This is a genomic window from Microcoleus sp. Pol12B5 (assembly GCF_036701335.1).
Lineage (GTDB): Bacteria > Cyanobacteriota > Cyanobacteriia > Cyanobacteriales > Microcoleaceae > Microcoleus.
The window spans coordinates 6680-64350 of record NZ_JAUBQQ010000017.1 but is presented as its reverse complement, the minus strand read 5'-3'; the positions used below and the strand labels follow the sequence as shown (position 1 = coordinate 64350).

Here is a 57671-nt window from a genome sequence, read left to right as displayed (position 1 = left end):
GCCATTTCTGCGGTTAAACGCTCGTATTGTTGGCGGCTGAGGTTGCGCGGGTTTTTGGGGATGTTTGTGCGATCGTCCGAATTTGGGGCTGGCATAGATTTAGAAAATAAGTAAATTAGGATTGGGTCACAAAAACCCGGTTTATACCAAAAATCCTCTGGCTTAGGTAGCAAATACTAGGGAAAAACCGGGTTTTTGGTACTTTGGGCGCAAGTTGAGTGAATATTAGACTACAACAAATATCTCACAACTGCCGAAATAAATCACCGCTGAAGCAAAAGCACAACTGTCTGCAAACAGCCGACAAAAACGCCCAAAATGCCTCCTAAATTTACAATTCCCTGCAACTCACTTTTGACAATTCCCTGAATTGCTAACTCCAACTCTTCAGGAGAAGTACCTTTGACTCGATCGACAATCACCTGGTCAATATTCAAAATCGGGATAGCCTGAGCTACAATATTTTCTAAATCCCGCTCTAAATAACGCTCTAAAACCAAAGCCAGTTCTTTGCTGACAATTTCCAGGGAAGCGCTCATCACCGCTGAAGTTTGCAAGCGATTGAGAATCAACCGCGAAATATTTTCCCAGTCAATAGATTTGCTCAACCCCTCAAGTACATCTGTACCCCGCTGTTGAACATAGCTGCGAACACTGTCGCGCATAGTTTTTCGCAACTGTCTCACAGTCGAAACCGGTAAATTTTGCATCGACAAATTTTGCAGCCATTCCTGAATTCGCCCGCGAATCCCCAAAGAAATAGTTAACTCTGCTAAGCGCTGATTTGTGGCTTCTCTGTCATCCAGACAAAAAGTCCGCAGCCGAGTTAAAGTGTTCCGCAAACCAAACAAATTTGCTACTACCCAATAAGTGCCGCTGGTTTTTTCTCGAAACCCTTCATCGATGATCGAAATATTGCGATCCGTCAAAAAGTCAATTAAAGCCTGCCGCAGCACTTCCGGTGGTATTACTACCTGCAACAACCACTCAGCAAGCTGAGCCGCCTGAGCTTCCGTTAGCTGAATCTCCAGCAAAACTTGATCAAAAATTTGATTTAGCTGAGCTTCTAAAAAATCTTCCCGGCGTGCCAAAACTTTGAGAATTCGTGGCACAGATTCCCCCAGCAAATCTCGCAAAATGTTAGCGAGAATTTTAGCGGTTTTTTGCTCTGCGTCTGCTTTTACCTGATCCAGCGCCAACTGCAACAACCAGAGAATCACCGACTGCATCCGCTCGGTTTGCAGGAGGCGGCGCGCTAAGTTTTGCAGTTCCTGTGGCGTCAGCAGCGAACCCATAATTGTGTCGGAAATTCGCTTTGCTAAACGCTCTTGGTTGCGGGGGATCAAGCCTGGAGTGAAAGGCAACTTCCGCCCTTTGATGTAAATAGCTCGATAGGGACGGAACAGCATTTTGATAGCTATATCGTTAGTGAAATAGCCAATAATTCCTCCCACTACAGGTGGGGCCAACAACAGCCAAATGTCAGAGGGATTCATCAATAATTGGGAATTGGGAATTGTTGATTGTTGATTGTTGATTGTTGACTGTTAACTGTTAACTGTTGACTGTTGACAACTGACAACTGACAACTGACAACAGTCAACGGACTAATACCAATACTCCCATCATAGCTCCGGCAATGGGGTAGTGGGTGGCGGTGGCAAATCCGGCTTTGTTGGCGATCGCGACTTGCTCCTGGCCGATCGGGAATTTTTCTAAACTGGGATTAATATAAGCATATTCTTGAGTCATTCCAAATTGCTGAGCAATGGGCACTACGAGACTGTCTAGATAAAACTGCTGAAAGCTCCGCATTAGGGAATTGCTGGGGCGGTGGAGGTCGAGAATAGCTGCTTTGGCACCGGGTTTGAGTACGCGGTGCAATTCCTGAAGACTGCGGGGGATGTCAGTCACGTTACGTAGGCCATAACCCATTGTGGCGCAGTCGAAGTAATTGTCAGCAAAAGGCAAGTCTAGGGCGTCAGCTTCTACCCAGGAAATGGGACTTATAGGGGTGAGAAAAGGTATCGCGCGTTTGGCCGCCACGGCCAATTGTTCGGCAGAAAAATCTACTCCAAATACGCAACCGGTCGGCCCTGCTTGTTTGGCCAGCAACAAAGCTAGATCCCCGCTACCGCAGCACAAATCTAAACAAGTATTTCCGGGACCCGCACTGCTCCATTTCACCGCCATTTGCTTCCAAATCCGGTGTTGCCCAAAGCTCAACCAGTCGTTCAATTGGTTGTAAACTGGTGCAATTCGATTAAATATAGTTTTAATTTCTTCGGCGTTATTAGTCATTGGTCATTTGTCATTGCGAAAAAGGTGAAAAAGTGATTTGGGAAAAGGTGATTTGTCAGCCGGAACTAATAATTAATCCGTCCATTCATGTCATGCTGTCGCCAGTCATTAATGCTTTTTTATTTGTTAGCGATCGGTGATATGTTGTCTTTAATCATTGGTTGGCTATCATTTTCGACTCAAGACACAGAGCCGACTGATGACTGATGACTGATGACTGATGACTGATGACTAATGACTAATGACTAATGACTGATGACTGATGACTAATTACCCTGAAAACTCGTCAATACCAAAGCAACTTCTTGAGCGGCGAGGTGAACTGTTGTGAGTTCGTCGGGGCGCAGGGAACAAGGTTGCTTCCACTGCATGGAAATCAGGGCGATCGATCGACCTTTGTGAATCACCGGGATGCTCAGGTGAGCTTGAATGCCGGATTTCTGATAGTGCGGCAGACTCGCTAGGTTGGTGTCGAGCGCAATATTCACAGCACCCTGAATTGTTTGAGAGGTAATTGCTTCTCGAACCAGAGGATCATCTGCCAGCCAATTTTCCACAGTTGCACCAGTGGTGTGACTGCCTTGGACTGGTATTAAAACATTTCCTTCCACCAGTTGCAAAATGCAAGAGTCCGCCAAAAAATTATCACTTATAGCAGTAGCAATTGGATCTAAACTTGCTTCCAAACTCGGATAATCCACAGCCGTTTGCATGATTGTTGCTAACAGTTGTATTTGAGTTTGGGCGCGATCCAATTCCTCAGTCCGCTGCTTGAGAATTTCATAAGTCTCGGCTGCCTTTTGCACCACCATTTTCAATTCGTTCGGGTCCCAAGGCTTGGTGATATACTTGTAAACCTGTCCTGAGTTAATCGCATCTACCAAGTCTTCAATGTCCGTAAAACCAGTCAAGATAATTCTGACCGTATTCGGAAACTGGGGCACGGTTTTGCTCAAAAACTCCGTTCCCTTCATTTCGGGCATCCGCTGGTCGGAAATGATCACGGCGACCTCGCCTTCGATGCCGAGGACTTCCAAGGCGCGAATTCCGCTCTCAGCTTTGAGAACGTTAAAATCTCGTCGGAAAGTGCGGTAGAGTAAATCCAGATTGTCTGGTTCGTCGTCTACTACCAGCATTTTGGGCTTTTTCGGTCTGTGTAGGGTCATGAGCTGGCGTTTAATTTGATCTAGCTCTGAAATGGCATTATCCATAACAATACGATAAACTCCCCTTCGTAAATTTAGGCGAGCAACTATTCTGTAACAATAGTCTCATAACTCACTTACTATTAATCTATCGCTCTGCCGCGACACGAGCCTTGCCGGTATCCAATAACACATAACTTAGCGCTAGTTTTTGATTCAATTATGACTGATACACCGCAAGATTCCTCCCCTCCTGCATCTGCACCCTCCACCAATGCTGTGGATGCTGAAAAGTTAATTCGATCGCTCCGCCGCAAAGAAGGCACTTGGGTAGAGTGGGGACAGGCCTGCACAGCACTGCTAAAAGCTGGCTACAACTCTCAAAGGATTTTTGAAGAAACTGGTTTTGAGCCAATTCAGCAAAATCAAGTAAGCGTAGCAGCCCAAGTTTACACCAGCATGGTAAATGCTGGGGCTTCAGAGGAAGTTCGATCGCACTTTTTAGGCAAAGGTAGCGATATCTTATACGAGTTTCGGATTCTCTCTCAAGTAGAGCGTGCCGGGGCCGCTGCTTTGATGCTAACCCACAATTTGGATGTTGACGATGCTCGCCAAGTTGCTAAAGCGATCAAGGAGTTTTCGCACTTCGGGAGTCTCCCCCAAGGGTTCACAGACACTCCCGGCGATGCTATGGCTTACCAATGCTGGCAATTAGCGAGACAGAAAAGCGATTTGCAAGAGCGATCGCGCTTAATTGCTCGCGGTTTAAAATTAGCTAGCAGCCCAACCGCTAGGGCGCAAATCGAGCAGTTGCTCGTTGATTTTACCGTCGTTTCCAGACGGGAAGCGCCCCGCTTGCCCGTCTATCGGCTGGATACCGAAGAACAATTGCCGCGCGTTGTCCCGGTTGTCGGCAAATTGCCGCTTTCTACGACAGATTTGCTGGCAGTGCCTTTGCCGGAGGAAATCGAGCCGTTCCGAATGGTAAAATTTTCTGGAGCCGGAGCTTGGGTGGCGATTCCCGGATGGCAGGTAATTTTGAACGCTGAAGATCCGGTGGCTGTTTTGGAAATGAGCGATCAATTGCCGGTACCGCTGCAAGGCAAAGTTGAAGAAGTTTTGATTATTGCCGATCGAGCCCACAGACAGTGGGATGCTGACAGTTATTTCCTCGCCGATAACGCTGGCAATTTAGAATTGTACTGGTTTGAACAATCCCCGGATATTCCTATTTTGGGCCGAGTTGTTCTGGTGATGCGTCCGAAAAAGATTGTGGATGAAGACTATACCAAAGATGGATGGCAAATTGATGATTAGTCAGTTGGCAGTTGTCAGTTGACTGTTGACTGTTGACTGTTGGCAGTTGACTGTTGACTGTTGTTAGTTGCCAGTTGACTGTTGTTAGTTGCCAGTTGTCGTTGGTTTTAATAACGGTTTCTCCGGCTGTTCCACAATAGATAAATTTTATGTGGGTGGAATGACTACTGACTACTGACTACTGACTACTGACTACTGACTACTGACTACTGACTAATGACTAATGACTAATGACTACTGACTACTGACTACTGACTAATGACTACTGACTACTGACTACTGACTACTGACTACTGACTACTGACTACTGACTACTGACTACTGAGGCGGTTTCGGTTCTTGAATTTGCGGAACAGAATGCTGTTTCTTAAATCGATTAAAGCCGTAAACCGCAGCCCAAATTAACAGAAAATAAGGACTGTAAGCCAACAGCCAAATACCCAAACCAAACAAACCTAGCGTCAATTCACCCACAGAATGAGTTGCTTTCCCCCAAGTTTCCTGTACCCGCAAACCTAGAGAAGGTTCCTGAGTTTGTTGAGCCGATACTGCTGCTTCTAGAGTTAAGCTAATAGTCGAATATGCTACTTGATTTCGCAAACTTTTTAACTGAGCGTCAATGCGTTCGATCGACTCCCGAATATTGCTCAACTCTTGAGCAGCTTTGAGCACATCACCGACAGAACCCGATCGCTCCATAATTTTTAACACCATTTCCTCCGATTTGCGAAGGTTCCGCAGCCTAGCCTCATTGTCAACTAATTGATCGGTAACATCCTCAGCCGTCAGAGCACGGTTCTCTACAGTTCCGAGTTTTGCCAAAGCGTCTAAAGTAGTTTCTAACCGTTCTTGAGGCACGCGAATCTCCACAGACGCGGTTTGGCGGACACTCGAATCCGGCGGCTTTTGATTTTGGAAACCCAAGATATCGCCTTGCTGTTTTTCGACAATATTGGTAACAGATTTAGTGCTGGCGTCAATAGATTTGACAACTACGCTGAGTTCGGCTTTTTTAATCAGTTGGGGACGGGTTGCGGTTGTTTCTGCTGCTTTTTTTGATGCACCAGAAGTTTTTGACCTCTGGGCTGCTGGCTCGGGTGCTGGTGCTGATTGTGGAGCCGATGCGGTAACTTGGTTTTCACGGATGCTGGGTGAATCGGCGCCGCCTGGAGCGCTGCTGGACGTTTGAGCTCCTCCGCAGCTAGGCAAAGCAATTGTGGAAGATAAAGTTAAGAATACCGCAACAGCAAAACGAGTTGTGCTGTTGTTGGCTGGGTTTGGGTTTGGCTTGTGGGGCGGGGAATTGATTTTGAGGCGAGTTTTCATTTGGGTGACTCCTCTAAAAAAGGCTTGGGTATTGAATTTTATGCTGGTTTTAATTTAAGCTCGAATAGATAGCGTTAGTTTAGCCGATACCGAAATGGAAACGGTAGAGGTTGCAGATTTTTTTATTTTTAACCGCAGATGAACGCAGATAAACGCGGATGTAATAATGACTGATGAATTTGATTCTGATTTTATGCGATCGACAACCAATATCGATCGCCCTGGCAACATTTCCTCTGGGTTAGACTCTGCGGCAGTTTTGCGAGAACAAGCTTGCCTTAAAATTCGCGAAAGCTTGCGTGCGGGCCAGCAGGACATGGCGGATTGGCAAGGCGGCCCCCTTGCTGTTTCGGCGGTTCCGGGAGCCGGGAAGTCTACGGGAATGGCTGCTGCGTCGGCAATTGCGATCGCCCGCAACCAGCTTCACAGCCGTCGCCAGTTAATTGTCGTGACATTTACGCGATCGGCTGCTGCTAATATTAAAGCTAAAATTCGGGAAAGATTGACAGAACTGTCTTTATCGCAAGGCGGTTTTGCGGTGCATACTTTGCACGGTTTAGCTTTGAATATTGCGATGCGCCATCCTGATTTGTCGGGTTTAAATTTAGAAAATTCAACCTTAGTTACTCCTACTCAAAGTCACCGATTAATTCGCACCTGTGTAGAACTTTGGATTGCGGAAAATCCCCGCCGATATCAAGTTTTGTTGGAAGGACAGCAATTCGACGGAGAGGAAACGGAGAGGCTGCGGCGACAATCGGTTTTGCGGACGGAAATTTTGCCGCAGGTAGCTAAAACTGTGATTCACGAGGCGAAATCTTCTGGTTTGTTTCCCGAACAGTTGTTAGAAATGAGCGCTCTTGATACTGGGGACGGTTATGAGATTTTAGCGGTAGCTGGGGGTTTATATCAAAAATATCAGGCTTTGTTGAGGAGTCGGGAATTCATCGATTACGACGAAATGATTTTAGCAGCTTTGCGGGTGTTGGACAATCCGAAGGCGAGGGCGAGCGAGCAAAAGCAAGTATTTGCCGTTTTTGAGGACGAAGCGCAGGATTCTACACCTTTGCAAACTCGGCTTTTGGAAACATTGGCGATCGATCCCGATCATCCTACTTTACCTCCCAATTTTATCAGAGTTGGCGACCCAAATCAAGCGATTAATTCTACTTTCACTCCCGCCGACCCGATTTATTTTAACCAATTTTGTGATGAGTGCGAAGTAGAGAATAAGTTAGCTACAATGGACGGTGCCGGCCGCAGCACCCAAGTAATTATCGATGCCGCTAACTTTATGTTGCAATGGGTAAATGGCTCAGAATTAGCGAAACATGAAAAGCCTTTTCGCGACCAAACTATTAAGCCCGTACCCAGCACTGACCCGCAGCAAAATGCAAATCCGGCTCCCATTGGTCGAGGCTTAGAATTGCATACTCCCCGCGATATTTACCATACAGTTGAGTTAATTGGCAAGCGGGTAATTGAGTTATTAGAAGAATTTTTACCTGCAGAGTTTGAATTTGGAATAGGCAAAAATATCGAATCAGGTTCTGAAGCTAGCGATGGGGAAAATAGTGCAAAATTGCCGTTAGAAAATCTGAAATCGATGGCTATTTTGGTGCGGGAAAACAAACAAGGTAAGTTTATCAAAGAAGTGTTAGAAAATCCTCAAAAACACGGATTAAGCTTTGATTTGCGTAAATACGGGATTAAAATTGAGGATGTGGGAGAACGCGACAGACATTCTCAAGTACCTTGGGAAATCTTAACACTGCTGCAATTTCTCGATCGCCCGCACTCTCCAGACTACCTGAAAGCAGCCTTAAAGATTTTGAGCGATCGGCAACTGATTCCCAAACAAGACTACAATGCTTTTGCGACTAGCCCCGAACAATTCCTTTACCCAGGCCCCCTAGACCCCCAGCAGTCAGAACCCGTTCGCAAATGTCGCTATTTTTGCTGCGGTTTGCTGCAAGCTAGCTTAGAACTGCCACCCTACCAAATCATTTCATTCTTAGCCTTAGCGCTGCAATACGACCAAACAGAATTAGCCACCGCCGACAAATTAGCAGAACGGGTAGCAATCCAAACAGCCGGCAACAATTCAATGCACAATATTTTGGGCGTACTTAGCGAAATTGTCAGTTCCGAAAGATTTGAACCTGTGGATGCAGACGACAAAATAGAAGAACGTTATACCAGCAAAGGTCAACTAACAATTATTACCATGCACAAAGCCAAAGGACTGGATTGGGATTGTGTATTTTTGCCGTTTCTGCATGAACAAACCATCCCCGGAAATTTGCGAGTTTTGCCACAAACCAGATTTTTAGGAGATTTCACTTTAGCAGAGGTAGCAAGAGCACAAATTCGAGCAAGTTTGCACGAAAAATATCCTTTACCAAATCTAGGCGAAGCCTGGGAACAAGCAGGTTATTTGAAAACAGCCGAAGAGTTTCGACTGCTGTATGTGGCGATGACCAGAGCAAAAAGCTTGCTGTGGATGGCCGCGGAGAAAAAAGGGCCTTTTACTTGGAACAAACCAGAGAATTTACAGGAGCAAAAACCTTGTCCGGTAATGCCTGTTTTGAAGCAGAGATTTCCGAGTAATGCTATATAAAAGAAGTCATAATTAAGCTGAGGTGCATCAGCTTATCACAAGTTATCTGGCGTTAGAAAATCCCTATCTTTGTCGCATAATCAGCTTAATTCGATTATTAATTGTTGTTCATTTAAATTGAATGTTGAGGGCGGGCTTTCCGGCCCAACCCCTACTTCCCACAAGAGTGAAAATTTCTTTTACCATGCAATTTATACCAATTTTAAAAAAGAATGCAACAGTATTCTTGTTCCCCCCGCAATGCAGCGGGGGGGCTAAGGGGGTCGAAGAGTGTTGCACGATTTTAGAAAAATGGTATTAAATGCGGATTAGCTGATTTGCAGGGGGAAGTTTAGGTTAAAACTTTACCCCAGCGCAGCGTTACGAAGAACAAAGCAATTTCAAAACTCAAAAAGTTTTGTCAATTTCCCCTCACCACTTTCCTGACATCGTGCCCTTAAGTCTCAATTCTTCTCGACTAACTAGAGCTTCGTAGTAATCTGGTTTGATTTCGAGGGCGACTCCGTAAGAGCTAATGGCATCTTGAGTTCGCTGCAATTTTTGCAAAACGTCGCCCCGCTGTGCCCAAGCTTCCCAGTTGTCTGGCTTGAGTTGAATCACTTGGTCGAAAGCGACGAGTGCTTGGGAATAATTCTGCATTTCCCCTAGGATCAGACCTCGCTGTACCCAGCCTTGATAGTTATCGGGCCAGACAGTAATTGCTCGATCGTATGATGCTAGAGCTTGTTCGTACTGCTGCAATTTTGACAAAGCGTTACCGCGTTTCAACCAAGCTTCAAAATTGTCTGGCACGATTTTTAGGACGCGGTTGTAAGCTGCGACGGCTTCTTCGTAACGCTGCAATTTTTCCAGCGCGGCGCCTTGCTGCAACCCTACTTTTGATGTAATTTCTGCTTCTGAAGTCAGAGAGATTACTTTATCAAAACAGGCGATCGCTTCTTCGTATTGCTGTAATTTTTCCAAAGCTTCGCCTCGCAAGTTCCAAGCTTCTAAAAAATTACCTTCAATTTGTAGGGCATTGCTGTAAGCGATAATTGCCTCTTTGTAGCGTTCCAATCCTGCCAGGGCGATGCCTCTACCCAGCCAAGCTTCGGGAAAATTCGGATTAATTTGAACGGCTTGGTCAAAAGCAGCGATCGCCCCTTCAAAATCTCTCGATTCTGACAGTGTTTGACCGCGCCCGATCCATGCTTCGGGATAAAAAGAATTAATTTGAATTGCCCGATCGAAACAAGCAATTGCCGCGTCTGCCCACTGGTGTTTGAGGGCCATCCCTTTATAAAACCAAGCTTCGCAGTCGTTGGGCTGCATTTGCAGTACACGATCGTAAGCTGTCACGGCTTCTGCATATTTGTGCAATTTTGCTGAAGCAATGCCCCGATTGAACCAAGCCAGACTATTTTGTGGTTGCAGTTGAATGGCGCGATCGTAAGAAGTTACAGCTTCAGCGTAGCGTTCGGCTTTCATCAAAGCCAAACCTCGATTCAGCCAAGCTTCCCAATTAGTCGGGACGAGTTTCAGCGCGCGCTCGAAAGCGGCAACGGCTTCAGGATAGCGCTCCGCTTGAACCAACACGTTGCCTTGCCGATACCACATGGCGGGTAAATTCGGATGAAGTTGGGTTGCTTTTTTGTAACAGGTTGCGGCTGCATCCCACTGCTGCAATTCCTCTAAAACTCTGCCGCGCTGATACCAAGCTTCGTGCTTTTCTGAATTGATTTGAATAGCGGTGTCAAAAGCGGCGATCGCTTCTGAGTGATTTTGCAAACTTAACAGCCCTGTGCCGCGCAGCATCCAAGCCCAGTATTCTTCGGGATTAATTGCTGTAGCTCGATCGGCGCAGGCTACGGTTTCTGCGTAGGAATGCAGTTGCTTGTAAGCTTTGCCCAGATTCAGCCACGCCCTGGCCCAGTCCGGCTTGATTTGAACCGCTTTTCCGTAGCAAAGGACTGCCGCTTCGTACCTTCCTGCGGCGTACAATCTATTGCCCCGATCGTAATCTGGAAATGCTGCAAAAATTCTTAAAATTGGCGGCAGCAGAGCTGGTTGGGGGTTTGAGGAGTTTTCTGGAGCCGAAGTCGAGAGGTCTGGCATACGCCTTTCACATAAAAATTTAGTGGGATAACAAGCTTGCGGTCTTATATATTAACTTATGCTTTTCTTAATCTCGCTGCTGTTTTGAAACAAATTTAGCATATCAGGCTTGGTGCAACCAATCCTTTTTACTTAATTCTAGTAGGTATAAAATTATGCACCCTTCCCACTTTCGGTACACCCATGTAACATACGGTCAGTCGATTTTCGATTTTCGATTTTCGATTTTCGATTTTCGATTGACCGAAAGCATCCAGGATACAAGCCCCCGGATTAATTCCGAAAGCAGACTCAGGACCCAGAAATAAAAAACCTGTATCCGATGAAACTTGCCTCCCGAATTTATCCGTGGGGTCAGTCGATTTTCGATTTTCGATTTTCGATTTTCGATTCTCGATTTACCCCACAGATAAATCTGGGAGTTTGAACTAGGGTCGAAAATTTTTATCTTTCCACGACTCCTGTACGTGGCAGCGTATCCGTTTTTGGGCTGGGTCAATGCTTCAATCTAAAATCTAAAATCTAAAATCTAAAATAGATTGACCGAAAGCATCCAGAATACAAGCAGATATGCCCTAATTCAGATTTCAAACCAAATTTAATATGTTAGAAATGCACCCGCTTTTAGATGTCACGGACTGTCATTGGGAGTCGATCGACTCGCAGCCGAATTATTGGTACGAAGGCCGTTGTCCTCAAAGTGGCGAACTGCTGAGACTGCCGCGCACTCTAATTTCCGAGGATCTCGCGCGGGGTTTGATGCAATACCTGGCGGCTGACGACTCCTACGATCGCGAAGGGAAGATGTACGGCATATTACTGGTGGAGATGCCTTCGGGGGAACAGGGGATACTCAAAGCATTTTCCGGGCTGCTGAACGGTTGCAGCATTGTTGAGGGCTGGGTGCCACCGATTCCGGGACGAGATCGTGTTGCTTTCGAGGAAGCCCGCACCTTAACTGAATTGGAGGCGATGAAACAGGAACTTATTGCACTCAATCAACTCCCGCAGCGACAAGAGTATGCAGCCTTATTTCGGGAGTTTGAAGTGCAAATGCAAGTTTTGAGCGATCGGCATCGCAATTGCAAGCAGCAGCGAGATGAAAAACGCCAGTTACTGTGTCAAACTCTCCCAGCAGAAACACTAGAAATTGCCCTGGAACAACTGAATCAAGAAAGCCGTTTGGAGAAAATTGAACGCAGGCAATTGAAACGACAGCGGGATGAAACATTGCAGCCACTCAAACAATTAATTGAAGCTGCGGATCGACGGATGCGGGCGCTGAAACAGCGGCGAAAAGAACTTTCCCGCGAACTTCAGACGCAAATGCACGCGGCTTACACTCTGGTGAATTTTTTGGGGACATCGCGATCGATCTCCTCATTGATGCCAACTAATTCTATTCCCACTGGCACCGGCGACTGTTGCGCGCCAAAATTGCTTCACTGTGCTGCAGTACACAATCTGAAACCGCTGGCAATGGCTGAGTTTTGGTGGGGGCCGCCATCGGGGGATAAGATACAGGGAGAATTTTACGGTGCTTGTGGCGATCGGTGTCAGCCTTTGATGGGTTTTTTGCTGTCAGGATTAGCTCAAAATCCGATTGTTTCTAATATAAATGGGGGTTTGACGGGCGGGCTAGAAGCCCAACCCTTACTCCCCACAAGCAATAATTTTTCTTGTGGAACGGGCATCTTGCTCGTTACGCAAATGCTACCGATTATCTATGAAGACAATTGGTTGATTGCGGTCAATAAACCTTCGGGATTGCTGTCAGTTCCAGGTCGTTATTTTGAAAATCAAGATAGTGTTTTTAGTCGTTTGCGTAACTTGTTACCTGATAGTTTTAATTTGACAGTCGTGCATCGTTTAGATTGGGAAACATCGGGAATTTTGCTTTTGGCATGGGACAAAGAAACTAGCAGTCAACTCAGACAGCAATTTGCAAAAAAGCAGGTTCACAAAGTTTATGAAGCGGTGCTTTCGGGTACTGTAAAAATTGATGCGGGGACGATCGCTCTCCCACTTTGGGGCGATCCCGAAAACCGCCCTTACCAGCAAGTCAATTGGGAGTGCGGAAAACCCAGTGTTACTCGTTTTCAGGTAATGGTGAAAGAGGGAAATCATACTCGCGTCGAGTTTTTGCCGCTGACGGGACGCACTCATCAATTGAGGGTTCATGCAGCGGATGTTCGAGGGTTAGGGATACCGATTTTGGGCGATCGACTTTACGGATGTCGGGCTGCTGCGAATCGCCTACACTTGCACGCGCGGGAACTTTCCTTTAAGCATCCGCAGTTGGGAGAAAAGCTGCACTTACAGGCAGAAACACCATTTTAAGCTAAGGGCGATCGGGCAATGATCAATATCTGTAGAATAACAAGTAATTGCTTCAGCATCAAGAGTTTTAGTTGAAATTTCTGCTAACAGTAAGTCATGGTTTTTTTATTGATTTAATCCTAAACAACCCTGAAATATTACAGCTTTATCGCTACCGAGAGCGTTATCTAAATTAAGAGGATACTCTGTTAATTTTCGAGGAGCGATAACGAGATAGCTGACAATTTTTTCAGGTTTACCTAGCAGTAATTTTAGCACCTAACATATTAGAGAGCTGCTTTGGGAACCCGATGGACTTTTAATTTTAGCTCTAACGTACAATAACTAATAACTAATAACCCACAACTACCACTGCGGATCGGAAGCCATCAAAGCAGTCGCAGCCTCGCTCGGTAACGGCTTAGCAAAAAAATAACCCTGACCATATTCGCAGCCGATCGACCTCAACCTAGCTAATTGTGCCGCCGTCTCCACACCCTCAGCAATCACATCCATACCCAAAGCATGAGCCAGCGCTACAATCGTCCGCACGATCGCCACATTCTCCCCCTCGCTTTCGAGTTCCATCCGCCCCACAAACGACTTATCAACCTTCAAAGTATCCGTAGGAAACCGACTCAAATAACTCAACGACGAATAACCCGTACCAAAATCATCAATTCCCAACTTGACATTTAACGCTTTCATCTGCTTCAAAACCGCGATCGCCGACTCCACATCCTCCATCACCACACTCTCAGTAATCTCCAACTTCAAACTCTCGGCATTCAAACCCGTTGTTTCCAAAATCACCTGAATGCGATCGACCAAATCTGGCTGGGCAAACTGCTTTCCCGACAAATTTACACTCATAATCAAAGCTCGATCAAAACCAAACATTCCCTCCCAAAGCTCCAACTGCCGGCAAGCCTCCTCCAACACCCACTCACCCAGCGGCACAATTGCCCCCGTTTCCTCAGCCACCGGAATAAACTTCATCGGCGAAATCAAACCTCGCAGCGGGTGCTGCCAACGCACCAAAGCCTCAAACCCAATAATCTTCCCGCTTGCCAAAGATACAAACGGCTGGTAATGCAGCAAAAACTCCTGACGCTTGAGGGCCATCCGCAAATCAGTTTCCAACTGCAACCTTTCCACCGCCAAATCGTGCATCGAAGCATTAAACACCTGATACCTTCCCGTTCCCAAAGCCTTCGCCCGGTACATCGCCGTGTGGGCGTCCCGCAGCAAGTGTTCCGGCTGTTCACTGACAGTAGCAGCCGGTTCGCCCCCCAGCGCAATCCCGATGCTTGCCGTCAAAAACACCTCCTGCCCCTTCAACTCAAAAGGCACAATTAAAGCTTGGTGAATTCGAGTGGCCAAATCCACCGCAGTAGCAACATCAACATTCCTCACCAAAATCGCAAAATCATCACCCCCCACCCGCGCCACCGTATCGGCGCGACCAATACTTGTCCTCAACCGCAACACCACCGCCATCAGCAGTTCATCCCCCGCCAAATGACCCAAAGAATCATTAATCACCTTAAACCTGTCTAAATCCAGAAACAGCACCGCAAACAGATAGCTGCGGCGGCCCCTAGTATTGGCGATCGCCCGCCCCAGACAATCCACGAACAAATCCCGGTTGGGCAAACCTGTTAGAGAATCGTGAAAAGCATCGTAAAGCTTCCTGTAAGCACTGACACTCACACCAGTCACAACCAAACCCAAAGTCGGCGACACCAGCGGTATCCACCCACCCCCAGTAAAAATCCCATAACTAATCCCCAACAGTCCCATCAATCCCGCAGCCCCAGCCAATCCCGCCCTCACAGGATGCTGAATCCGCCAAGCCAAAACCCCGCCAATCATCGCCCAAGCACCGTTCCACAAAATTTCCGCCCATTCCGGCCACACCCAAAATAGCGATCGCCCATCCAAAACCGCACTCAATATTTGGCTGAGCATTTGTGCGTGCAGCAACACCCCCGGCATTTTCGGACTTTGCATTTTAACCGGGCTGTAGGGCGTCAAAAACAAATCTCTGGTACTCGGTGCCGTTGTCCCAATCAACACAATCTTGTCCTTAACCCAGCTTGGGTCAATTTCTCCCTTCAATACCTGCCTGATACTGACTTGTCGCGCCACCTCCTTACCAGAACGGTATTTGAGCAGAATTTGGTAGCCTTTGGCGTCGAGATTTGCATAGCCGCCACTGTTAGAAGTTAAAGGCACAAATTCTGCCTTTCCCCAATTGATTTGGTGGGGATGAACAGGGCTATTTTTCTGCTGTACTCTGTCTTTGAGATACAGCAAAGCCACTTGCACAGAAAACGATAAAGCAATCTTTTTGTCGGGTTGCGAGACTGAAAGCAAATTGCGGCGTACAACGCCATCAGGATCGAGCACGAAGTCGTTAAAACCGAGCCGATCGGGCGGTATCCCCGGAGGCGCAGGCACTCCCTGACTTTCTGAATCGCTCAATTTATAGATCGCCACCACATTCGGTGCTTTCAGCGCGGCCAGCAATTCTTCGTGTCCCGGCGGTTGAGGCAAATCCCGGTACAAATCCAAACCGATGACTTTTGGCTGATACTTTTGCAGTTTTGCCAAGGTTTGAGCGATCGCACCGTCGGAAATCGGAAATCTCCCCAAAGCTTGAATATCGGCCTCAGAAATTCCCACTACCAGCAGTCGCGGATCGGGGCCCGAATCTGGCTGCAAGCGCACTAACGAGTCAAAACTCCCCAATTCCAGGCTTTGCAGGCCTCCCAACTGCCGAACTCCCATATTCAGCAGCGTTACAGTCGCGCCCGCAAGCATTGCAGGCAAAATCCTAACCCGTCGGTTTTGAGAACTCAGGTTGAGACCAGTTGCGACAGACATGACATATCGAAGATTTCGAGAGAATTTGGCAGTCACAGAAAAAATATGTCGGTGCAAATTAGCTTTGCAGTCTGTTCTTACAGAATTGAGCTTAATATGAGATTGAATGTAATTTTTTCAGAACTTCTGCCGCCACCGAGTTTCTTTAAGCTAATTACTCGATTTGGCAAAATATTTCTCGAATCTGAACCGGGTTTTGGAAGATTGGCCGACAAATCCTGTCTTTCATTCCTTGTTTACCCAAATTCCCACAAGCGTTAAAATTTAGTCGATCAAACTTTCAGGATATTTTTGAGATTATGGCGAATCAACTTCCGATTCCGGTGATTGTTAACGGTGCTGCAGGCAAAATGGGCCGCGAAGTAATTAAGGCGATCGCCCATGCTAGTGACATGACCTTATTTGGAGCTGTAGACCGCTCTCAGTCGTGCCTCAACGCCGATGCCGGCGAAGTAGCCGGATGCGGCCCGTTAGAAGTTCCCATCACTGACGACTTGCAAGGAATGCTGGTATTAGCAGCTCAGGAAAAGCAGTTAGGAGTGATGGTAGATTTTACGCACCCTTCGTCTGTTTATGAAAACGTGCGATCGGCTATAGCTTACGGGATTCGCCCCGTAGTCGGCACTACCGGATTGAGCAGCAAGCAAATTGAAAACTTAGCTGAATTTGCTGATAAAGCGAGCACAGGGTGTTTGATCATACCCAATTTCTCGATCGGCATGGTTTTGCTCCAACAAGCCGCCGTCACGGCATCTCAGTATTTTGAACACGTAGAAATTATCGAGCTGCACCACAATCAAAAAGCCGACGCTCCCAGCGGTACGGCAATTCAAACTGCCCAAATGTTAGCAGAGATGGGAAAAACTTTCAATCCTCCAGAAGTTGAGGAAACCGAAAAATTAGCCGGAGCTCGAGGTTCACTGGCGGATGAAGGGATTCGCATTCACAGCATCCGTTTACCCGGTTTAATTGCCCACCAAGAGGTAATTTTTGGCGGCGCCGGTCAAGTTTATACTTTACGACACGATACTAGCGATCGCGCTTGTTATATGCCCGGAGTCTTGCTGTCTATACGCAAAGTCATTGAATTGCGATCGCTCGTTTACGGTCTGGAAAAAATCTTGTAGGTAATTGGTAATTGGTAATTGGTAATTTGTTACTACTGCCAACTGCCAACTGCCAACTGCCAACTGCCAACCGCCAACTGCCAACTGACTAATTATGCTAATTCCATTAACCCGCGAAACCTTTCAAGAACTAATTCCCGCCGTCGCCACGGGAGCGCAATATAAATATATCTGGGGAAAACCGCCCGATTTTTTGAGGCGAATGTTAATCTCTGCCGTCACCGTAGTTTTCCTCCTGGTAGTTTATAACTTCGTCGGTTCCGATGTCGGGCCGCTAGTTTTAATCACCGGATTGATAGCTGGTTTGTACTGGCTGTGGGGGCCGATTTTGTGGGCGAGTTTGCGGAATGCAGAATGCCGCAAATATCAATACTGCGGTTTTTGGCAAGGACGAGTTTTGGATATATATATTACAGATGAAGTCACAAGTCAAGAAGAAACAGTCAATCAAAAAGGACAACTCGTAATAGTTGACAACCTAGAACCACGAATCAACTTAGAAGTTGGCGACAAAACCGGATTTACTACTACACTTCGAGCTCCATTGCGGAAAGATCATCAAGGAATTGTCCCCGGCCAAGCTGCTTTAATGTTAATTATGTCAAATCAAGAAGATTTAGGCAGAATTGCCAAAGTTTCAGATATTTATATTCCCAGCCGTGACGTGTGGGTGAGCGACTATCCTTATCTGCGTAGGGATTTGTTTGTAGAGATGAGCCAGCAAATTAAAAAAGGTAGGAAAAAAGACCGCGATCGCACTAATCAAAGCAGAGATGTAAAAAGGCGATCGCCCGCTGATTATTAATATTGATAGTAAGCTGTTTAGCATTTAAACTGCGTATTTCAGAGCCTGAAACCCTTTACTGGCCTAGATAGCCTCTGAGATTTAAATGGTGAACAGCTTAGCCACAAATTCAAGAGCAAATGCAGGTTAAAATTCTGACAAAATTCACAAGATAGCGGCTAATGCCTGCGGTTTTTTAGGTTAGCCCCTACAGTTTCATCTTTTTTAGTTCCGATCGAGGCGAACCCGCCCACATTCATGTTACGCGCGATCGGCAACTTGCCAAATTTTGGATGAATCCTGTATCTCTAGAAAAAAATATAGGCTTCAAAGAGCATGAATTAAACCAGATTGCTCGTCTTATAGAGGAATATGAACAAATATTGTTGGAGGCTTGGCATGACTACTTTGATCCTTGAAACAGAACCCCTCGTAATTAAAGTCACGGTGACAGATGAAAAAGTAATTGTGGACTTAGTTGATGGTCGCAGTTTGAGTGTTCCCTTAGCTTGGTATCCCCCTTTGTTGCACGGTACCCCGGAGGAAAGACATAATTGGCAGCTACTTGGAGATGGTTATGCCATTGAATGGGTTGATTTAGACGAACATATTGGAGTTGGAGGTTTGCTAGCCGGTCGACGCAGCAGTGAAAGTCAACGATCGTTTGAAAGTTGGTTAATTAACCGCAAGACTGATCTAAATAATCCAGAACGACTAATAACTAATAACTAATGACTGCTGACTTGTCGATCAACTGTTTCCCTCTTGCCCATAAGCTTGCCAAGCCAAATCCACCAGCCCGTTAACAATAGCCACAGCCACCACCGCAGAACCCTTGCGGCCCTCAATCCGAATGTGAGGAATCATCGAATCGTGCAGCCGTGACTTAGCCACGTCAACCCCCACAAACCCAGAAGGAGTCCCAATCACCAAAGCCGGTCGAATTTCCTCCGATTCAATCAAATCCACGATCGCCGACAAAGCAGTTTGAGCCTGGCCCACCACAAAAATCCCTTCAGGATAGCGTCTTGCCAAAGTTTCAATCCCCCAAGCCGCCCGCGTCCTTTCCTTTTGGGGGCGTGTCAAAGCCTCCATCGAACAGTAAACCGGATTCGCAAAGGTACTTTGGATTTGTGGCGTAATGCCCACCTGCACCATCGGCACATCTACCACGATCGTAGTTCGAGCAGCCAAAGCCGCCGCCCCAGCCTGCAAAGCCTGATCGGAAAAACTAATTAAAGACTTGTACTCAAAATCAGCAGTAGCATAAATCACGCGGCGGACTATTTCGTACTCCGCCGCGGAAAAACCGTGGTCGCCAATTTCGTTATCGATTAATCCCAGACTCTGGGCATCGCTTACGTGCCATTCCATTTGTTGGATAGCTGTCGCCTCTGAGTTGTCAGGTATCAGCTTACCAGCTTTTAGTCATTTGTTGACTGGTGAGTAACATCTACCAACTGCCAACTGCCAACTGCCAACTGCCAACTGAAAACTAAGTTTCCGACGATGAAGAAGATTTGCCCAACACCGGAGTCAGGAATGCCACCAAAACTCCGATCGCAAAACCAGCCACATTCCGAACCACAGGCAACCAGTCAGAAGTCCGAGTCACCACCGGCCCAAGTCCGAAGGCGAAAAACAGAATGCCCCACAGCGGCGAAAAAATCAGCGCCCACTGCCAAGCCACAACCTGTCCCGGCTTCCGAGGTTGAGCCGCAAACCCGCAGATGACGCCGCCAACCACCGAGGTAATTAACGTCAGAACCCACTGTTCCCTCGGCAAACCGGGAACCACGCGGCATCCGCCCTGACGCAAACAGCCTTCTATCGACTCCAAAGATTCAATAATTGCTCGATCTTCCCCATTGTCCCGCACAAAAAATTGATTACCGTAGCGGGTTTGCAGTTCCACCCAAAAAGTGCGAGGCAGCAGCGGATACAGCGAGTCGCCCACATTAAAATTGAGCAAATTGCCCCCTCGGGGGTCAGCAACTAGCAACACACTCTTGTCATCTAGCCCCCAATAGCTTTTGACAGCCAAACCGGGCGTGCGATCGTACTGAGTCAGCACTCGCAGTTTCCAGCCGGTTTCGGCTTCAAATGCCTTTAAATTTTTTGCCAAATTTTGTTCTTCAATATCTGTGAGGGCTTTAGCTAAATCAATGATCGGCGTCTGAGTTGACGGCAACAAATCGGGATTATTGAAAGCGTGGGCTGCTGGTGCGATCGTCCACACGGACAAAGCCAGACAAAATGCGACAACAGATGCTAGAAATTTTCGCGGGAAAAGCTGTGACATAGGAACTTATAATCCGGGTCTTAATTGTGAATGCTAGCTGGTGGTCTTAACCAGAGGATAAGAGAAAACTCATATTTCTTTACAATTATTTACTTTACAGGAAGCCGAGAGCAAGGGGAAGGAAAAAATAGTTTTTGAGAAAGGGGGAGGGGGAGGGGGGGAGAGAGGGAGAAAGTAGCGATCGAGCTCATCAAGGGGGTGAGTAAAATCTAAAATGCACTGAATCCCCCAATCGAAAATCTAAAATCGAAAATCTAAAATCGACTGAATCCCCCAATCGAAAATCTAAAATCGAAAATCTAAAATCGATTTGGTTTTGCCCCAACCCCCTCACAAAGACCCCGATCGCGATCGCTCACATTAGGATTAGTTCTCAGATAATCCCCCACCCAGTCGCAGCCCCTCACCAACAAATCATCAAGATCCAAATTCCACAAAATCACCCGATTATCTCGGCCCGCAGAAGCCAGAACCTTCCCATCCGGGCTAAAACTCACGCTCATCACGCTATCCTTGTGACCCGTCAAAGTTTTCAGCAAAGTCCCGCTGCGACTCCAAAGCTTCACCTTATGATCGTAACTACCCGAAGCAACCAACAAACCATCCGGGCTAAAACCCACGCTAGTCACGCTGTCGCTAGAACCCTTCAGCAGCGTCGCCACCAAAGTCCCATCTACCTTCCACAATTTCACCGAATTGTCGTAACCAGCCGAAGCCAGCATTTTGCCATCAGGGCTAAAAGCAACCCCCAACACAAAACTGTTGTGAGCTCCTTCAAAAGTTCTCAGCAAACGACCATCCCGATTCCAGAGTTTGAGAGTACCATCATCGCTGGCAGAAGCCAGCATCGAGCCGTCGGGACTGAAAGTCACCCCAGTCACCCAGCCTGTGTGTCCCGTCAAAGTCTTAATCAGCCTGCCGTTTCTAGTCCAGAGTTTCACAGTCTTATCCTTGCTAGCCGTTGCCAGAACCTCGCTATCGGGGCTAAAACTCACGCTCATCACGCTATCGGCGTGGGCGTCGAGAGTGAACAGCACAGAAGGCGAACACGGGAATAGCGGAGCCGAAGGACAAGGCAGAATATTATTCATGCCATCTTCTGTCAAACTCCAGACTTTCACCGTTTTGTCGTAACTCCCAGAAGCAAGTAGCTGGCCGTCGAGGCTGAAACTGACGCTGGCGACTCTCTGAGTGTGTCCTTCCAAGGTTTCTAGCAAAACTCCCGTGCGACTCCAGAGTTTGATAGTTTTGTCCGTAGAAGCAGAAGCCAGCCTTTGGCCGTCGGGGCTAAAAGTAACGCCTTGCACCCGGTTTTGGTGTCCGTCGAGGGTTTTGAGCGGCACGTCATCGAGTCGCCACAGCCTGATAGTTTTGTCAAAACTTGCCGAAGCCAAGGTTTTGCCTTCCGGGCTAAAACTCACCTGAGTAACTCGATCGGCGTGTCCCTCAAAAGTTCTCAGTAAGCGACTCTCTGGTTTAATGTTGCTAGCATCGGTTGGGCGTTTGTCGCCAACACCAGCAAGATTCCAGAGTTTGACAGTTCCGTCTGCACTTCCCGAAGCAAGTGTTTGACCATCGGGGGAGAAACTGACACCAAATACCCACTTGCTGTGTCCCCGCAAAGTTGTTAGCAGTTCACCTTTTTTAGCTGGTGTTGAATTTTCTGTTGGTGGGTGTTTGAGTGCAGCGATGCTCCAGATTTTTACAGTTTTATCTTCACCCGCACTGGCGATCGTTTCACCATCGGGGGAGAAACTGACGGTGTAAATTTTCGAGGGTTGTTTGTTTTCGCTGTGCCATAAATTAGCGATCAACCGGCCGTCAGAACTCCACAGTTTCACAGTACCGTCATCGCTCGCCACAGCGATTATTTTGCCGTCGCGGCTGAAGCTTAGCCAATTTACGGGAGCAAATTGTTCGATCGTTCGCAGCAGCGTGCCATCGGTTTTCCAAAGTTTGATAGTTTTGTCTGTAGAGCCACTGGCGATCGTTTGACCGTCCGAGCTAAAAGCAACGCTGGTAACGCTATTAGTATGCCCTTTGAAAGTTGCCAGCAAACTGCCGTCATTTTGCCAAATTTTGACAGTTTTATCTAAACTTGCCGAGGCTATGCTTTTGTTATCGGGACTGAACGCCACACAGGAGACACTGTTAGTGTGGCCTTTGAAAGTTGCCTGCAAACTGCCGTCGCGCCGCCAAAGTTTGACTGTTTTATCTACACTGGAAGAAGCTATTGTTTCGCCGTCTGGACTGAAGCTAAGACCCCAAACTACATCGCCGTGTCCTTCCAAGCGGTTGCGTTCTTTAACTCCATAAACTGCCTGCTGCAGGGCGGCAGAAATCAGAATTTCGGTGTCTTTGAGAGTAGACATTTGTTGGGAGTGTTCGATCTGTTTCCACTTTTTACCAGCTCTCAAACTTTCCATCATGGCGTCAAATTTGTTGTTTGAGAAATAAAGTGCTTCAGAAGCGGCTGTCAGGGTACTGATTTCCGCTCGCTGAGTTTGAGCGACAGCTAGCTGTTTTTGACCCACAGCCCGCCACCAAAAGTTTACGGCGGCGATGGTGGAACTGGTTAGCAGCATGACGCCGATCACTGCTAATCCCAGCAGTTGTTTGAGAAAAGTATTGGCTCGGTAGAGCTGTACTTGACTCATTTTTTTGTCTGCTTCTGCTTTGTGCAGTCTGGCTTCTAAGCCGAATCTTTGGCGGATCGGTCGCACTAAATAGTCGTGTACTAATTGATAGCGGTCTTCGGGCGCTTCCCGTAGCAGAAATAGCAAACCATGACCAACTAAAATGTCTAAAATTAAGTCGAGGTTGTCGGTTTTATTTGGTAGGCTTTCAGGGTCTTTGGCGAACTGTCGCTGTAGGGAAATTCTGTTTCTGCCGATCGCCGATAATTCGGTTTCGCGGGCATCGACTGGCTGCTGACCTGTAACTAACGAGAGTTCGTGTTTGGTTTTTATCAGTCTAACGCCTCTTTCATCTGTCAGAGAAAACAAGATTTTCCAAGCTGCGTCTTCGTTAACTGGTCCACAGTCAGAGATGACTCTTTCGAGCGATCGTTTCACTAATTCCGCTTTGGGATTGTCCCCCAACTGCTGGTATTGTGCTAGACTGGTAATACCTTCTTCTTGCAGTTGCGCTCCTACTACCTGCAATTCGATTGGTCGCACTTCTTGCAGTTCGTCTGCTAAATCTTCTACGAAGGCATCGATCAGTGCCGGCTCTAAATAAAATTCTGCCCGTTCTGTTAAGTGTCCGATGACAGCCCGCGCGTCTTTGATAGAAAAACTCCGCAGTTGGTAGCGGATGCTTTTGTCGAGAATATTATTGTTAATAGCATCAAGATTTGGGAAGCGATCGCAATCTAGTAAGTAGTGCAAATAATCTTCGCGCAAGCACAGAATTATTTTGACATAAGGCAAATTCAAAAACAAACGCAAAAAATTATAAAAAAGTTGTCTTTGTGCCACTGAAGTCGAAACAAAGAAAAACTCTTCAAATTGATCGAAAATCAGCACAGTCAACAAATTATTTGTGGCATTTTCGCGCAACTGCTCTATAATAAAAGAAGAGACTTCCGAGCTGCGAGCAGGAATAACCGAGCAACTTCTTTTGTGGATTTCCTGTAGTCCTTTCGAGATTAATTTACTTTCCTCTTCGGCTTGTTTGTCGTACAGTGCGCTGTTCAAAGCATTTTCTAACTCTACCAACCAGTCGGTGTAAACTTTGACTACTACGGGCAATGTATCGCGCGCGCCCGGAGTAATATTTTTCAAAGCTGGTACTAAGCCGGCATTGACTAGAGAACTTTTCCCGACTCCGCTGGGCCCGTGAATAATAGTTAATTTATGGTCGTCCCTGCTAATTCTTTCTAGCAAGCTATTGATATCTGTTTGCCGCGAGTAAGCTGTCATGGAGGCTGCGATGGCAGCTTGGTTTTGAGCTGAGGGGCCTGAAGGATTGACCGCTTGGCGCTGCTGCTGCAATTGGCTGGCTCCGATAAAAGCTCTAAATCCGTATTGATATTCGATCGAACGCTGGGTTTTTTTAATCCGAAACGCTTTAAGATACTCTCCCTGCTCGAAATAAACCGCTTGCAATTCCGTCAAAATATCGATGTAAAGTCGGGGGTCGTACTTCGGCTCGCTTTGAGATTGAGCCAACTCCAAAGAATGAACCGCGGCTTCCCACTGCCCTAGCTGTCGCAAACTTCTGGCTAAAAGTAAAAGATACGAACTCCTGTCGGATTTGGGATGTTGGATTTTAGATTTGGGTTCGTTACTTAACTCGTTAGAACCCACAATTTCTGGATAATTTCCCTCAAAGCCCAATCTCAAATCTTCAATCAACAATCTCAAATCATTAGGCGTTTGATCCAAAATCGCCAAAGCCAACTCGGCTAGTTGGCGGGCTTGACTCCACCTCGACTCTTGCAGGGCAACTTCAGCCAAAAAGCCGTAATCTTGAGCTAGTTGGCTGGGAGTACCGTAAGTGAAGTGCAACTGCAAAGAATTTTCAGCTAATGCTTGCAACTCTCCCCAAGCTTTCAGGCGCTGCAGCACTTCTCCGAGGTGTGCTGTCACCTCAGCTACCAATTCCGGGCGTGAGGCAAGGGAGAAAGCGTTTCTAGATTTTTCCAGGCTAATCCACGCTTGTTCCCAGTGCTGGCGGTTGGCTACCGGGTTTCTGGCTGCTTGTAAGCGGTGACACAGGGCTATGTGAAACAGCACTATGCCTTCTCTCTCTAAAAATAAAATTTTGGGGACAGGATTCGACAAGGAGGAGAAGGTTTCTGGGTTTTCGGAATGTTCCAAGTTTGCTAGTTCCCAGTTGCCCGTTTTCTGCTGCCAAAATACTAAACTTTCTTGGTAGTGAATTAAGGCAGTTTCGGTTTGGTCGCTGACATAGTAATCTCGACCGAGAACGAATTGCAGGCTGGCTTTGAGGGCGGGTTCTAATTCTTCACCGCGATTTTGTAAATCTCTTAAAGCTAATTCTAGTTCTCGGCGTGGCAAAGAGCCGATCGCCAAATCGAAGGTATTGCCCGGACTCAATGGCGAATACGAGTGGACATCTGATTGTCGTGGGTTTTGGGGCCCTGAGTTAAAAGTTAGAAAGCGTTCTCCGGGGCTGAGTTCGCGCTCCATGTCGCGTTTTTCGCACGGGGTGTCGCAGGTTTCACAATTAGCGATGGTGCTGACGTTGCTGCTGGCGAGTTCTTGATTGAGTTCGCCTATTTTAAATATAGTATCGGCCCGCCTAGCGAGGAAATTAATTAATTCGTCAACGCCCATTTCAAATTTAATTGTGGCGGCGGCCCAACTTTTGAAATCCGGGGCCAGACGAATCATTTTGGTCACGATGTCATCTGTTACCCACAAAATCACTGGGCAGGAAAAATTTTTGCGAAATTCGTCTCGCACTTGATTGGTAGAAGCCATCAGTTCGTCGATCGCTACTACTGTTTCTAAACCGAATACCATCAAAGCCGAGGCGGCACCGACACGCGAGTACCCCTCCTGGAAAGTGCTTGCCTGCAGAGTAGTATAAAGGGTTTTAACTGAAGGTGGCAGGACGATATCTTGAATTGGAACTGGGGACACTTCTCGCAGCCGCTGCGCTATTTGTTGTCGCAACTGCTCGTAGTTGCAGCGCACCAAAATTAGCGAGAATTGGTGTTGAGACATTGTGATTGACCTGACCAGAGTTTTGAGCGATCGCTCGTTGTAGTTGGCAGTTTCTTGTACCTTAATTAGATCGGTCATGCGTGCACCTCTTTTGCATTAATCAATTACCTAACGCTCGCCAATCGTGACTGAAAGCGTATATACTTAGACAGCGCCGTCTCTGTATGACGCCTTATCTCTGTATAAGTACGTAGTTTTTCCTACTTCTTTTATCAATACTTACATAGTTATTAGATCCAATGTAAAGATATCATACCTCTCAATCTCAGAGAATGCTAGACTTCCCAATAAAATTTTAAGGTTATCTTAGATATTTTTATTCAGCTATACATAAAATACTACAGATCATAAATAGCCAACTGCTAAGTTCACGATCATACCGACGGCTAGCTATTAGTAAACAACTCCGATATATCTGTAGCAGGCATTTAACACAACCGCAAAAAAATGTCGTCCGGGATGGGATTATGTGAAATTAAGAGCAACAGGTAAAAACAGACATAGGGGGTATGACATTGCAGATATGAGAGTTGAGAGTGGGGAAAGTCCTTAGTGGCGGCAAGGTTGTACACGACAATAACATTCACCGCCTATAGCCAGCATTCAACAGAAATCAGCCAGTGGCAAAAACCGCTGACTGATTTCTTTATTAAATTGTAAGATTTCGGAGTTGTGAGCGATGAATTTTCAGTTAAATACTTTCTAATTCCCCTGTGGTTAAGGGTTCTTAGAGTCACGAAGCTATCTCAAACATCCCAACTATTTTGCTTCAGTGCGCTGCAGCCACTCCTTATATTTTCTGGTTTCTGCTAGGGCTGGATTAATCCCAAACCAACGACCTTCTTGATCGCGGTATTCAAAGACAAACATACTTCGCAACAAGATTTGAGACTCTTCTTCGCCGGTTACACTTTGTCGCTTGACGACTTGAAACAGCAATTCCCATTCCAGGTCATTGATGGCTCCCAAAAGGTCATCGCGATATTCTTGAATGACGCTTTCGAGGCATTCGCGAGAGAAGGGAGGGTCTTCATGCTGCAAACAGCTATACAAAAGCATCAGTAGATTGCGAACGTGACCGCCACTAATCCGACAAAGCCGATCTAAAGTTTCGGGAGAGTCAAACACCTGGGAAATCAAATCAATGCGTTGATCGGGAGCAACTTTCGGGAAAGCTCTAGCTAATACTAGCTGCCGCAGCAGTGCCATTCCTTCGAGGTGGTCTTCGCCCGATCGCACTTGCACTGGTACCATCGGCATCACCTTGGGTTTGACTCCAAATCGACTGGCGAGGCGGCCGAAGTCGTTGGAAAAAATCAAAGTCAGGGGAATCGTGTAGACGACATGGCAATTAAGTTTTTTCAACTGTTCGCCGCGGTCTAAAAACAAGTATTCTGGCTGGGTGCGTCCGCTGGGTTTGAGGGAGGCGTCGAGGCGATCGAGGTTGTCAACGATGACTGCGAGCCCTTTTTTGCCTTGCTGCTTGAGTTCGGCGTTAGCTTTGTTGAGGAGTTCTTCGTTGATCGACTGCAAAATGCTGTTGGTGCGGGGTTCGAGATATTGCCTAAGTTGCGATCGCAGTTTGGGAGAGTCTTTAGTTTTAGCAGTCACTCTAGCAATGCCTACAGATAACTCGGCTTCCGCGGACAAATCTATGGGAGTCTGCAAAAATTCTGCCACTTCTGCAAACAGATTGGTGAAATAGCTCGGTCTGAGTTTGATTTTAGCGGATTCCATAGTTTCGCTGACTTGGCGCGCAATGCTCAGCAAAATATCGCTGATATCTACATCACCCATGTCTAAGTCTTGGGAAGACTCGAAGTAGACGACGCAAAAACCCTCTTGCTCTAACTCAGCTTTTAGTCGAAACAATTCCGTAGATTTGCCACAGCCGATATGTCCTGTAAATAGCTGACAGGTTGGCTCGTTGGGGGAGATGCGGGTAATGGTTCGCTGTAAAGATTCAATGATTTTGCCGCCACGCACGGAACCAAAATCAATGTAGTATTGATAATCCCCTGGGTCTCCCGCAACAAGGGTCTTGCTGGGGTTGCAGGCTTTATAGAATCTGTCTAATTCGAGTGCGATCACAATGGAAGCCGAATAAAAGTTAAAAAAGTTAATCGAAAGTCTAAACTTTCTTTAGTTGAGTTTAGTTTGATTTGTAACCTTTTGCCCTGTGGGGTAATGCCCTAAATACCCAAAGAACCTTGATCTGGTAAGGGGTTTTCCCGGCGCTGGAATTGAGAATTTTTAATTAATAATTTTTTATTACTGAGCGGGATCAGTGATATTACTGATATCAACAGGAGTATGGGTAAATTTGCGGGGATCTGGTTAAATGGTAGGGGAAAACAGGGTTCAAGAGAAAGAGATTAAACAGTTTTGAATTTGTGCTAATCCTTAATTCCTATATTGTCAAGACGTAGATGGCTAGTTTTGGAGCGGTTTCTCAAACAGAGTTAGGGCGCAGGCGCCAAAAGTTGCGGCAGCAGAGACGCGCTCGATTGGCGGCTGTTGTGTGGCAAATGCTGGCAGCTAGCGCAATGGCTGGGGGTTTGCTGTGGTGGATTGCTCAGCCGGCTTGGTTAATTGCCCGATCGGAACAAGTGAAGGTGGAGGGCAATCAGTGGCTATCGGATAAGGCGGTGCGGTCTTTGGTGCCGCTGTCTTACCCGCAGTCATTGTGGGGGATTCAACCGCAGGCCCTGGCCGAAAAGCTGGAGTCAACGGGGCCCATCGCCAAAGCGAAGGTGACTCGTAACTTGTTTCCGCCGAGTTTGACTATAGAAGTGGCAGAACGCCTGCCGGTGGCCGTGGCGCAGCCGACGGCGGTGTTGAGATCGAACAGTGAGAAGGAAAAAGTGGGGTGGCTGGATGCTCGCGGAGGTTGGATGCCGTCGGATAGTTATACTGCTGTACGATCGCAGAATAGTTCGATCGGGCCCGGCAGCATTCCGGGAACGCAGCCTCAGCGTTCTTTGCCCACTTTAAAAGTCATCGGGCCTTTGGAACAGTATCGCGCCTCTTGGCAGAAGTTTTACCAAGGACTCAGCGGCTTGACGGTGAAAGTGTTTGAGATTAATTGGCAAAACCCGAACAACTTGATCTTGAAAACAGAGATCGGTACCGTACACTTAGGGCCCTACAGTTCCAAGACTGCGGAGCAACTTAAGGTTTTAGACCGAATGCGACAATTGCCAAAACAGCTAGATTCAAGCAAAATAGCCTACATTGACTTGAAAAATCCTGCTTCGCCGATCGTCCATTTGCCAGAACTCCCCCCCAGTTTGGAGAGTTCCACTCCCGCACCCACTCGCGCCCAGAATTGATTTTCTGTCAACAGAAGCTAGAAGGTATCGATCGATAGGCAGAATTGTTGCCCACCAGGATCGATACGCAGGGCTTCAAATCAGCACAGTTTTTGGATAGCGCTCCGCGTCTGGGGCTAGTATCCATTTTTTTTCCTTCTGCCTTGCTTACAATTGCCTTAATCCGGTCAAGTACCTGGAGGGCGTCAAGCGAGGTCTCGGCTAGCGAGGCCGGCAAAATCCGAGATTGCTAACATTAAGCATCGATCAGTGTTAGTTTTTCACGCAACTTAGCCTATAGTTGATTGTGAATTGGCGTTTAGTTAAAAAGCTGTAATCTACTATCCCCGACTCTAATGAAGCTTAATAATAGACAGGGGTCTGACCAAGACAGTCCCCCTTCGGAAGAAGTAAAAAATTTTCCGGTGGCTGCAGATTCCGCCAATCCCTTTAGACGCAAGTCTGGTTATGTAAATGTAGATAGTATTGATATCGATCCTATGGTCAATCCCAAAGACATAATGCCCAGCAGTGCTGCCAAAATCAAAGTAATTGGCGTCGGCGGCGGTGGGGGCAACGCCGTTAACCGGATGATTGCCAGCGAGGTTTCTGGTGTCGAGTTTTGGTGTGTGAATACAGATTCCCAAGCTCTGGTTCTCTCAAATGCTCCGAAACGCTTGCAAGTCGGACAGAAGTTGACGCGCGGTTTGGGGGCAGGGGGCAATCCGGCGATTGGTCAAAAGGCTGCGGAGGAATCTCGCGACGAGGTTGCTAATGCTCTGAATCATGCGGATTTGGTATTTATCACAGCCGGCATGGGCGGCGGTACGGGCACGGGCGCGGCTCCGATCGTGGCTGAGGTGGCTAAGGAAATGGGCGCCTTGACTGTGGGCATAGTGACGCGGCCTTTTACGTTTGAGGGACGGCGGCGCACCAGCCAAGCTGAGGAAGGAATCGCGGCTTTGCAAACCCGCGTTGATACGCTGATCGTAATTCCTAACGACAAGCTGCTGTCTGTGATTTCGGAACAAATGCCGGTACAAGAGGCTTTTCGAGTTGCTGATGATATCCTGCGCCAAGGGGTTCAGGGTATTTCTGACATTATTACTATTCCCGGTTTGGTGAATGTTGACTTTGCTGACGTGCGGGCAGTAATGGCTGATGCGGGTTCGGCTTTGATGGGCATCGGTGTGGGTTCTGGCAAGTCGCGGGCTAGGGAGGCTGCGATGCAGGCTATTTCTTCGCCTCTGCTGGAAGCTTCGTCTATTGAGGGCGCTAGAGGTGTGGTGTTTAACATCACTGGCGGTACTGACATGACGCTGCACGAGGTGAATGCGGCGGCTGAGACGATTTACGAGGTTGTCGATCCGAATGCCAATATTATTTTTGGAGCGGTGATTGACGAGCGGCTTCAGGGCGAAATTAAGATTACTGTGATCGCTACTGGTTTTTCGGGAGAAATTCCGGCGCCTCCGACTCCGGGGCGGACGCAAAATGTTAATGCTCCTTGGCGGGCTGCAACTGCGCCGACAACTCCTGCTCAACAGACGCCTGATCCGAAAGCGAAACCGCCGCAGGATTTGGGATTGGATATTCCTGAGTTTTTGCGTAACCGTCGCCCACCAAGATGATTTTAGATTTTAGATTTTAGATTGGGGATTTTGGGATTTTAGATTGGGGATTTTGGATTTTAGATTGGGGATTTGGCATTGAATCTCCAATCTCCCATCTAAAAAATCGAAAATATCGAGCATCTAAAATCTAAAATCTAAAATATCGAGCATCTAAAATCTAAAATCTAAAAAATCTAAAATCTAAAATCTAAAATTTCCAGGGTTTGGCCTGGTTCGGGTTCGAGGAGTTGGGTGGAGAGGCCGGATTTTGCTAGTAAATCGCGAAATTCGGGAATGCTGCCGATCGATCGCACTAACATTGGTAAAATGCCTGTGGCTCGGATGTCTCCCGCCGCTGTAGGCAGAAAAAACCGAGGTTTGAGAGTTTGGGCGAGGCGGAGGGCTTCATCTGGCCCGATAATGACTTGTCCGAGGAATGGGAAGATTTGACCGATGACTGGGGCGATCGCTACGTCTACTGTGTCTATTTTCTGTTTAACTTTGTCTAATGGTGGCAGGTGCGGTTCGTAATAAAGTGTCTCGCCGCGGCTTAAATCTTTGAGCAAATAGCCGTTTTCTTCCTGTCCCGGCCCGATTTCGGCTCCGGGTACGGCGGTAATTTGTAACTTTTCTTTAAAATTTAACTCTTGCCAATTTGCTAAAGATGTGATATTGGTGTAGCCTAAACTTCTGAGGACTTTGGTGGCGGTGGGTGAGGCGATCGCGGGAATTGTGCGATCGAGCTGTTCGAGTGTTGGTCTGTGACAGTGGTCGTCTAATCCTTGGGAAATTAGGATGAGGTCGATCGGCGGTAAGCTGCTGGGAGTGAAGGCGACGGGGGTGTTGTGGTAGGCGGTGAACAGCCAGGGTTGACCGTAAAATACGAGGGGATCGACCAGCCAGGGATCGACGAGGATTGTTTGGCCGGCGATGTGGAAGATCCAAGAGTTGAGGTCGATTCGGGTGATTTTCACAGTTGTTTGCAATAATTCTTTACATTTGTTTTAATCATAGCTAATTTTGTTTGGGAATTTTAACCGCAGATGAGGGCGGATGTGCGCTGATGAACGCGGATAAGATGGATTTGTCTGGTTCTAGTTGGCGTTTATCTGCGGTTGAAAAAAGATGATGAAATCGAGGATTCCTGTGGCTTTGACTGTGGCGGGTTCGGATAGTGGCGGTGGGGCCGGAATTCAGGCGGATTTGCGGACTTTTGCGTTTCACTGTGTGCACGGTACAAGTGCTTTGACTTGCGTGACGGCTCAAAATACTTTGGGGGTGATGCGAGTTGATGCTTTGTCTGCGGAGGCTGTGGCGGCTCAAATTGAGGCGGTGGTTGGGGATATTGGGGTACACGCTGTAAAAACTGGGATGCTGCTGAATCGGGAAATTATGGTGGCGGTGGCTTCACAGGTGGAAGCTTTGGGAATAGGGAATTTGGTTGTCGATCCGGTGATGGTTTCACGATCGGGCGATCGATTGATTGATGACGGGGCGATCGCCTTTTTGCGGGATGTTTTGATTCCAATGGCTGCTGTCGTGACTCCCAATCGGTTTGAGGCTCAGATTTTGAGCGGTTTGGAGATTGTTTCTCTAGACGATATGCGATCGGCGGCGCAGCAGATTTACCGTTTGGGTGCAAAGGCGGTTTTGGTGAAAGGCGGCGGGATGGCGGGAGATTTGCGGGGAATTGATGTTTGGTTTGATGGTACGCGGTTGGATGTGTTGAAGACTGAGAATGTTGATACTGGGAATACTCACGGGACTGGTTGTACTTTGAGTGCTGCGATCGTCGCTAATTTGGCTTTGGGGAAAGATTTGTTTACAGCGGTGACATTAGCTAAGAATTATGTTACTACTGCTCTCAAATATGCTTTGGATATTGGGGAAGGCCAAGGGCCAGTAGGTCATTTTTTCCCGCTTTTACTGAAGTAAATTGTGAACTCATCCCTTCTCTTCCCTTCTTCCTTCGCGTCCTTTGCGTCTTCGCGGTTCGTTTAATTTCTTAATTTTTCAGGCGATAAAGCGATCACCACCAAGTCTTCGATTTTCTTAATATTCGGATCGCCAGCTAAATAACCAATCCCTCGGTGCAAGTGCAGGCGAAATTGTTTGGCTAGAGTTTCTTTTTCTGTGCCTAAATTGTCTTGGTGACACCGCTGCTTGAGGGCAATTATCAAGATATCGGCCATGTCGCCGCCGAAGACATCCCAGCTTAATTCGACGTTGCTGTCGCTGGGAATTGGTACTGGCGATGGGATGCTGGGCTCGGCGAGCGATCGGCAGAATCCCCACCTGCATAGAATATTCCACTGATCGATTTTGGTCGATCGTTTCAGTTTTGATAGTTGGTCTTTGCCTGTTTGGGAGAGGCGGATGCGATCGACTGGTGGTTCCATAGGTTGATAATTTTTTAACCGCAGATGAGGGCAGATGAACACGGATGAACGCAGATAATAGCATGAGATTGTATCTGCTGTTTAGAAATTATTGACTATTCGTTGAATTTCTACTTTAGGGTTGCCGAAGTTGATGAGCAAGCAGACGGTTAGTTTGGTAGCTTTTATGACATTTAGACACTGTGCCATTTCTCTTTCCCCCAGTGATTTGATAGCTTTGAGTTCTACAAGCACGGATCTTTCCACCAACACATCTGGTACGAATTTCCCAACGATTATATCTTCATAATGGACATAAATGACAAACTGAGGTTCAACCAGCATCCCTGTTTTGCGAAGTTCATAAACCAAAGAATTCTGATAAACTTGCTCCAAAAATCCACAACCTAAAGTATTTCCTACCTTAAAAGCACAACCAATAATTTTTTCCGTAATCCCATTCAATTCCAATCTGCGTTCATCCGTGTTCATCTGCCCTCATCTGCGGTTAAAAACATCCCACCTCCAAAACTCTACCAAAAATCCCCATGCCATCCCATCCAATCTGCATTCATCCGTGTTCATCTGCCCTCATCTGCGGTTAAAAACATCCCACATCCAAAACTCTACCAAAAATCTCCATGCCATCCAATCCAATCTGCGTTCATCCGTGTTCATCTGCCCTCATCTGCGGTTCATTCCCAGAAGTAACCTTTTTCGACGGTGGTTTGGTGTTTGGCGGAGTCGTATTTGAGGAGGTAGCTGTGGGCAATCGCCTCTAATTCTTGGAGTTTTTCGTATTCTACTTTTCTAATTTCCGTGTCGGTAGAAAGCAGGATGACTTGGTGGCTGGCCGAGGGGAAATAGCGTTCGACTAGGTTGTTTCTGTGGGAGGAGTCGAGGCGGCCCAAGGGAGTGTCGATCGCCACTGGCAATTGTCTCCCGGATACTCTAGCCAATCCCCACAAAAAGGCGATCGCCAGCAATTGTTTTTCCCCGGCAGAAAGTCGGTGTTTGGGTACCGGTTTGCCTTCTGGATCGTAAATGGAGAGGCTAAATGTTTGAGTGTCGATCGCAACTCTGTGCACGAGGTCGGTTTTGTGCAACAGGTAGCGGAAACAGTCGGTAATTTCTATTTCGAGTTTGTTGAGTTTTTTGACGGTGAGTTTTTCTTTAAAGAGTTTCAGGGTGGCTTGGGCTTTGGCGATCGAAGCGATGACGTGTTGGCTGTTTCTGATGGTGATGTATTCGCTGCTGTAGCTTTCTAGTTCTTTTTTAGTTTTGTCTAATTCTCTGTCTAATTCGGCGATGCGGCTGTTGGCTGATTCCAAGGCTGCGGATGCGATAGCGACTGCTTTTTGGGCTTTCCTGACCTCAGATTCTAGTTTTTCGTAGGCTTCGGGGGAAGCGGCGGCGGCGAGTTGTCTGTCTGTGGAGTCGATTTCTGCTTCGATGTTTTTGATTTCTTCTATTTGTTCGCGGGCTAGAATTTGCTGGGCTTTGATTTGGTAGCTAAGAAGGTTTTCTAGTTGCTGGATGCTGTTGTTGTCGGCGTTCATCCAGGGCGGGGCGTCTGTTCCGGCTTGCTGTTCGAGTTCTTGGTTTTCTTGGCGGATGAAGTCTTGAATTTTATCGAGTTGTTGGGGATTTAACGAGATTTCCGCCATATAGTTGAGGAGGCGATCGCTTCTTTGTTTGATAACATTTTGGGCAATCTTTGCTTTCTGCTGGCTGGCTTCTGTTTCTGCTTGCGTTTTTGCTTCACTTAGCAAGGGCGAAATTAAGGCTAGTGGTAGCGTATTTGACGCCAATTCCATCATGGCTTGACGCGTTTTGTCTGCCTGATTTCTGTAGTCGTTTAGTTGTCTGTCTAGTTTACTGCGATCGGCTGCAATTTTCCCGCCTTCATAAATAAACTTGTCTGATGCTTGTTGCTGATTTTTTTGAGCTTTCTCTAATTCGTTTTTAAAGCTGGCTTGTTCTTGCTTAGCTAAATCTGTTTTAGTAGTAATTTCCTTAAAAGTTTCTTCGATTTTCTCTAAAGCAGCCAAGTCTTTTTTGCCAGCAATTTCTTTCCGCTTGCGGCCGGCTAATATTTCTAAATCGACGGCGAGGCGTTCTGCTAATTCTAAACCTAAAAGAGATTTAATCGCCCCGACGACAAACTCCGGCGGTGTTTCGAGTTCTGCAAGTGCTTTTACTTGTTCGCCGTCAAACAAAAATAGATTGGATATTCCGACGGGCAAAAGGGTTTCGATGTATTCGTCCCAAGTGTTAGTAATTGCTTTGTCCGGCCACCAATCGCTGACTATTTCGCTGTATATGAGAATGCTTAAGTTATCTTTGATATCTAAATTTTTCCAGTATCTAACTATTTTAAATTGAGCTAATTTGTCGTCTTGGACTTGTTCAAATGTTAGTTCGACGCGGGTATCTTGTGATGGAGGAGTGTGGTAGTTGACGCATTGATTGAGAAAGTCGCTGTAGCTTAAATTGCCTCTGGTGGAACATTGGGCTCTGCCACCGTAGAGGGCGAGGCGAATGGCGTCCATGAGGGTGGTTTTGCCACCGCCATTCATGCCGCCAAATAAAATAACTGGGCAGGGATTCCCGTCTTTTTCGGGGCGGAGATTGATGGTTTGGGTGCCTGCATAGGGGCCGAAGTTTTTGAGGACGAGTTCGAGGAATTGCATTATAGATGTTGTCGGTGGTTGCTGATTTGTTTGGTAGGTACGTCAGCGATTGGGCTATCCATTATGTCGAGAATAATGATAGCTGACGCACCTTACGCAGGGAAATTTTGATTTAACAGATTTAATCTTTGCTATTTTTCTCTCCTAAATCGGTAGTAGAAAATTTGATGTCTGCCCAAGATAGCTGTCTGCTTTGATTGCTGTTGCTTTCGAGTTCTTCTTTAAGTTTGGCAATATCAACGGTATCGTTTTTGGCGGAACTGTTGCTTTGGGCGATCGCATCTTTGAATTGCTGAATGTTTTCCGTCGGATTTGCTTTGATATCTTCCACCGCTTTTTTTAAATTGCGTTGATAGTGGGCGTTGCCAATCGCTTCTTCCTTCGATCGCGAACTGGTTTCAAAGCATTTGTCCAAATCGGCGTAAATGCCTGTACGGCGGGGTTTAGTGTAGTATTGGCGTTCTGTATCCAGGAGTTTTGCCATCAATTCGAGGTGCATTTTGTCCTCGCTGCAAATCTCTTCGATCGCAGTCCATTCATCGCTACCGAGGAGTTTTCTTTCAGCGGCGGGACGGGAATCTTCAAAAGGTTCGCCCGTGACTTCTTGGTAAATCCGGGGCAAAGAATCGTCGAATTCGTGCTTTTCTTCCAGCCAAATGCGGCGGATTTCGCTAAGTTCTTCTGGGGTAATTAAGGTGATGTCGCGCATTTCTAGGGGTGCGGTTTTGCGGATTTGGGTTTGTGCTTCCAAGACTCGTCTCAGCCAGTGTTCTCGCCAGAATTTGGTGTAGGGCCCTGGGATGGGTTCGACGGAGGTTGTGTCGTCGCCCATGTTGCGTTCAAACAGTTCTACTCTACCGTAGATGCGGCGGAAGTCTCTTTTTGGGCGATCGTCTTTTATGTCTAATTCGTTGCGAATATCGAGGAGAGGCTGCATCCATTCTTTTTCCTCATCGTTTAAAATCATTGCCTGCATAGATTTATCTTGGTCTACCATTGTACAAACCCAGCAGCCAAAGCGAGAATCTCCACAGCTAGGCGTAGAAGTATCAACGACTAGAGGGCATTCGTTATCTGCTGTCGCACCGCGATACATGGTAAACAAGTCTTTATTGTCACCTCCCCAAGGGTTAGGATACTGCATTAAATAAAGCCAAACTTCATCATCCCGCCAGTCTTCCACAGGAGTGTAAATTAGAGAGTTAATTAAACGAGAATTAGGACTTAAGCGCTCGCGCACTCTACCTGCTTCATGCCTTTTCATTGTTGCAGCGCGTTTGCTGCTTTCAGCCTTTCGAGTACCTAAAACAACAATAGTTTCACCGTGAGATCTAACCATTTCACGAATAAAATGATTGACAGGTTGAATTTTCATGCGATCGGTACACCAGCGAAATCCATTTCGAGGTGCTGGATAGCCTTTCCCCATTAAGCATACCCAGAATGTTTCTTGAACGGAAGGATGAAGCAGATGAGGTTCAACTGGCATTTTTTGCTGGTTAGCTGCTAGCTTAACCTGTTTAATGCAATTGCGAACCCAGGTAGAAATTATCGGATTTTCAACCAGCGTATCTGTTGTAATTAAATGAATTGTTTTTGTGCGCTTTTCCAGGGGAAGTGCTGCGATCGCATACCATATTAACTGCAATACTGCGCTCGAATCTTTTCCAAAAGATACACCTAAAATCCAGGGAATTTCATCGCTACAATACAAATCCTGAATTTCTTGAGTTAACTTTTCTACATCATCCACTAATTGCTTAACGCTGCGTGGTGGGAATAGTGGCATCTGCTGAGCTTGTGTCATTTTACCAATCTCCCCTTGCCAAGCAGCAACACTTGTGCTGTGAATTCCACGCTGTGACGCAACATAATTGTTTGCCCTTGATCGTTGAGCTTTGAGCGTAATAGTCTGCCTAACTACTATAACCCGTGATGATTTACAATTAAATATTAACCTTTAAATTAATTTAGAAGCTATGGCTAATGACAGCTCGACTCAGCCAGAACTCAACCAGCGACTAGATGAATTCCTTGAGCCGTACTTCGCCAGATACCACCGTCAGAAGTGCTATCCGGGCTTAATTTTTGAGCATGGAAAGCGAAAAATGGTACAATTCAACGTGCCTGCTGATGACTTGCCTACTCTTCTCCAAGCAAGACCTTCTACCAATAACGAGCCTGAGTCTGGTAAAAACCGTCCAGAGATTAAGGGCCATGCTGAGGAAGTCAAGGAGTACATTCTCAAGCGCGTTAGAAAAGACCAACCCTGGATTGTGGGTACACTCACTGCCAATGTCGATCCAGAGAAGATTCAAATTATCGAACTAAGTCGGGGAATTTGTTTAGTAGTTATCCCTCGTGGCGTTAAGTTAGATATTACCGACGGACAGCACCGCAAGCGAGCGATTCACGAATTGATAGAGAGTGCTAACGGCGAGTTAATTGGAAATAATGATTTCCCAATTACGCTAGTTTTAGAAGGCAACTTAAATCAGTGTCAAAGAGACTTTAGAGATATGGCGCAAACAAGAGCGCTGGATAAATCTTTACTCTTGTCGTTTGGCGAAATGGAAGGTCGAATAGGTATTTGCAAACAGTTAATTGAACAAGTGCCAATTTTCAAGGGCAAGACAGAGAAAGTTAAAGGTTCTCCATCATCTAAAGAAAAGCGAATATATACAATGAATTATGTAGCAAAGGCTGTTAGTTGCGCTTTTGCTAACGATCCGAATAACGAACTCAAAGATTATGATTTATCAGAATGTTCGGCAGCTATAATTAGTTGCCTCAATCAATTTTTTACAGAATGCAGTCTAACTCAATACATTTATGAGACAGATGCGGATGATTTGACAGTCAATGAAATTGATAACTTTAAAGAAAGTTGTTTATTGGGCAGGAGTGTGGGAATAGAAATATTAGGAAAGTTACTTTACTGCACTTATGATGCTGATAGCTATTGCTTCGATCCAGAACAAGTATCAGAACTTGCTCAACTGGATTGGTCAAGAAAAAGCCACCTTTGGGAAGGAAATGTGGTTTTGTCGGACAATAGTCCAAATAATCTAGTTCGTAACTATAGAATAACAGCTAGTGTTAATGCTGTAAAAATGGCAGTAAATCAAGTAAAAGCCCACCTAGAATGGATTTAACTCATATTATCCACCTTCATTGTGGCACGGGCGTCCCGCCTGTGCTGCATCTGCGGTTTCCAAACCCAACCGATTTTTCAAATAATCAGTCATCCAACTAACACTCGCCCTCGATCGCGAAATCCCCCCTTTCAACAAAATCCCTCCCTCCCAATCAGGATTAGAAATCGACCAATCAACCTGCTGCAAAAGGCTCAAATGTTCCTCCCAACTCTCAGGAAAAACCGACAGCAAAGCCGCCCCAACTTCCCCCAAACTCTCAAGCACAACACTGTGACAGTGTACGCAATCCCGGCGCATTTCCCCCGCCGCAACTTGCTTGTGCAGAACTAATTGCCAATCTGGAATAAAACTGCTAACCGCATTCCAATAACTAACCGCCAGTTGTATTTTTTGAGCAAGTTCTTCCTCTTTCTGTTCTTTTTTGGTGCGAGAACCAGAGGGTTTTGCCTGTTCGCTGCCCTCAATATTAGACAGCAAAGCCATGATAGCACGGTCGATCGCACTCAGCGTAAACAATTTGTGCGATCGCCCGTTCAAACTCCCCTTCTCCATCTCAGTCAAACACCGGAAAACCTCAACCTGCTTAACAACCGCCTTCACCACAAAAGCGCGATCGTCCCGGTGGTTGTAAAGTAGACTGAGTGACGCCTCCAAAGGAACTTGAAAACCGTTCAAATCAGCAAACATCTGCTGCGATTTTTCCAACCCAATATCGAGAAACAAAATCAGCGCCACCGTCTCATATCCCAACTGCGGATTTTCCCTCAAAGCCATCTCAAAAGCCGCGCGCCGATGCTGTCCGTCATTAATAGTAAACTTAGCATCCATCGGCACTCGCAAGCGACCGATTTTCCGTTCTTCGGCCTCATTTCCCACTGCTTCAAAAGTAATATCCGCATCAATCGAAGCAGCAATTGCCCCACAAGTATAACTTGTAGGATTCTTAACAAAATACTCAGCTATTTCGGGAATCCTAGCTTTGTTAAGCGCGCGTTTCGCCCGCATAGACGGCGGCAAATCTTCAGATTCAAAGGGAAACAATTTCGGCAAAAAACGCACCGGACACATCGACACGTAATATTCGCGGCCCGCTTGAATGCCCCGAATTACCGGCAAAATGTATTCAAAAGAAGGAGTAGACATATTTTAGAATGGGGCATTGGGAATGGGGCATGGGGCATGGGCAAAGAAATTAGGCATTAATAGCTATTGATTTTTCGCAATTTTTATGGTAAAAGCGTGGGATAGTAGGGCATAACTTAAGTATTCCACAAGGTTTTTTTAAAAACAAGTGTTGACATAAACTTTAATATATGATATTTTTTGAAAAAATAGCCTAATTATATAAAAACCGCCGATGAACACCAACCCAGCGGATGACCTCGCTAGCAAAATTTTAGAAAAAGAAAATAGCGACAGACAGGAAATCGCACTTTTATTAGATAATTATTTAGGAAAGGACGATCGCATTTTCGTACAAAAAACCCAGATGGGAAACAGCGAAGCATACATCGGTTCAGTCACCCTAGAATGGTTAGACTCTCGCGTCCGTTTCGCCTCCCAGATGCCGCTTTTCCGCCAAAAATTCGACCTCCAAACCAACAACATCGTCCGCGACGACGAAACCATTGACGAAATTATCCAGCGTCCCTTAGATTGGTCGCGGCAAGCCACCTTAACTCAATATTTAACCGCCCGAAAATCGCACAAATTCCCCGCAGTTTTAGTAGTCGTCAGTCCCCCGTGGGTAGACAATCCTCTAGCCGAGGAATGGGATAAAAATGGCGTAGCAACCAAATCCGCGACTGAATTTACATCCTTTGATAAAAACGAGAACTTAGGGCTTTTGAATGTCTCTCAAAAAGTCTCAATTTTTGCCTTAGACGGCCAGCATCGGCTGATGGGAGTTCAAGGTTTAATGAGTTTAATTAAAACCGGAATCCTGCAAAGATACAACAAAAATAAAAAACCAGTCGGCGCTGCAATTACTCTGGAAGACTTAGCAGAAGAGTATCAAATAGACCCCGAAACAGTGTATAAATTAGCTCACGAAAAAATCGGGATTGAGTTTATCCCGGCGGCGGTAGCGGGGGAAACGCGACAGCAAGCACAACGGCGCGTGCGATCGATCTTTGTGCACGTTAACCTAATGGCCGTAACGCTGAGTCAGGGCCAGCTAGCATTATTGAACGAGGACAACGGATTTGCGATCGCAGCCCGAAAAATTGCCGTCACCCATCCCTTATTAAAAGAACAAGAAGACAGAAACCCCCGCGTCAATTGGGACAGCGCCACAGTCGCAGCCAAATCAACTGTCTTAACCACATTGCAAGCGCTGCAAGATATGTCCGAACGGTATTTAGAATACAAATTCCCTCATTGGAAGCCGGAACGAAAAGGTTTAATTCCCATGCGTCCCGAAGATGAAGAACTAAAAGAGGGAATTGAAGAGTTTAAAAAATTGTTCGATCATTTAGCAACTTTACCCAGCTATCAAAGAATTGAAAGCGGCGAAGAAACGACTGAATTGCGCCGATTTAGTTTTGAAAAGCCAGGGGGCGAGGGAAATATTTTGTTCCGTCCAGTCGGTCAAGTTGCTTTAGCTAATGCTTTGGGAATTCTAGTATTTAGAAAGAAACTTTCCCTCAAATCTATTTTCGACAAACTCCGCAGATTCGATGTCGATGAAGGATTTAGCCACATGGACAATCCTGAGTCTGCGTGGTACGGGATTTTGTACGATCCGAACAAAAAGCGAATGTTAGTTTCTGGAAAAGATTTAGCGACGAAGTTAATTGTATATTTGGTGGGGGGAATTCAGGACGATATGGAGCGAGCTCATTTGCGGCAAGCGGTAGCGGAAGCGAGGACTTTTGAGGATAAAGCTATTAGTTTTAATGGCAGGTTTGTGCAGCCGCAAGAGGTAGGATTGCCGCCAGTGCTGAGTTGATTTGGTCACCGCTTCGGAACTACAGGCGGGATGCCCGTGCCACGATGCACGCAGATGTTTGTTCACGATCGGCGATCGACTGCACATAGCTGCGGCAATTTATTGTTTTTCTCGTACTCTAGATTGGCGATCGCACTCTAGGTTGCAAAGTTAATCGAGTCAGTGGAGTAGAAACTGCACTGACTCGATCGCTCCTTTCGCCCATTCAAAATATGCGATCGCACGGCGTTGCAAAGTTGATTTGCTCAAGGTAATGCCACCGACTGGTTGATTCCGGCGATCGCACTACCTCAGCTTGACTTTAGGGATGATTCGTCAAAATCAAAAATTCGGATGCTGGAAGCGGTTGGATCTCGACATAGGCAGTCCCATCTTGTCGCTGCACTGACACCGTTGATCCCACCTGATGAGCACCTCTGTAACCCGGATTCCCTACTTCGGCCGTATTCAGAATTACCGTCATTGAACTCCCGATCGGGTTGAGATTGGCATCCACTAGCACTCTCGCTCCTCGATTATCCGTTCCATGACTGTTTAGCACACAAACCGCTTCTTCATCATCTAAAACCCGTGACCAACCAATAATTTCTCCAGTCAGTCCATGATCGCCAAAGGGCAAATTCAAGAAGGGAATCGCGGTTGGTCGCAAATACTGTCGTCCCAAGCGCAGCACAGGGAACTTTTTGCGGAGTGCCGCCATTGCCGCAATCCGAACATAGACAGGGTGATTCGGATCGAAACAGTGAGCACCCGCTGTCCCAAACGGCCCAAAGCCGGGTAAGTTTTGATCGAAGGCTTGTAGTCCTGCTACTCCCGATTGCCGGGGATGCGAGGGGCCAAACATTGCTTCCCGCAAATAGCGATCGGATCCCTTCCAGTCGGGCAACCACTTGCGTTCAGACGGTTCTGGCCCCGCCAATGCCTGCTCGGTTCCCGCGTAAATGCAGGGAATCCCCAACGTGAACAGTTGCAATCCCACTCCCGCAATCACCTGATGGTCCGATGCGGCTTCGCTGGAAAAGCGGATTTTTTCACCAAATACATGATCGTGATCGTCCAAAATTGAAACATGACGCCGCCCGAGATTCCGATGTGAACCCATCACCGCGTTCATTGGATCAAACCCGTTAAAGTAGGCTCTTGGGTCCATCAGCCCTTTGGCAACCTGGTTAAGATTTCCCCGCATCTCGCCGATATCCAACGCAGCATTTAAGTTTTGCCCCACCACATCCAGATAACGGTCTTCGTTGTAGTCTCCGCCTGCGACTTCTCCTACCAAAAAGAAGTCACTCTTACCCAGATTGGCAGCAAACTCCTTAATCGCCCCGCAGAAATTTCGGGCTTGCTCGTAGGTAACGTGCTTGAGGGTATCAATCCGAAAGCCATCGCAGTCTGTCAGTGCAATCCAGTATTTATAACACCGGGCTAAGTTATCTAAGAGGTGGGGATAGTCCAACTGGAAATCACGCAGCGTAATGAAATCCGATCGCCGGAATTCGGCATTGGGATCATCGAGATCGCCCCGCCCTAAATCGCCCTTTCCGGCACGAGTATAGCAATCTGGTTCCTGGAGTTCGATCGGCCAGACTCCTTCCGCGTCGGTTTGAGGTTGCCCCGCGATGGGTTGTCCGCGATCGCCTACCCACGACCCAAACTGATACCAACTAGGTGTATAGGGTGGTTCCCATTCTCCCCCAGGAGTACCAGGGGCATAGATCCAGTTAGATCCTGAATGGTTAAAAATGATATCAAGGATAATGCGTAGCCCCTGGGAATGAGCTTTATTGACCAGACTGACCAAATCTTGGCGAGTCCCAAAGCGAGGATCGACCTCTAGAAAATCTTGAATTCCGTAACCGTGATAGCTATCCAAGTGACCCCGTTGCTGAAAGATTGGCCCTACCCAGATCGTCGTCACTCCTAGTTGGTTGAGATAATCCAGCTTTGACTCTAATCCTTTGAGCGTCCCACCCTGCCAACGATCGCCTCCCGACTCTGCCCATCTGTCAAATCGCCAAGACTGTCCATTGGGCAGATTAGGTCGGGCCTGATTCAGTTGCTGCCGATTAAGTAGAGGGCGTGTATCTTCTTTACCATCGCTAAAGCGATCGGGTAAGAGAAAGTAAAGTACCTCATTTCTCCAATCGGGAGAGGAGGGAAAGTAACTCTCACGTCGGGGTAAAGAAAAGTCTTTTAGACTAGCTGGGCGCTGATTAGTGAGATTTTGATCGGTAAATGTCATAGGAATTATCTCAAGATTGGTGAATAGCTTTGCTCGCACTTCTGAAGTTATGTTTTTTTGGTTAATGTGGGGCGATCACCGATCGCACTCTGGCAAGAATGAACTGGACTCAGGCGATCGCCCGATATTGTGTGGACTGAGTTAAACTTCTGTGAAACCCAGCTTTTTTGTTGTGGCGATCAGTTTGGGATGATGGGTTTCGGGCCCTCAACCCATCTTGCTAGAAGATGGCGATCACACTTACTTAGCAGCAGACTAATTGTCCCCGCAATGCTGCCGTACAAGTCGATCGATCGCCTGTGCAATAGTTAGGAATCTCGATCGAGGAGTTTCGGGTTGATTATGGAGTGTTCTCAGAACATTCTCAATACTTTGACCTGTTTGCAATACCAATGTTGATGATTTCTCCCCCAGGCGAATAGTGAGCCGATGGGGGTTGAGGGTAGGTTCAGATGGGATATCAGAGGGTAGGTCGGCAAAATCCCGATCGGACAGAATATTGGCAAGCATTACTAAATCCTGTCGCTCTAATTGACATATTTGATGGGGAGATGACACTGTATCGTTGATAAAACGACTAGCCTGACAAGTCCCATTAGGGAGAATTGTCCAAGTTATGCCAGAAATCCCCACAAAGCCCATCTGTCCATCTCGGAACTCTAACTCTGCGATCGGGTGACCATCTTCCGTGAGGAAAGGATTGTTACGAGGTGTACTCATCGCCATAGCAGTCATAAACGCTAGAAGTGATACCAGAATGGTGACTGGAATGAGTTTTTGGTAAAAAGGCTTCTCCATAGCAAAAAAACTATCTCTGGGGCATGGTTTCACCATACCCCCAGTCCTAATTAGACTATTCTTCTAGTTGACATAGACAAAGCAAACTACTAAACAGGGATGCCTCGTTCAGTTTCAAAGATCCGCTGGATCGTTGCTTTGTATTCTCCACCACACCAGGATTGGTCAACCGCGAGTAGCATATCCTTGGCATACTTGAAGGTCGGTGAAGTTGTTCCTAGAACCAGCATACTCCCAAAGATCAGGAAGTCTGCCACTTCTTGTCCGAGTTTTTTTCTCAAGTGCCAGCAGGCCCCGGCCCAAGCTTGACCACGGTCATGGGACTCTGTTGAAGTTTCGGAATATTTCAAATCATTATCGCAGTTGCGAATCATCCCCGCTTTTTCAGGAGCAGGTACGACATACTCCCCTAAGTCAGGATCATTCAATAAAGAGCAAGCGAAATAATCAGCGTAACCTTCGTGCAGTGCAGCTCCTTCACTTCCAAACATAGCAGGGTGATATTCATCAATCACGGCATGGGTGAACTCGTGAGCAACTACATCAAATTCCTTGGCTAGGTCGCGAAGTCCACCGGGATTGCCGGGATAACTGCCATCTCCGAAGTAGATCTGCCCCGTACTGGAAGAGTAATAAGCATTATCGTATTTTGTTCCGGTATGGACGTTAGCAGCGAGTTGTCCACTGTTAACTTTGCCATAGGGGTTATTGACAGTAAACCCTCGGAATCCCAGGTCCAAGAAGTATTGATAGACTTTCTCCACAGCATAGTAGACTTGGCATTCATCAAAGTGCGTATCTTCAGGAGGAAAGTCAAATCGGTAATTGCTGCCTGCCACTGCGCCGGGCGCATCCTCATTAATCACCTTACAATACCGACCATCTAACTTGTTGTAAGGTGATTTGACATCGCGCAGCATCACAGTTGTTAGGGACGTTTTCTCGGGATTTTCAGAGTAAACTCGCGCCCGAGGTGCAAAGTAAAATGAGTGAAACTTCATCGAGTTGTAGCTGTCTACAATTTCTCCATTCTGGACATCAATAAAGTATTCCCAGTCACCGAGGGGGGTTTCTGCCGGAACAGTTAAGTGATAGACTCGCACATCACCCTGTTGGGTCGGATAGAGGACGGTTTTATGAGTAATGCCACCCCTCAACTCAACCGCTTCACCGAGATCTTTTCGGGCAATCTGGCGAGCTTCTTTTAGGGAGATAGCTGTCTCGCCCGGTTTGACAGAAATTTGCGATCGCAGACCACTCGTCACTATCCGAACTTGATTTTTGTCATCTACACCTACCAAAACGCTGGCACCAAAGACCGGTAATCCCTGGTGATTTTGCTGGCGACGAATGAATTTCAGCCCGCCCCACTTAAAGGAATCAACTTCAGTCAGTTCTTCAGTATCTTCTGCGCTCAGTCCTAGAATGCCAGGGTTTTCCATCAGGAATGAACGGCTGGCGTCAGCGGCAGTGCCTGTCATTTTCATGGACAATTTTCCTTCTAAGTAAGCAGGATTTCCGGTCATGGTGTTCACCACTAAGGAAGATCCTGATCGCTGCGCTAGGAATTTTTTCTTCTGGGTCGAAGCAACCGCGACTGGCTCAGTGGCTACACCAGAGACGAAGGCATCAACACGATTTCGGTTGGCTGGATGACTAAGGCTAGACTCTTTATAAAACATAGGTTTTTCTCCTTCAATTTATGCAATGAATTCCTGAAAGTCGGATTTTTAAAGACGCTGGATGACAGCGTTTGCTCCAATACTCCTTCAAATAAACTTGGGAAACAATACGATGATCTGCGTATAGGATTATGAAGATATTGCAACAAATTATTGTTTGAGTAGCCCCAACTTTTCTTGGCAACCATCACCGCACCCATTAGAGTTTGTATAGTTTTTTGTAAAGATTCTCCCAATGTTTTCGCACTGTTCCTTCAGTGCAACCCAGCACTTTAGCTATAGCAGTTTTCAATCGGACATCTGCACTTAAGCTGTTGCGGCTTTTAAATTGTCTGTCAAAAAACAATCAAAGTTTTGTGGGGTGCGCGTCCCGCCTGCCTTGAATATGCAATTTAAATGCGCGACAGCTTAACTCAACTGAGAAAGGCTATATTCCGGCATTGCTATTATTTTTGGCAATCCAAAACAACGCCGGGGCCTCGCGTTTGGTGAGTCTTAGGAATTCCCAAGCAGCAATAGAGAAGGATTGCGGTTGTTGTTCTTCCCGTAGCAAGAAATATTGCTTCCCGATTTGATCGGGAATGAGACGGATGATCTGTCGTCTGAGTAATTTTAGGAATATTTAGCTAAGTTTTTGCGAACAGTCGCTACCAGCCATGAAAAAGGGGGATTGAATTCGTTAAGTCCCCCTTGAGAACGGAGATGCTGAAGGGTGGAGGATCAAACAACTGCTTGCAGCTTTTGAGCAGCAGAATTGAGTTGGTGCGTGCTGACTTTGATTTGCGATACACCCGAAGCCGTCTCCCGCGCACCGTGATTAATCGCATTCATCGCTTCGACCACTTGATTAATCGCAACTGCTTGTTGTTTGGCATTCAGCGAAATCTGTTGACTGCTGATGAAAACTTTGTTGATTGAGTTAGACACACCTGTGAATGCCTCTGCCATGCTATGGGCAAGGGACAAGCCTTCATTCACTGTCTTGTTGCCTTCATCGGTGACCATCACGGTGGAGTCGATCGCCGTTTGGATTTCCGATACCAGCCTGTCGATCTTGACCGCAGACTTCTTACTTTCGTCAGCAAGTTTGCGAATTTCTCGAGCAACTACCGCAAAGCCTTTGCCATGATCGCCAGCACGGGCGGCTTCTACGGCGGCACTCACGGCCAGCATATTGGTTTGATTAGCTAAGTCACCCACCAAGCCCGAAATATTGCCAATCTGGTTGGTTTGTTCGCTCAGGCGCAAAATTTGTTGGGCGATCGCCCCCACTTTGTCCTTAAGGGTAGTCATCTCATCAAGAGTTTGGCGCACCGCTTCTGTACCGCCTTCAGTCAGCGAGAGGGCGTGACGTGCCCCTGAAGCTGAGACTTCAGCCTGTTCCGCCGATTGGCGCGAAGATGCGCCGAGTTCGTCCATCGTGGTCGAGGTTTCATTCACTGAGCTAGCTTGTTGCGAGACGGTGCGTTCTTGCTCTTCGACCGCACTGACGATTTGTGCCGAGGAGCTAGCAATTTCGCCGGCAGTTTGGTTGAGGGTGTTGGCGATCGCCGTGGATATCAAGTATGCCACCACCAAGGCAATAACTAAAGAAGCAACAGCACCCAATACCGACATCATGACCAACACACCGAGCGCATTTTTGGTGTTAGTTTCCGACTGCTTGACTAGCTTAGCTTGCTGAGTGTCAAACTCCGTCATAACAGCCTCGAAAGCCTTGAGATTTTCTGCACCCTGCTCTGCTGTGTCCATTACCAATTTACGGTTACCAGCTTTGGCCGCTTCTATCAGATTGCGGGCGCTCTTGTCATACTGGGTTGAAAATTCAATCATCTTGGTCATCCGTTCTTTTTGTTCATTGCTGAGGTTGTGAGTCAGATCTGAGGCTCGATCTTCAGTTTCCTTCAGCTTCTTGACACCCGCTTCGTAGCGATAGAGCGTTTCTTTGTCAAGGGTCAGAGCATAACCCCTTGACTGTCGGGCAATTTCTGACACTCTCAATTCAATGTAGTCTGACATCCTAGCAGCTTCTACTGCTTGCAATGCTTCCTCAAAGTTTTTACTAACTGTTTGCGATGTACTATAGACACCGATCGCTAGTCCTGCGATTAATCCTACTGGCACTGAGTAGCCCAGTAGCATTTTTCCTCTGAGTTTAAAGCTGTTCAACATAGATTTGATCCAAAATTTGACTTCAATCAATAGCTACACTTCGGTAGGAAATGATCGATGGCGGGTGACCTCATTAATCGCCACCTACTCAACTTCTTCATCTCAACATCCCAGGAGACCCGCACTCCCTTTCACTGCGTAAGGGGTCTTCTGCGAGTAGGGGTCTATAATACTGGTTACCAAATTTTGCACGGGTAGATGTAAATTATACCATTATGTACTGTGGTATTACCTTGAGTAGTTAGTGGAGTTTTCCGAGGAGTTTTACGAGAGCAGGCGATCGATCTTAAGTTTGGTTGATGCTGTGGCTTACACCGCTTCATTTTAACAAAATAAGTTCAGCTCCTACAGGCAAATGATCGGACTCGGTTGCCTCCAAAACCGAACTAGATTTAGCACCCCAATGATTTGAATACCAAATATAATCAATCCGGAAAATAGGATAATTTAATCTCCAATTAGACCTTTTTACCAAGAACTTAAGTTCCCAACCGTGAGGCCAGGTAAAACCAAACCCCCATCCCGATTTTCGGAAAGAATCTTGCATGACTTTCTGCACCCTGTCATAGTCTTGAGTTCTGTCTGTCATATTAAAATCGCCCGCGACAATTACTGGCAGAGTTTCTCGCTCAACTCGCTGCACTAAGTCTTGAATTTCAGGCGAACGTTTGTCATATTTGTAAACGGGAACTTTGAGAAAACGCCATTTTTTAGAGAGTTTCAACCACGGCCCGGTAGCTTGCATATTATAAATCACTACTTCGTGTTCGTTAAATTTAATAATTGCCCGTTGCTGCGTTTCTGGATGACCGGCTAAGTGCAGTATTTCGCTGGATACAATTGGATATTTACTGAGAATTCCTACAGGGGGAGTGCCAATTTGATAGGGGTAGTCTGCTTTTAACCAGGTGAAAGCTCTTTCGGTATGTTTCCTAACGATTTCTTGTAAAAATATAATATCTGGTTTTTGCTGGTTAATCAGTGTTAGTAAAGTAGGTGACTGAGTTTTATGCCAACTGAGGTTATGAGATAAAACTTTGATGCTATGCTGCGAATTTGTGATGTTTATTGGTTTGGGGCTAAAGTATTTAATGTGCAGCCAACTTATTAGGATAATGCAGGCGATCGCAGAAATAACAGTGAACCATCTTTTTTTGATAATTGACACTCCGATGATCGGAAGCAAGAAAATTGGGAATAAAATTAAGGGGCTAAAAGTGCTAATTAAGGCAATAATTCCTATTCTATCCCAAAAAATTAGTTTGAGAATGAAATAGCAGATAATAAATGCTGAGTAACTGTAAGCAAGAAATTTTGCAGATTTCTGTAAGCCTCTCTTGATTATATTTTTGGGGATCTGCTTCATTGGGAACCTATTAAAATAAAAACTTGCTTAAATCGAATTCTTCATTTGATCGATGTTGGTTGTCTCTTTCAGAAATCAACACCAACAAAAGGCGATCGGTATAATCCGCCGCACCCCGCAACTCTTCTCGCAAAATTTCCAGTCCGCCATTAGCATATTCTTCAAAAATTTGCAAGCGTTCTGCTTCCAATTTTTCGTCGAGATGGGAGAGAATTCGAGGATTTTTGGTTTCGGCGATCGCAATTAATTTAATCGCCATATCGTAGCCCCTCGATACAAAAATATCAACATCTATCGCCCCCGGTTCTCGTTTAGAAATTTCCCCCAAAGGCGATCGTTTTTTCCGCTGCTTTCCCAATGATGCAGCGAAAGCGATGACATCGGCGTAAGTCTGAAATGGCGCGGAGTTGTTATCCGATAAAGTTAATGATTTGACTAACTCCGCTTTATCTTTAGCAATTCTAATTTTGTTAGCAGCCATTGGGATTAATATGTAATTTTTAACTGAGTAATTTGATAGAGTAACCGCAGATTAGAGGCAGATAAACACAGATTAACGCAGATAATTTTCAGAATGTCCACAACAACATAATTTTTTGTGCAAAACCTCCTCTTGCTTCCCGCCGCTTCATTTGTTCGGCCAAAAGTCGATCGCCCGAAATGCCAAAACTCACCATCACCGCATCTATTACCTCATACAAATCCGCCAATTCTGCCACCAAATCTTCCTCATCAGCCTCTGCAGCTTCCCCCGCTTCTTCAATCAATTTCTGCAGCAAAGCTTGACGGTATTCTGCGTCCGACAAAATTACAAACTCGCATTCATTCCCGCTTTGGCGAATAATTTCAGGAATGCGATCGCGCACCAACTTATGATACTCTTTTTTCACGTCAAACTCCTTTCAACCTTGACTAAAAGTTTGAATCAACCAGCGATTAATTTCCCCATCATCTTCTGTTTAACTCCGGTTCAAAGATTCCTCAATTAAGGCTATTTCTAAGCCAGGTAAAACCAGTTAATTTTGAATTGTCCCACTCCCTCCATCAGTAATAGCAAAGGCAAATACTGCATTCGGATTTGCATTAGCTGCCCAATATTCTTGGACTTCAGAATGTTCGTAAATTAAACGCTTTACTCCCAAATCATCGGCACTAGAAGATGTTCCTATTTCCACCACTAAAGCTGGAGGTGCAAACACATTCAAATTAATTGGCGTATTGGTGCGAGGAGGCAATTCAAAATCTGCACCTATATAATAAGACAAATCAGGTTGAAATTCCCGAATACCTGTTTTGCTAAAACTGGCATTAATTAACTCCACTATTCGGATATTTCTAAAAGCAGTATAAAAATTGACAACTCTCGAAAATACTGAATTATGACGACTGTGCAATGGCCCTACTGGTGACATTTCTACCCTCATGCGTTCTTGATAGTAATAAAACTTGCCCTTTTCCCATGCTAAATCCTCAGCAAAATTCAGAAACTCTTCCCACGTCGCCTTCACCCAAATATCTGTTTCTAAAACCTGCGTAATTGCCGAATTAGAAGTCATAATCCACCTCTACAATTTCCGTATATTCAAATTCATTTGGACTACGCCTAACTAAAGGATAGCGCGTCCCCCCCAGTTCGATCGCATCTTCTTCACAATCAGCTTTCGGAGAATTGTACACCAGCACGTATTCCCGGCCAATACAACTTTCCATCTCTTGAGCAACTTCTCCGCGCCACTGAGTTTTTGTCACCAAAACTACCAATTGATTCGCCAACTTCGGCAGCTTATTTGCAATTTGCTTGCGATAAATCTCGTCCAAACTACCAAAGGGAGAATCCATCACAATTGGAAACGTACTGCTATCCGGGCCCATCAAAGTATTTTTTTGACTCCACTCCCGCACGCCCTCAATAATCCCGCCGATAAACGATAAACTGAGAATTTGATTTTCTCCTGTAGAAGCTGCAACCAAAGATTCTTTACCCGACGTATTTTCTACTAGCGTCAGTTCGTATTTGTCGCTCAACTTGGGGATATAAGGAGTAAAAGAAATGTGACTGAAAATATCTTGCACCCGCTTTTCCAACTGAGAACAAAACTGTTTTTCTAAGCGCGATCGCACTTCAGTTAGACGATCGATCGCATCTTGAGCCGCAGCAATCCGGCGCTGGGCTAATACTTGCCTTTGTTCATTCAGTTGCTGCTTATCGATTTGCTTGTCCAGATTGGCGATCGACGCATTCAAACTCTCAATCTGCTGCTGGTTAGAGCCTGTTTCCCGGTGCAAATCGCCAATTTTTGCCTCAATTTCATCCAAGCGCTTTTGTAAGCGGCTGACATCGCCTTCAGGAAAATTTCGCAGCTTGTTGTGAATATCGTCTAACTGCGTTTCCACCCGAGAAAGTTCGGTTCTGTCGCGACTGATATTACCTTGCTGTCTGTCAATTTCTTCCCAAAAATCAGCCACTTGCCTATTAATTTCATTTACCCGATCACTAATCCGAATAGTTGTTTCTTCCACATCGCCAACACCCGCCTTATCCATCCAACCGCTAACCTGTTGGTGAGATTCAGAACCCTCCACTAATTCCGCACCGCAGATACACCGCTGCTGCGCTAATAACTCTTCCAAAAAGGGCCGCTGAATCCCCGAAAGCAACTCGCCTTTTTCTCGTAAACCCCCGACAATAGCTTCAAATTCAACCGCCGCATCTGACAGAAATACCGCGTAACCGCGCATAGATATTGAGCGTTTTAGAGCATCTGTAGCTTCTGAAATTTGTTGCTTAAATAAATGGCGCTGCTTTTCCAATTCGTCTCGCAAATTTTGCAATTCGGCGGCACCGCCCAGTAGCAGCAAATCACCGTTAACTGCTTTTCTTAACTCGCCTTGATGAATCAATTCTTGCTCAATCTCTAATTTTTTTTGCAGAAGTTGTTCTACCTCTTTTTGAGATATTTGCTTCTCTTTCAAAAGTTTCTTAATTTCGGAAGTTCCAATCATTCTTAAATCTGTTTCTAGAGACTTTCTGGCATCTCCCAAATGTCTAATCGAGCGATTCAGCACCTCTACTCCCAGCAATTCCTTAGTAGCTTCAGCAATTTCTGCTTTCTTATCGTGGCGGACAATTTGCTCGATTCGCTCCCCGTCAAAAAAGAAATATTGATGCAAACTTTCCGGCAAAATTCGTCCGATAATATCATCAGGATGCTGGGGCGGTAGCATCCAGCGGCCGTCATCTTTTGCTACCTGCATAAACAATTCGCCTTTGCTATGTTCGACACTATTTTGACTTTTGTAAGCATGGCAACTGCGCCTTACTTGGTAGCGTTTGCTGTCGTGTTCAAAGACGATTTCCACCCAACAAGGTACTCGTTTGCCCGGTTTAGCTTCCGCAATAGCGCGTTTATTTACTGATTGTTCTTCCGTAAAACCCGCGCTCAGATTTCCGTAAAGTCCCCAAGTAAAGGCATTCATCAAAGCTGTTTTTCCAGCACCGTTATTGCCGTGAATCACTGTAATATTTTGCGAGCCCCAGGCTAGCTTAATTTCGGGTGTTTGGCCGAAAAACTGCCGGAAATTGCACAGACTAATTGAAATCAGCTTCATACAATTGCTTCCTTAATAACTTTCAAAATGTCATCGCTAATATAGCGGGGAGCCCTCATGTACAGTTTATCTTTTTCAATTTCTAATACCCGTTCGATAATTTGTCGGACTTCGGGCGGCGCGCTAGTAATTGGTTCCTGTACGTCGCTCAATTCCTGATGAGTTTGATAAGAAGAACGATTTTCTGCTAAAATACTTGTTGGTACGGCTGCGATCGCACTATCTTCATATCTAAATGCCATAATCAGATTTTCATTCAGATTTTCAGTCATATTCTTTTAACAAATATTAAAGCTAGCAACTAAAACTACAATCAAATAATTCTCTATTCTCAAACATAAACCGAACCTTAATAAATGTCAAATGTCTAATAGCCCGTAACGCCTCTGAATTTGCAGCAATTTCACTCTCGCTTCCCCAGAATTGTCGGCTAAATCCGCAAATTCCAAGAACCGCTTTAACTCTTTTCGCAGCAAATTGCGCTCGACTTCTAACGTTTCCCGACCTAAATCTGGAGGCAAAACTATCATGTCAAATAAAGTTGCCCTTTCCTTCCCCGGATGCGGCCGCAAAATCCGTCCCCGGCGCTGAATAAACTGGCGCGGATTGCTGCTGCTTGCTAAAATTACAGCATTGCGAATGGCTGGAATATCAACGCCTTCATCCAAACAGCGAATCGCGACTAAACCTTGCAATTCTCCACTTTCAAATTGCTGACGCAATCGTTCTCTTTCTGCTAAAGGAGTTGCCGCCGTATAAGTGTTAACTCGGTAGCCTAATTCTGAACCCAATAACTTCGCGGTTTCTGTTAGTTGGCGGTTGTTATTTCGGCGGCCACCTCCTTCAATCGCACCGTCGCCGCAGTAAAATAAAGTATGGCTTGTGTCGAGACGGTGAATCATTAATTCTCGCAAAGCTATTAATTTATTAGCCGCTGCCCCAATTAACCGGGCCCGCTGCATTAATAAAGTTGTTAAAGCATCGTTTTCTTCTACTTTTTCATCACCCCAAAGCGCCCAGCCAATCTTTTGAGTTAAGCGGGAATACTTGCGGGTTTCGGCTTCGGTCAATTCTACTAAAATTGGATAGTATAAATAATGTACTAATGCTTTTTGGCGGATGGCGTCGGCTAACGTAAGTTCCGGCTGCAAAACAGGGCCAAAATAATCTAAAATAGCTTCGGTTCCTTGTTCGTCGAAATGCCTTTCTGGGGTGGCGGAAAGGGCGAGTCGCAGTCCAATATTGCGCGGCAAACTTTCTCCTAAACGGGGCGCGCCTAAGTTGTGAACTTCGTCTCCAATAATCAGGGTTTTTTCTGGGAAATAGCGCAGTTGCGATCGCAAACTATCTCCCATTAAGGTAGCATTGGTAGTGATGATTGTGAGAAATGCTCGCTCGCCCGTTAGCGAAGCCCTCGAAGAGGATCGCACTTCATACAAACCCGCAGCCAGCTTATTTTGCCAACTGCGGGCGCTATCAAAAGCCAAAATAGGTTTTAAACCAAATTTCTCGGATTCGCGCGCCCACTGATTCACCAGGTGGCAGTAAGGGCAAATTACGAGCAGGACTTGCAGGTTAATTTTATTGTATAATTCAGTGGCGATCGCCAGTGCAGTAATCGTCTTGCCGCTACCCGTCGCCATCTTCAGCGTACCGCGTCCCTGATTCGCAAACCAATTAGCAACCGCCACTCGCTGATAGTGTCGCAATTGCAGCGATGGCGGCATATTCGGAAACCCAAATTGCGAATTATTAGCCGTTGAGCGATTCACCTTTAAATGTCGTTAGATGCAAAATTACCCTGACTCAACTGTAACTCATTTCTAATTAAAACTTAACAACTCAAACAAATTTGTCGCCGACAATTGCAAATCCGACAGCACATCCAGTACAGGTAAAATATCTTCATTCTCTTTAATCTCAGGTTCCTGCTGCGGTTTAAAAACAATTACCAATTCTTCTTCCGGGTCAATCAGCCAACCTAATTTAGTATGATTCTTGAGGCAAAACAGAATCTTATTAATTACGCGAGTTGAACTTTGCTCCGGCGATAAAATCTCAATTGTCCAATCCGGCGCAATTTCAAACCTATTTTCAATCTTTCCCTGAGAATTCAGAGGAATGCGCGGCCACTCGAACACTGCTATGTCTGGAACAATAGAACGTCCCCCAAAAGTGCAGCGCAATTCTGGAAACGCATAAGCTAATTTCTGCGGCTTGCCAACTCGATTAATAACAGATGGAAACTCGAATTGTAACGTACTGTGTTTTCCTTGCGGCATAGCTTTTTGAGAAATTTGACCGTCAACATACTCGCTAGCCGGCTTAGTCTCAGGCAATAGCAGAAACTCTTCCAGAGAAATCTTTGACGGAGACTGAATTGACGTTACCATAAGCCATTAACCCCTCAACAAATCAACTGGGCCATTAAAAATCTGCATCGCCGTCAGTTTCCCAATCAGCACAACTCTCCGATTCCACACCGGTAGGGTGCATCGCACAAACCAACAAATTTCCACCGTAAACTTGACCGTGATAGTTGCGACAATCGCGACAAGCTGGCTGCTGCGTCGGCGAAGGGTCTACATAAGTCACCATCGACAAATCTATCTCATCAAACTCCGGGTCGAAGTCGCGGTAAATTTCAATTATCGGTTCGATAAATTCATTAAATAAACCGTCAAATTCATTGAAATAACCGTCAATGTCATTAATCAGATTATTTTGTACTTGTTCTGTAAACTCTTCCGACATTTTTGCCAAAACGTCCAGCATTTCGACAAACTCTTCGCCCATTTCGGTGAAAAAATGCTCTACTTCAGAAACAGCATTTTCCATTACTCCCAAAAAATCTTTAGACCAATCTTCCATGCATTTGACAGCTTGCTATTACAAAATATTTTACAGACAGGTGCAGCCAGCCTCATGCGAAGCGATCGCACCTACTTTCAATTCTATTACCTATTGCCTGATATCCGTCCACATCTGACAGGGCAGATATTCAAAAAGGGAACTCAAGATTATTATCCTGAGTTCCCCTCATGCTTTGCTGAGCGAGCTTTTTCCTGCTTAATCCCGCTTCAGCCGCCGCAATTCCTCTTGTAAATTCTGCACCTGTTCGCGGAGCTTGTCTACGCCGCCTGTCTCTTTAGCATCTTTTGCCGAGACATCTTCTTCCTCAGAAACAATTTCAATCCGCCGAGGTTCAGCGGGTTTTTCGTTCCCAGCCGAGGCTACGGGGGGCTGCTGCTGAGCCTGTTGCACCATGTCATCAACAAAGCGGCGAGCTTCTTCCGTGGACATCTCGCCCCGCTTCACCAATTCGTCTGCCAGCTTTTGGGCTTCAGTGCGTAATTCAGTTAACTTGCTGCCAGCTTTTTCACCCGCATAGGAAGCGAGCCCGACACCAAGGTAAACTGCTTTTTGTAAAATATCTCCGAAACCAGGCATAGGAGCTACACCTCATAAAACTGGGTGAACCGGAGACCACGCCTATTACAAGCATCCCGTGTTGCTGCTACCTTCCGGTCCTGACAAGATTTGGGCGTTGGAATCGCGTGGGTCCAGTTCATATATGAGTATAACACAGTTATTTATTCTTCAACCACACACCAGTGATAAATTTCATAAATAACGCAACCGTTCTTCACCAGCGGGTCTTCAGCGACCCGATCGCAGCCGTGCCGACGATCGCTATAACAGGTTATTTATTCTTCAACCACACACCAGTGATAAATTTCATAAATAACGCAACCGTTCTTCACCAGCGGGTCTTCAGC

45 protein-coding genes and 1 other RNA gene (1 of these 46 cut by a window edge) are annotated in these 57671 nt (G+C 46.2%); 13 read left to right on the top strand and 33 right to left on the bottom strand.

From position 1 onward, the window contains the following. The 4 genes from QUA24_RS11205 to QUA24_RS11190 all read right to left on the bottom strand — a co-directional run. Positions 1-95, bottom strand: partial view of a DUF3493 domain-containing protein gene (locus QUA24_RS11205; RefSeq protein ID WP_333213011.1) — the beginning only. Its footprint begins 214 nt before the window's first position; only the first 95 of its 309 coding nucleotides appear in the window; its start codon is at positions 93-95; the stop codon falls past the left edge of the window. 168 nt (positions 96-263) lie between these two features. Next, positions 264-1496, bottom strand: a complete 1233-nt coding sequence (locus tag QUA24_RS11200; protein ID WP_333213010.1) for a DUF445 family protein — start codon at positions 1494-1496, stop codon at positions 264-266. A 103-nt stretch (positions 1497-1599) separates the two neighbouring features. Next, positions 1600-2301, bottom strand: coding sequence for a bifunctional demethylmenaquinone methyltransferase/2-methoxy-6-polyprenyl-1,4-benzoquinol methylase UbiE (gene ubiE, locus QUA24_RS11195; protein ID WP_333213009.1), 702 nt, complete (start codon positions 2299-2301; stop codon positions 1600-1602). Between the two features lie 266 nt (positions 2302-2567). Then, positions 2568-3512 carry a response regulator gene (locus QUA24_RS11190; RefSeq protein ID WP_333229615.1) on the bottom strand — a complete coding sequence of 315 codons (945 nt, stop codon included), beginning with the start codon at positions 3510-3512 and terminating at the stop codon, positions 2568-2570. Between the two features lie 156 nt (positions 3513-3668). On the opposite strand from QUA24_RS11190, the gene QUA24_RS11185 reads away from it, so the two are divergent. After that, a complete protein-coding gene (locus tag QUA24_RS11185; protein WP_333213007.1) occupies positions 3669-4763 on the top strand; it encodes a RuBisCO accumulation factor 1 in 1095 nt (364 codons plus the stop codon). A gap of 318 nt (positions 4764-5081) precedes the next feature. Here the strand turns inward: QUA24_RS11185 and QUA24_RS11180 are convergent, their stop codons facing one another. Beyond that, positions 5082-6089, bottom strand: coding sequence for a DUF4349 domain-containing protein (locus QUA24_RS11180; protein ID WP_333213006.1), 1008 nt, complete (start codon positions 6087-6089; stop codon positions 5082-5084). 166 nt (positions 6090-6255) lie between these two features. Here QUA24_RS11180 and QUA24_RS11175 point away from each other — a divergent pair, with 166 nt between their 5' ends. Beyond that, complete coding sequence (locus QUA24_RS11175; RefSeq protein WP_333229613.1) at positions 6256-8709, top strand: ATP-dependent helicase; 2454 nt, start codon at positions 6256-6258, stop codon at positions 8707-8709. 411 nt (positions 8710-9120) lie between these two features. Here QUA24_RS11175 and QUA24_RS11170 read toward each other — a convergent pair whose 3' ends face one another. Beyond that, entirely contained in the window at positions 9121-10803 is a 1683-nt protein-coding gene (locus QUA24_RS11170; RefSeq protein ID WP_333229611.1) for a tetratricopeptide repeat protein, read from the bottom strand. A gap of 603 nt (positions 10804-11406) precedes the next feature. On the opposite strand from QUA24_RS11170, the gene QUA24_RS11165 reads away from it, so the two are divergent. Continuing rightward, complete coding sequence (locus tag QUA24_RS11165; protein ID WP_333229609.1) at positions 11407-13143, top strand: pseudouridine synthase; 1737 nt, start codon at positions 11407-11409, stop codon at positions 13141-13143. A 46-nt stretch (positions 13144-13189) separates the two neighbouring features. Beyond that, positions 13190-13255 (top strand): AgrD family cyclic lactone autoinducer peptide, encoded by a 66-nt coding sequence (locus QUA24_RS27315; RefSeq protein WP_445242605.1) that lies wholly within the window; start codon positions 13190-13192, stop codon positions 13253-13255. Here the strand turns inward: QUA24_RS27315 and QUA24_RS27310 are convergent. Both QUA24_RS27310 and QUA24_RS11160 read right to left on the bottom strand, forming a co-directional pair. Beyond that, the gene (locus tag QUA24_RS27310) at positions 13249-13401 is read right to left on the bottom strand and encodes a DUF6883 domain-containing protein (protein ID WP_445242603.1); all 153 of its coding nucleotides are present in this window, start codon (positions 13399-13401) and stop codon (positions 13249-13251) included. The two genes, QUA24_RS27315 and QUA24_RS27310, sit on opposite strands and share 7 nt — an antisense overlap. An 87-nt stretch (positions 13402-13488) precedes the next feature. Continuing rightward, positions 13489-16011, bottom strand: a complete 2523-nt coding sequence (locus tag QUA24_RS11160) for an EAL domain-containing protein (RefSeq protein ID WP_333229607.1) — start codon at positions 16009-16011, stop codon at positions 13489-13491. A gap of 299 nt (positions 16012-16310) precedes the next feature. Between QUA24_RS11160 and dapB the strand changes: the two genes are divergently transcribed. From dapB to QUA24_RS11145, 4 genes are all read left to right on the top strand, one after another. Then, on the top strand, positions 16311-17138 hold the full coding sequence (gene dapB / locus QUA24_RS11155; RefSeq protein ID WP_333213001.1) for a 4-hydroxy-tetrahydrodipicolinate reductase: 828 nt from the start codon (positions 16311-16313) through the stop codon (positions 17136-17138). 94 nt (positions 17139-17232) lie between these two features. Then, positions 17233-17943: a phosphate ABC transporter permease gene (locus tag QUA24_RS11150; protein ID WP_242723651.1), complete on the top strand. Its 711-nt coding sequence runs from the start codon at positions 17233-17235 to the stop codon at positions 17941-17943. Positions 17944-18140: 197 nt separating this feature from the next. Continuing rightward, positions 18141-18341 (top strand): DUF4160 domain-containing protein, encoded by a 201-nt coding sequence (locus QUA24_RS27305; protein WP_445242604.1) that lies wholly within the window; start codon positions 18141-18143, stop codon positions 18339-18341. Next, positions 18322-18654, top strand: a complete 333-nt coding sequence (locus QUA24_RS11145; RefSeq protein WP_333229604.1) for a DUF2442 domain-containing protein — start codon at positions 18322-18324, stop codon at positions 18652-18654. Before QUA24_RS27305 ends, QUA24_RS11145 begins: the two co-directional genes overlap by 20 nt. Positions 18655-18672: 18 nt before the next feature. On the opposite strand, the gene QUA24_RS11140 is transcribed toward QUA24_RS11145, so the two are convergent. From QUA24_RS11140 to QUA24_RS11125, 4 genes are all read right to left on the bottom strand, one after another. Then, entirely contained in the window at positions 18673-19296 is a 624-nt protein-coding gene (locus QUA24_RS11140) for a precorrin-8X methylmutase (protein WP_333152258.1), read from the bottom strand. A 121-nt stretch (positions 19297-19417) separates the two neighbouring features. After that, positions 19418-20224, bottom strand: a complete 807-nt coding sequence (locus QUA24_RS11135) for a TPM domain-containing protein (protein WP_333082425.1) — start codon at positions 20222-20224, stop codon at positions 19418-19420. 299 nt (positions 20225-20523) lie between these two features. Beyond that, positions 20524-25998: a WD40 domain-containing protein gene (locus QUA24_RS11130; protein WP_333229602.1), complete on the bottom strand. Its 5475-nt coding sequence runs from the start codon at positions 25996-25998 to the stop codon at positions 20524-20526. Positions 25999-26679: 681 nt separating this feature from the next. Then, entirely contained in the window at positions 26680-28011 is a 1332-nt protein-coding gene (locus QUA24_RS11125) for a P-loop NTPase fold protein (RefSeq protein ID WP_333213125.1), read from the bottom strand. 338 nt (positions 28012-28349) lie between these two features. On the opposite strand from QUA24_RS11125, the gene QUA24_RS11120 reads away from it, so the two are divergent. Together QUA24_RS11120 and ftsZ are read left to right on the top strand one after the other, a co-directional pair. Next, a complete protein-coding gene (locus QUA24_RS11120; RefSeq protein ID WP_333163291.1) occupies positions 28350-29252 on the top strand; it encodes an FtsQ-type POTRA domain-containing protein in 903 nt (300 codons plus the stop codon). A 335-nt stretch (positions 29253-29587) separates the two neighbouring features. After that, on the top strand, positions 29588-30862 hold the full coding sequence (gene ftsZ / locus QUA24_RS11115; RefSeq protein WP_333163293.1) for a cell division protein FtsZ: 1275 nt from the start codon (positions 29588-29590) through the stop codon (positions 30860-30862). 176 nt (positions 30863-31038) lie between these two features. On the opposite strand, the gene QUA24_RS11110 is transcribed toward ftsZ, so the two are convergent. Beyond that, complete coding sequence (locus tag QUA24_RS11110) at positions 31039-31818, bottom strand: MBL fold metallo-hydrolase (protein WP_333229599.1); 780 nt, start codon at positions 31816-31818, stop codon at positions 31039-31041. Positions 31819-31969: 151 nt separating this feature from the next. Between QUA24_RS11110 and thiD the strand changes: the two genes are divergently transcribed. Next, positions 31970-32779 carry a bifunctional hydroxymethylpyrimidine kinase/phosphomethylpyrimidine kinase gene (gene thiD, locus QUA24_RS11105; protein ID WP_333229597.1) on the top strand — a complete coding sequence of 270 codons (810 nt, stop codon included), beginning with the start codon at positions 31970-31972 and terminating at the stop codon, positions 32777-32779. 62 nt (positions 32780-32841) lie between these two features. Here the strand turns inward: thiD and dndE are convergent, their stop codons facing one another. The 4 genes from dndE to dndC form a co-directional block, all read right to left on the bottom strand. Next, positions 32842-33243 carry a DNA sulfur modification protein DndE gene (gene dndE, locus QUA24_RS11100; protein WP_333229595.1) on the bottom strand — a complete coding sequence of 134 codons (402 nt, stop codon included), beginning with the start codon at positions 33241-33243 and terminating at the stop codon, positions 32842-32844. An 81-nt stretch (positions 33244-33324) separates the two neighbouring features. Continuing rightward, on the bottom strand, positions 33325-33714 hold the full coding sequence (locus tag QUA24_RS11095; protein ID WP_333040677.1) for a GxxExxY protein: 390 nt from the start codon (positions 33712-33714) through the stop codon (positions 33325-33327). Between the two features lie 203 nt (positions 33715-33917). Continuing rightward, positions 33918-35915 carry a DNA sulfur modification protein DndD gene (dndD, locus tag QUA24_RS11090; protein ID WP_333229593.1) on the bottom strand — a complete coding sequence of 666 codons (1998 nt, stop codon included), beginning with the start codon at positions 35913-35915 and terminating at the stop codon, positions 33918-33920. 121 nt (positions 35916-36036) lie between these two features. Then, the gene (gene dndC, locus QUA24_RS11085; protein WP_333229591.1) at positions 36037-37722 is read right to left on the bottom strand and encodes a DNA phosphorothioation system sulfurtransferase DndC; all 1686 of its coding nucleotides are present in this window, start codon (positions 37720-37722) and stop codon (positions 36037-36039) included. 172 nt (positions 37723-37894) lie between these two features. Between dndC and QUA24_RS11080 the strand changes: the two genes are divergently transcribed. Continuing rightward, the gene (locus QUA24_RS11080; RefSeq protein WP_333229589.1) at positions 37895-39070 is read left to right on the top strand and encodes a DNA sulfur modification protein DndB; all 1176 of its coding nucleotides are present in this window, start codon (positions 37895-37897) and stop codon (positions 39068-39070) included. A 6-nt stretch (positions 39071-39076) separates the two neighbouring features. Here the strand turns inward: QUA24_RS11080 and dndB are convergent, their stop codons facing one another. Next, on the bottom strand, positions 39077-40216 hold the full coding sequence (gene dndB, locus QUA24_RS11075; RefSeq protein WP_333229587.1) for a DNA sulfur modification protein DndB: 1140 nt from the start codon (positions 40214-40216) through the stop codon (positions 39077-39079). Positions 40217-40430: 214 nt separating this feature from the next. On the opposite strand from dndB, the gene QUA24_RS11070 reads away from it, so the two are divergent. After that, entirely contained in the window at positions 40431-42023 is a 1593-nt protein-coding gene (locus QUA24_RS11070; RefSeq protein ID WP_333229584.1) for a DGQHR domain-containing protein, read from the top strand. Between the two features lie 301 nt (positions 42024-42324). Here QUA24_RS11070 and QUA24_RS11065 read toward each other — a convergent pair whose 3' ends face one another. From QUA24_RS11065 to ffs, 15 genes are all read right to left on the bottom strand, one after another. Continuing rightward, a complete protein-coding gene (locus QUA24_RS11065; RefSeq protein WP_333229582.1) occupies positions 42325-44265 on the bottom strand; it encodes an alpha-amylase family glycosyl hydrolase in 1941 nt (646 codons plus the stop codon). Positions 44266-44520: 255 nt separating this feature from the next. After that, entirely contained in the window at positions 44521-45099 is a 579-nt protein-coding gene (locus QUA24_RS11060) for a hypothetical protein (protein WP_333229580.1), read from the bottom strand. Positions 45100-45152: 53 nt separating this feature from the next. Further along, entirely contained in the window at positions 45153-46745 is a 1593-nt protein-coding gene (locus tag QUA24_RS11055) for a M36 family metallopeptidase (protein WP_333229578.1), read from the bottom strand. Positions 46746-47465: 720 nt separating this feature from the next. Then, positions 47466-48917: a methyl-accepting chemotaxis protein gene (locus tag QUA24_RS11050; RefSeq protein ID WP_333229576.1), complete on the bottom strand. Its 1452-nt coding sequence runs from the start codon at positions 48915-48917 to the stop codon at positions 47466-47468. Between the two features lie 319 nt (positions 48918-49236). Further along, positions 49237-50085 carry an endonuclease/exonuclease/phosphatase family protein gene (locus tag QUA24_RS11045; protein WP_333229574.1) on the bottom strand — a complete coding sequence of 283 codons (849 nt, stop codon included), beginning with the start codon at positions 50083-50085 and terminating at the stop codon, positions 49237-49239. Positions 50086-50293: 208 nt separating this feature from the next. Next, positions 50294-50764: a DNA phosphorothioation-associated protein 4 gene (locus QUA24_RS11040; protein ID WP_333229572.1), complete on the bottom strand. Its 471-nt coding sequence runs from the start codon at positions 50762-50764 to the stop codon at positions 50294-50296. Positions 50765-50852: 88 nt separating this feature from the next. Further along, on the bottom strand, positions 50853-51173 hold the full coding sequence (locus QUA24_RS11035) for a nucleoside triphosphate pyrophosphohydrolase (protein ID WP_333229570.1): 321 nt from the start codon (positions 51171-51173) through the stop codon (positions 50853-50855). A gap of 126 nt (positions 51174-51299) precedes the next feature. Next, positions 51300-51839 carry a Uma2 family endonuclease gene (locus tag QUA24_RS11030; protein WP_333229568.1) on the bottom strand — a complete coding sequence of 180 codons (540 nt, stop codon included), beginning with the start codon at positions 51837-51839 and terminating at the stop codon, positions 51300-51302. Next, entirely contained in the window at positions 51829-53892 is a 2064-nt protein-coding gene (locus tag QUA24_RS11025; protein WP_333229566.1) for an AAA family ATPase, read from the bottom strand. Before QUA24_RS11025 ends, QUA24_RS11030 begins: the two co-directional genes overlap by 11 nt. Next, positions 53889-54164, bottom strand: a complete 276-nt coding sequence (locus QUA24_RS11020; protein ID WP_333213104.1) for a hypothetical protein — start codon at positions 54162-54164, stop codon at positions 53889-53891. The genes QUA24_RS11025 and QUA24_RS11020 overlap by 4 nt, the downstream gene beginning before the upstream one ends. Positions 54165-54251: 87 nt before the next feature. Further along, positions 54252-55619, bottom strand: a complete 1368-nt coding sequence (locus tag QUA24_RS11015; protein WP_333229661.1) for a DNA phosphorothioation system restriction enzyme — start codon at positions 55617-55619, stop codon at positions 54252-54254. Between the two features lie 96 nt (positions 55620-55715). Further along, positions 55716-56285: a Uma2 family endonuclease gene (locus QUA24_RS11010; RefSeq protein ID WP_333229563.1), complete on the bottom strand. Its 570-nt coding sequence runs from the start codon at positions 56283-56285 to the stop codon at positions 55716-55718. Positions 56286-56319: 34 nt separating this feature from the next. Beyond that, positions 56320-56763 (bottom strand): hypothetical protein, encoded by a 444-nt coding sequence (locus tag QUA24_RS11005; protein ID WP_333229562.1) that lies wholly within the window; start codon positions 56761-56763, stop codon positions 56320-56322. Between the two features lie 198 nt (positions 56764-56961). Beyond that, positions 56962-57342, bottom strand: a complete 381-nt coding sequence (locus QUA24_RS11000; protein ID WP_333056143.1) for a phasin-related domain-containing protein — start codon at positions 57340-57342, stop codon at positions 56962-56964. A gap of 23 nt (positions 57343-57365) precedes the next feature. Beyond that, positions 57366-57462: signal recognition particle sRNA small type (ffs, locus tag QUA24_RS10995), an RNA gene on the bottom strand. Positions 57463-57671: the final 209 nt, after the last annotated feature.

Coding starts and splice junctions, on each gene's coding strand:
- QUA24_RS11190 (WP_333229615.1), bottom strand. CDS start 3,512: ATGGATAATGCCATTTCAGAGCTAGATCAAATTAAACGCCAGCTCATG.
- QUA24_RS11120 (WP_333163291.1), top strand. CDS start 28,350: ATGGCTAGTTTTGGAGCGGTTTCTCAAACAGAGTTAGGGCGCAGGCGC.
- QUA24_RS11060 (WP_333229580.1), bottom strand. CDS start 45,099: ATGGTGAAACCATGCCCCAGAGATAGTTTTTTTGCTATGGAGAAGCCT.
- QUA24_RS11160 (WP_333229607.1), bottom strand. CDS start 16,011: ATGTCTGTCGCAACTGGTCTCAACCTGAGTTCTCAAAACCGACGGGTT.
- thiD (WP_333229597.1), top strand. CDS start 31,970: ATGATGAAATCGAGGATTCCTGTGGCTTTGACTGTGGCGGGTTCGGAT.
- QUA24_RS11180 (WP_333213006.1), bottom strand. CDS start 6,089: ATGAAAACTCGCCTCAAAATCAATTCCCCGCCCCACAAGCCAAACCCA.
- QUA24_RS11030 (WP_333229568.1), bottom strand. CDS start 51,839: ATGACTTCTAATTCGGCAATTACGCAGGTTTTAGAAACAGATATTTGG.
- QUA24_RS11135 (WP_333082425.1), bottom strand. CDS start 20,224: ATGTCACAGCTTTTCCCGCGAAAATTTCTAGCATCTGTTGTCGCATTT.
- dndC (WP_333229591.1), bottom strand. CDS start 37,722: ATGACACAAGCTCAGCAGATGCCACTATTCCCACCACGCAGCGTTAAG.
- QUA24_RS11170 (WP_333229611.1), bottom strand. CDS start 10,803: ATGCCAGACCTCTCGACTTCGGCTCCAGAAAACTCCTCAAACCCCCAA.
- QUA24_RS11165 (WP_333229609.1), top strand. CDS start 11,407: ATGTTAGAAATGCACCCGCTTTTAGATGTCACGGACTGTCATTGGGAG.
- QUA24_RS11065 (WP_333229582.1), bottom strand. CDS start 44,265: ATGACATTTACCGATCAAAATCTCACTAATCAGCGCCCAGCTAGTCTA.
- QUA24_RS11145 (WP_333229604.1), top strand. CDS start 18,322: ATGACTACTTTGATCCTTGAAACAGAACCCCTCGTAATTAAAGTCACG.
- QUA24_RS11080 (WP_333229589.1), top strand. CDS start 37,895: ATGGCTAATGACAGCTCGACTCAGCCAGAACTCAACCAGCGACTAGAT.
- QUA24_RS11000 (WP_333056143.1), bottom strand. CDS start 57,342: ATGCCTGGTTTCGGAGATATTTTACAAAAAGCAGTTTACCTTGGTGTC.
- QUA24_RS11150 (WP_242723651.1), top strand. CDS start 17,233: ATGCTAATTCCATTAACCCGCGAAACCTTTCAAGAACTAATTCCCGCC.
- dapB (WP_333213001.1), top strand. CDS start 16,311: ATGGCGAATCAACTTCCGATTCCGGTGATTGTTAACGGTGCTGCAGGC.
- dndD (WP_333229593.1), bottom strand. CDS start 35,915: ATGCAATTCCTCGAACTCGTCCTCAAAAACTTCGGCCCCTATGCAGGC.
- dndB (WP_333229587.1), bottom strand. CDS start 40,216: ATGTCTACTCCTTCTTTTGAATACATTTTGCCGGTAATTCGGGGCATT.
- ftsZ (WP_333163293.1), top strand. CDS start 29,588: ATGAAGCTTAATAATAGACAGGGGTCTGACCAAGACAGTCCCCCTTCG.
- QUA24_RS11130 (WP_333229602.1), bottom strand. CDS start 25,998: ATGACCGATCTAATTAAGGTACAAGAAACTGCCAACTACAACGAGCGA.
- ubiE (WP_333213009.1), bottom strand. CDS start 2,301: ATGACTAATAACGCCGAAGAAATTAAAACTATATTTAATCGAATTGCA.
- QUA24_RS11020 (WP_333213104.1), bottom strand. CDS start 54,164: ATGACTGAAAATCTGAATGAAAATCTGATTATGGCATTTAGATATGAA.
- QUA24_RS11025 (WP_333229566.1), bottom strand. CDS start 53,892: ATGAAGCTGATTTCAATTAGTCTGTGCAATTTCCGGCAGTTTTTCGGC.
- QUA24_RS11050 (WP_333229576.1), bottom strand. CDS start 48,917: ATGTTGAACAGCTTTAAACTCAGAGGAAAAATGCTACTGGGCTACTCA.
- QUA24_RS11040 (WP_333229572.1), bottom strand. CDS start 50,764: ATGGCTGCTAACAAAATTAGAATTGCTAAAGATAAAGCGGAGTTAGTC.
- QUA24_RS11005 (WP_333229562.1), bottom strand. CDS start 56,763: ATGGAAGATTGGTCTAAAGATTTTTTGGGAGTAATGGAAAATGCTGTT.
- QUA24_RS11015 (WP_333229661.1), bottom strand. CDS start 55,619: ATGCCGCCATCGCTGCAATTGCGACACTATCAGCGAGTGGCGGTTGCT.
- QUA24_RS11070 (WP_333229584.1), top strand. CDS start 40,431: ATGAACACCAACCCAGCGGATGACCTCGCTAGCAAAATTTTAGAAAAA.
- dndE (WP_333229595.1), bottom strand. CDS start 33,243: ATGGAACCACCAGTCGATCGCATCCGCCTCTCCCAAACAGGCAAAGAC.
- QUA24_RS11055 (WP_333229578.1), bottom strand. CDS start 46,745: ATGTTTTATAAAGAGTCTAGCCTTAGTCATCCAGCCAACCGAAATCGT.
- QUA24_RS11175 (WP_333229613.1), top strand. CDS start 6,256: ATGACTGATGAATTTGATTCTGATTTTATGCGATCGACAACCAATATC.
- QUA24_RS11010 (WP_333229563.1), bottom strand. CDS start 56,285: ATGGTAACGTCAATTCAGTCTCCGTCAAAGATTTCTCTGGAAGAGTTT.
- QUA24_RS11200 (WP_333213010.1), bottom strand. CDS start 1,496: ATGAATCCCTCTGACATTTGGCTGTTGTTGGCCCCACCTGTAGTGGGA.
- QUA24_RS11140 (WP_333152258.1), bottom strand. CDS start 19,296: ATGGAATGGCACGTAAGCGATGCCCAGAGTCTGGGATTAATCGATAAC.
- QUA24_RS11095 (WP_333040677.1), bottom strand. CDS start 33,714: ATGAACACGGATGAACGCAGATTGGAATTGAATGGGATTACGGAAAAA.
- QUA24_RS11185 (WP_333213007.1), top strand. CDS start 3,669: ATGACTGATACACCGCAAGATTCCTCCCCTCCTGCATCTGCACCCTCC.